This is a genomic window from Streptococcus cristatus (genome assembly GCF_003943535.1).
Taxonomy (GTDB): Bacteria; Bacillota; Bacilli; order Lactobacillales; family Streptococcaceae; genus Streptococcus; species Streptococcus cristatus_L.
Genome location: NZ_RJPU01000006.1, coordinates 57,672 through 104,610, shown reverse-complemented (window position 1 = coordinate 104,610; position 46,939 = coordinate 57,672). Strand labels below are relative to the sequence as shown.

At 43.5% G+C, this 46,939-nt stretch carries 40 protein-coding genes (1 of these 40 running past the window's edge); 10 read left to right on the top strand and 30 right to left on the bottom strand.

Annotation, left to right across the window (positions count from 1 at the left end; all coding sequences use genetic code 11):
* From D8790_RS08425 to proB, 9 genes are all read right to left on the bottom strand, one after another.
* Window positions 1-3,455: GbpC/Spa domain-containing protein (locus D8790_RS08425; protein ID WP_312023756.1), on the bottom strand; the 3,455-nt coding region annotated here is incomplete at its 3' end.
* Between the two features lie 283 nt (window positions 3,456-3,738).
* Entirely contained in the window at window positions 3,739-4,617 is an 879-nt protein-coding gene (gene truB, locus D8790_RS08420; RefSeq protein WP_125388284.1) for a tRNA pseudouridine(55) synthase TruB, read from the bottom strand.
* Between the two features lie 11 nt (window positions 4,618-4,628).
* Window positions 4,629-5,900, bottom strand: coding sequence for a DUF2130 domain-containing protein (locus D8790_RS08415; RefSeq protein ID WP_125388283.1), 1,272 nt, complete (start codon window positions 5,898-5,900; stop codon window positions 4,629-4,631).
* A gap of 92 nt (window positions 5,901-5,992) precedes the next feature.
* Window positions 5,993-7,738 (bottom strand): ABC transporter ATP-binding protein, encoded by a 1,746-nt coding sequence (locus D8790_RS08410; protein WP_125388282.1) that lies wholly within the window; start codon window positions 7,736-7,738, stop codon window positions 5,993-5,995.
* Window positions 7,731-9,497 carry an ABC transporter ATP-binding protein gene (locus D8790_RS08405; RefSeq protein WP_125388281.1) on the bottom strand — a complete coding sequence of 589 codons (1,767 nt, stop codon included), beginning with the start codon at window positions 9,495-9,497 and terminating at the stop codon, window positions 7,731-7,733. Before D8790_RS08405 ends, D8790_RS08410 begins: the two co-directional genes overlap by 8 nt.
* An 18-nt stretch (window positions 9,498-9,515) precedes the next feature.
* Window positions 9,516-10,127, bottom strand: a complete 612-nt coding sequence (locus D8790_RS08400; RefSeq protein ID WP_125388280.1) for a TetR/AcrR family transcriptional regulator — start codon at window positions 10,125-10,127, stop codon at window positions 9,516-9,518.
* Window positions 10,128-10,451: 324 nt separating this feature from the next.
* Complete coding sequence (proC, locus tag D8790_RS08395; protein WP_125388286.1) at window positions 10,452-11,252, bottom strand: pyrroline-5-carboxylate reductase; 801 nt, start codon at window positions 11,250-11,252, stop codon at window positions 10,452-10,454.
* Between the two features lie 2 nt (window positions 11,253-11,254).
* A complete protein-coding gene (locus tag D8790_RS08390; RefSeq protein ID WP_125388279.1) occupies window positions 11,255-12,517 on the bottom strand; it encodes a glutamate-5-semialdehyde dehydrogenase in 1,263 nt (420 codons plus the stop codon).
* A 96-nt stretch (window positions 12,518-12,613) separates the two neighbouring features.
* Window positions 12,614-13,723: a glutamate 5-kinase gene (gene proB, locus D8790_RS08385; RefSeq protein ID WP_125388278.1), complete on the bottom strand. Its 1,110-nt coding sequence runs from the start codon at window positions 13,721-13,723 to the stop codon at window positions 12,614-12,616.
* Window positions 13,724-13,860: 137 nt separating this feature from the next.
* On the opposite strand from proB, the gene D8790_RS08380 reads away from it, so the two are divergent.
* The gene (locus tag D8790_RS08380) at window positions 13,861-14,676 is read left to right on the top strand and encodes a Cof-type HAD-IIB family hydrolase (RefSeq protein WP_125388277.1); all 816 of its coding nucleotides are present in this window, start codon (window positions 13,861-13,863) and stop codon (window positions 14,674-14,676) included.
* A gap of 113 nt (window positions 14,677-14,789) precedes the next feature.
* On the opposite strand, the gene D8790_RS08375 is transcribed toward D8790_RS08380, so the two are convergent.
* The 8 genes from D8790_RS08375 to D8790_RS08335 all read right to left on the bottom strand — a co-directional run bounded on the left by D8790_RS08375 (window position 14,790) and on the right by D8790_RS08335 (window position 23,440).
* Complete coding sequence (locus D8790_RS08375; protein ID WP_125388276.1) at window positions 14,790-15,941, bottom strand: iron-containing alcohol dehydrogenase; 1,152 nt, start codon at window positions 15,939-15,941, stop codon at window positions 14,790-14,792.
* 291 nt (window positions 15,942-16,232) lie between these two features.
* Entirely contained in the window at window positions 16,233-17,303 is a 1,071-nt protein-coding gene (locus D8790_RS08365; RefSeq protein WP_125388275.1) for an ABC transporter substrate-binding protein, read from the bottom strand.
* Window positions 17,300-18,073: an ABC transporter permease gene (locus D8790_RS08360; RefSeq protein WP_125388274.1), complete on the bottom strand. Its 774-nt coding sequence runs from the start codon at window positions 18,071-18,073 to the stop codon at window positions 17,300-17,302. The genes D8790_RS08365 and D8790_RS08360 overlap by 4 nt, the downstream gene beginning before the upstream one ends.
* The gene (locus tag D8790_RS08355; protein ID WP_048763122.1) at window positions 18,070-18,876 is read right to left on the bottom strand and encodes an ABC transporter permease; all 807 of its coding nucleotides are present in this window, start codon (window positions 18,874-18,876) and stop codon (window positions 18,070-18,072) included. The genes D8790_RS08360 and D8790_RS08355 overlap by 4 nt, the downstream gene beginning before the upstream one ends.
* Window positions 18,857-20,014, bottom strand: coding sequence for an ABC transporter ATP-binding protein (locus tag D8790_RS08350; RefSeq protein WP_048763121.1), 1,158 nt, complete (start codon window positions 20,012-20,014; stop codon window positions 18,857-18,859). Before D8790_RS08350 ends, D8790_RS08355 begins: the two co-directional genes overlap by 20 nt.
* Before the next feature lie 203 nt (window positions 20,015-20,217).
* Window positions 20,218-21,120 (bottom strand): UDP-N-acetylmuramate dehydrogenase, encoded by a 903-nt coding sequence (murB, locus tag D8790_RS08345; protein ID WP_125388273.1) that lies wholly within the window; start codon window positions 21,118-21,120, stop codon window positions 20,218-20,220.
* 165 nt (window positions 21,121-21,285) lie between these two features.
* On the bottom strand, window positions 21,286-22,152 hold the full coding sequence (thrB, locus tag D8790_RS08340; RefSeq protein WP_125388272.1) for a homoserine kinase: 867 nt from the start codon (window positions 22,150-22,152) through the stop codon (window positions 21,286-21,288).
* Between the two features lies 1 nt (window position 22,153).
* A complete protein-coding gene (locus D8790_RS08335) occupies window positions 22,154-23,440 on the bottom strand; it encodes a homoserine dehydrogenase (protein WP_125388271.1) in 1,287 nt (428 codons plus the stop codon).
* Between the two features lie 132 nt (window positions 23,441-23,572).
* On the opposite strand from D8790_RS08335, the gene D8790_RS08330 reads away from it, so the two are divergent.
* Window positions 23,573-24,505: a polysaccharide deacetylase family protein gene (locus D8790_RS08330; protein ID WP_125388270.1), complete on the top strand. Its 933-nt coding sequence runs from the start codon at window positions 23,573-23,575 to the stop codon at window positions 24,503-24,505.
* Between the two features lie 101 nt (window positions 24,506-24,606).
* Here D8790_RS08330 and D8790_RS08325 read toward each other — a convergent pair whose 3' ends face one another.
* The 8 genes from D8790_RS08325 to D8790_RS08290 form a co-directional block, all read right to left on the bottom strand.
* Window positions 24,607-25,563 (bottom strand): ABC transporter permease, encoded by a 957-nt coding sequence (locus D8790_RS08325; RefSeq protein WP_005590147.1) that lies wholly within the window; start codon window positions 25,561-25,563, stop codon window positions 24,607-24,609.
* A 1-nt stretch (window position 25,564) separates the two neighbouring features.
* Window positions 25,565-26,659 carry an ABC transporter permease gene (locus D8790_RS08320; protein ID WP_125388269.1) on the bottom strand — a complete coding sequence of 365 codons (1,095 nt, stop codon included), beginning with the start codon at window positions 26,657-26,659 and terminating at the stop codon, window positions 25,565-25,567.
* Between the two features lie 13 nt (window positions 26,660-26,672).
* Window positions 26,673-28,187, bottom strand: a complete 1,515-nt coding sequence (locus tag D8790_RS08315; RefSeq protein WP_045497051.1) for an ABC transporter ATP-binding protein — start codon at window positions 28,185-28,187, stop codon at window positions 26,673-26,675.
* Between the two features lie 136 nt (window positions 28,188-28,323).
* On the bottom strand, window positions 28,324-29,379 hold the full coding sequence (locus tag D8790_RS08310; RefSeq protein WP_061911253.1) for a BMP family lipoprotein: 1,056 nt from the start codon (window positions 29,377-29,379) through the stop codon (window positions 28,324-28,326).
* Between the two features lie 71 nt (window positions 29,380-29,450).
* A complete protein-coding gene (locus D8790_RS08305) occupies window positions 29,451-29,840 on the bottom strand; it encodes a cytidine deaminase (RefSeq protein ID WP_062199342.1) in 390 nt (129 codons plus the stop codon).
* Window positions 29,827-30,489, bottom strand: a complete 663-nt coding sequence (gene deoC / locus D8790_RS08300; RefSeq protein ID WP_125388268.1) for a deoxyribose-phosphate aldolase — start codon at window positions 30,487-30,489, stop codon at window positions 29,827-29,829. The genes D8790_RS08305 and deoC overlap by 14 nt, the downstream gene beginning before the upstream one ends.
* A 17-nt stretch (window positions 30,490-30,506) precedes the next feature.
* Complete coding sequence (locus tag D8790_RS08295; RefSeq protein WP_125388267.1) at window positions 30,507-31,784, bottom strand: pyrimidine-nucleoside phosphorylase; 1,278 nt, start codon at window positions 31,782-31,784, stop codon at window positions 30,507-30,509.
* Between the two features lie 2 nt (window positions 31,785-31,786).
* Window positions 31,787-32,374 carry a class I SAM-dependent methyltransferase gene (locus tag D8790_RS08290; protein ID WP_125388266.1) on the bottom strand — a complete coding sequence of 196 codons (588 nt, stop codon included), beginning with the start codon at window positions 32,372-32,374 and terminating at the stop codon, window positions 31,787-31,789.
* Between the two features lie 93 nt (window positions 32,375-32,467).
* On the opposite strand from D8790_RS08290, the gene coaA reads away from it, so the two are divergent.
* The 4 genes from coaA (at window position 32,468) to D8790_RS08270 (ending at window position 35,311) form a co-directional block, all read left to right on the top strand.
* On the top strand, window positions 32,468-33,388 hold the full coding sequence (coaA, locus tag D8790_RS08285) for a type I pantothenate kinase (protein ID WP_125388265.1): 921 nt from the start codon (window positions 32,468-32,470) through the stop codon (window positions 33,386-33,388).
* 70 nt (window positions 33,389-33,458) lie between these two features.
* Window positions 33,459-33,695, top strand: coding sequence for a 30S ribosomal protein S20 (gene rpsT / locus D8790_RS08280; protein WP_001274000.1), 237 nt, complete (start codon window positions 33,459-33,461; stop codon window positions 33,693-33,695).
* A gap of 67 nt (window positions 33,696-33,762) precedes the next feature.
* Window positions 33,763-34,281, top strand: coding sequence for a DNA topology modulation protein (locus tag D8790_RS08275; protein ID WP_125388264.1), 519 nt, complete (start codon window positions 33,763-33,765; stop codon window positions 34,279-34,281).
* Between the two features lie 301 nt (window positions 34,282-34,582).
* Entirely contained in the window at window positions 34,583-35,311 is a 729-nt protein-coding gene (locus D8790_RS08270; RefSeq protein WP_125388263.1) for a TraX family protein, read from the top strand.
* A 279-nt stretch (window positions 35,312-35,590) separates the two neighbouring features.
* Here the strand turns inward: D8790_RS08270 and yaaA are convergent, their stop codons facing one another.
* Complete coding sequence (gene yaaA / locus D8790_RS08265) at window positions 35,591-36,319, bottom strand: peroxide stress protein YaaA (protein WP_125388262.1); 729 nt, start codon at window positions 36,317-36,319, stop codon at window positions 35,591-35,593.
* Window positions 36,320-36,474: 155 nt separating this feature from the next.
* Between yaaA and D8790_RS08260 the strand changes: the two genes are divergently transcribed.
* The 3 genes from D8790_RS08260 (at window position 36,475) to D8790_RS08250 (ending at window position 38,515) form a co-directional block, all read left to right on the top strand.
* Window positions 36,475-36,936 carry a DUF1836 domain-containing protein gene (locus D8790_RS08260; RefSeq protein WP_179856437.1) on the top strand — a complete coding sequence of 154 codons (462 nt, stop codon included), beginning with the start codon at window positions 36,475-36,477 and terminating at the stop codon, window positions 36,934-36,936.
* Complete coding sequence (gene trhA / locus D8790_RS08255; protein WP_125388261.1) at window positions 36,920-37,567, top strand: PAQR family membrane homeostasis protein TrhA; 648 nt, start codon at window positions 36,920-36,922, stop codon at window positions 37,565-37,567. Before D8790_RS08260 ends, trhA begins: the two co-directional genes overlap by 17 nt.
* 189 nt (window positions 37,568-37,756) lie before the next feature.
* Window positions 37,757-38,515, top strand: coding sequence for a CPBP family intramembrane glutamic endopeptidase (locus D8790_RS08250; RefSeq protein ID WP_125388260.1), 759 nt, complete (start codon window positions 37,757-37,759; stop codon window positions 38,513-38,515).
* A 119-nt stretch (window positions 38,516-38,634) separates the two neighbouring features.
* Here the strand turns inward: D8790_RS08250 and D8790_RS08245 are convergent, their stop codons facing one another.
* The 4 genes from D8790_RS08245 to D8790_RS08230 form a co-directional block, all read right to left on the bottom strand.
* Complete coding sequence (locus D8790_RS08245; RefSeq protein WP_125388259.1) at window positions 38,635-40,275, bottom strand: hypothetical protein; 1,641 nt, start codon at window positions 40,273-40,275, stop codon at window positions 38,635-38,637.
* The gene (locus D8790_RS08240) at window positions 40,265-41,008 is read right to left on the bottom strand and encodes an ABC transporter ATP-binding protein (protein ID WP_061911230.1); all 744 of its coding nucleotides are present in this window, start codon (window positions 41,006-41,008) and stop codon (window positions 40,265-40,267) included. Before D8790_RS08240 ends, D8790_RS08245 begins: the two co-directional genes overlap by 11 nt.
* Before the next feature lie 110 nt (window positions 41,009-41,118).
* Window positions 41,119-42,732: a M20/M25/M40 family metallo-hydrolase gene (locus tag D8790_RS08235; protein ID WP_125388258.1), complete on the bottom strand. Its 1,614-nt coding sequence runs from the start codon at window positions 42,730-42,732 to the stop codon at window positions 41,119-41,121.
* 124 nt (window positions 42,733-42,856) lie between these two features.
* On the bottom strand, window positions 42,857-45,901 hold the full coding sequence (locus D8790_RS08230) for a CocE/NonD family hydrolase (protein WP_125388257.1): 3,045 nt from the start codon (window positions 45,899-45,901) through the stop codon (window positions 42,857-42,859).
* A 179-nt stretch (window positions 45,902-46,080) separates the two neighbouring features.
* Here D8790_RS08230 and D8790_RS08225 point away from each other — a divergent pair, with 179 nt between their 5' ends.
* Window positions 46,081-46,939, top strand: partial view of an alpha-amylase gene (locus D8790_RS08225; protein ID WP_125388256.1) — the 5' portion only. Its footprint extends 590 nt past the window's final position; only the first 859 of its 1,449 coding nucleotides appear in the window; the start codon lies at window positions 46,081-46,083; its stop codon lies beyond the right edge, outside the window.

The window sequence follows — 46,939 nt, the reverse complement described above, 5'->3', positions numbered from 1 at the left end:
CCATTACCGTTCTTATCAAGACCGACTTGAACAGTGTGAGTACCGTTGTTGTTGTCGACAACCTTAGCTAGTGGAGATTTACCATCCTTACCGTCTTTAACGATAGTAGATGAGGTTACTTCATCTGGATCCAATTGGCCATTGCCGTTCTTATCAAGACCAACTTTAACAGTGTGTGTACCGTCGTTGTTGTCTACGACTTGCGCCAATGATGGCTTGCCATCTTCACCTTTGGCACCAGTTGCGCCGGTTGCTCCAGTTTCACCTTTATCGCCTTTGGCTCCGGTCGCGCCTGTAGCTCCAGTTGCGCCAGCTTTGCCATCCTTACCATCTTTGATGATAGTTGAAGATGTCACTTCGTCTGGATCCAACTCACCATTACCGTTCTTATCAAGACCGACTTGAACTGTGTGTGTGCCGTTATTGTTATCAACAACTTTAGCCAATGGAGACTTGCCATCTTTTCCGTCTTTAACGATAGTAGATGAGGTTACCTCATCTGGATCCAACTGACCATTGCCATTCTTATCCAGACCAATTTTAACAGTGTGTGTACCGTCGATGTTGTCTACGACTTGAGCCAATGATGGCTTGCCATCTTCACCTTTTGCTCCTGTAGCTCCAGTTGCACCTGTTTCACCTTTAGCTCCGGTCGCGCCTGTAGCTCCAGTTGCGCCAGCTTTGCCATCCTTACCATCTTTGATGATTGTAGATGATGTTACTTCGTCTGGATCAAGCTCACCATTACCGTTCTTATCAAGACCGACTTGAACTGTGTGTGTGCCGTTATTGTTATCAACAACTTTAGCCAATGGAGACTTGCCATCTTTTCCGTCTTTAACGATAGTAGATGAGGTTACCTCATCTGGATCCAACTGACCATTGCCATTCTTATCCAGACCAACTTTAACAGTGTGCGTGCCGTTGTTATTATCGACAACTTGGGCTAATGATGGCTTACCATCTTCTCCTTTAGCGCCAGTCGCACCTGTTTCACCTTTATCGCCTTTAGCTCCAGTGGCGCCAGTTGCACCTTTGTCACCCTTAGCTCCGGTTGCACCTGTGGCGCCAGTAGCGCCCTTATCACCTTTTGGTCCTGCTGCGCCTGTGGCGCCGGTTGCTCCAGTTGCACCTTTATCGCCTTTTGGTCCTGCTGCACCTGTTTCACCTTTATCGCCTTTTGGTCCTGCTGCACCGGTTGCTCCGGTCGCGCCTGTGGCTCCAGTTGCACCAGTTGCACCAGTTGCGCCTTTATCGCCTTTTGGTCCTGCTGCGCCTGTAGCACCCTTATCACCTTTTGGTCCTGCTGCACCTGTGGCGCCGGTTGCACCAGTTGCGCCTTTATCACCCTTAGGTCCAGTTGGTCCCGCATTACGTTTGACAACCATGATGGTATCTACAGGATCAACGTAATTGTGTCCCTTAAATCCTCTTACAGTTCCACCATTTTTAAGTGTCTCAAGTTCTTGAGCTGTAAACTTAGGATTTGGTACGTCATTTAGGTTTTCTGGTTTTGGTCCTACAACAATAACTTGTCCGTCTTTACCTTGTTGGTAAACAATCTGAGAACCAGTTTGATTGTCAAAGGTGCGTTTTTGATCTGGAGTGGCATTCTCATAATCTACGACTCTGACATTATGTGGAATATCCATAACAAATCTGTCATAAGATTTTTCTGGTTCTGGTGCTGGAACTTCATTGACATATGCTGCTGGAGTATAAGTCAAAGTAGGGTTAGTTACGACATTATTCGCTTTTACGTTGGTGTTAAATGAGAACCATTGGCGAACTGGACGTGGCCAGAATCGACCAGGGTTAGTGGTAGCAATGTCAAAACCTAATGTTGTACCACTTGTAACTTTTGCAGCACCTGCCCCCCAGAATTCATTTGGGTTACCTTGTTGGTCCCATTGGTATTCAGTTTGACCTTTATAAGAGTTGTTTTTGCCGTTTGCATAGTACCAACCATTTGCCTGCGGAACGATAGAAGAACCTACAATTTGTACATTCTGCATATTTGAGCTCAAATTACCATAAATTTCAGCGTAAATATCATCCCCGTGGTGGTTACGTGAAGCGAAAGAAACAACACCTGGTGTTTGACCGAAGTCCACCTTAGTACCATCTGCATAATAGAATTCCCATTCCATATGTAATTGGTTACCAGTTCCTTTACGATCATAGCTAGAGCCATTCCAAACCGTCATAGTTGGGTCTTTATGGATAGCCATTACCATACTATCATCATTAGCGGAACTCTTCTTAGGCGTATATCTAGCAATAGCTTTCGTGATAGGTCGACCACCAGCAGATGAGTTGTGCAAGGTATACTCTACTGTTGTAGTTCTGCCAACTTGCGTATGAACCATGTAGTATCCATCTGTGGCATCTTTGATGATTCGCTCTGCTGCTGGTTGGCTTGTATCGGCTCTAGTGATAACTGCATTCGGTTGAGTAGTTGTCCCGTCTCGCCACTCACTGTAGCTTCGACTATCCAAAGCTTCACGAACATATTGATTTCGAGATGTGAGCGTACTGTCTTTGACGAACCAGTCTCCTTGTGCCAGCCTAATCCTAGCCGTTGCGTTTGGCTCATCAGAGAACACGAGGTTTTGAGGAGCAATTTGTTGCAAACTTCCTTCTTGACCAGTTAGTTGTTGAGCTCTTTGTTTAGCCGTCAAGTAATCAGAGATTTTTCTATTCATTGCCTGAGCTTCAGTATTTTGAAGATCCGCTGCTTGACGTTCTAATCTGCGTCTTTCTTCGTCAGTTGTTGCGGTTCCAAAATTTCTAAGCTGGTTCGGTGTAACTGGCAAGTTCTCTGATGCTGCTCTATCCAACTGAGTTTTCAAGGCATTCGCTTGAACTGTAGCTAGATTACCATCTTGAGTAACAGTATAGTCAGATCCTTGGCGAGCAGCACCAGTATTTCGGAATCCTGATGTACCACTAACACTTCTGAATCCTGATGTGCCTGAACGCTTAGGTTGTGCGGCTGCATTAGTTTCAGAACTTGCTGTTTTTGGCTCTGATTTTTCTTCTTTTGGCTCAGCCTTTTCTTCTGCTTTAGCTTCTTTCGGAGCGCTTGTTTCTTCTGACTTTTCATCTTTTGAAACAGCTGCTTCTTCTGCTTTAGCTACTTCTTCAGTGCTCGGTGCAGCTTGTTCCTTAGCTTCAGTTGCTTGAGCATTTGCATTTGCTGACGCAGCATTCTTTTCAGGTTCAGCTTGTGCTTCAGTTGCCGGTTTCTCAGACTCTTTTTCATCTGAAACTCTAGTAGTTTCTGCTACTTGAGCTGCTTGATCTTGTGCAGAAGGACTAACTTCTTGCGCACTTGCAACTCCCCCTCCTAGAAAGAAAATACTTGATCCTAGAAAAACTGAACATGCGCCCCATGCTCTCGTCTTACGAATTGTAAAACGTTGCCTTTCTATTTTCTTCCAGTCTTGTCCCATGTATTGGAACCCTCCTTATTATTTAAAATTGTCACTCCCTTAAGTGTACCATATAAGTAAGATTTAAGCAATTTTATAGCCCTATCATTACTAATTCATTTTTAGCGAAAATGTCCAATTTTTGAGTATTGCTATTTTAAAAATTCACAGTAAATTTTATAAGTGTTTCTGATCTATTCGAACAGTATATTTATACATTTTTTAGTCTATAGATTTGGTTAATTATTCTAGGCATAAAAAAATCCTGAAAATAAATTTCAGGACTCTGATATTTTCAATATGATTAAAGAAAAACTTTTTTAGGTTTATAAGCTTCTTCCCTTTTTTCTAAGATGGCGATAAGCTTACCTTTATGAAAACCAGCCAAGATTGTTGCCGCATTTTCAATGAAAATAAAGCGACCAAAGCGGACTTCCTCTAACTGCTCTATCGTTAGTTCAATCTTTGGTAGATCACCTGTCCCCAACTCCAGAGGCTGAAGAAATGTAAAATCCTCCACTGCTACTCGCTCCGCTATTTCTTCCAAGGTCAAAGCATCATCTAAGCTCATACCTGCTGAAGAAGTCCGTGTCAACTGAGACATGTGACTGGCAAAGCCCAGCTTGGCTCCCAAATCAACAGACAGGGTTCGGACGTAGGTTCCCTTGCTGCACTTGACCCGAAAGCGAAAACGAGCTTGCTCATCTTCATAGGAATTCGGACTTGTGCGCTCAAAACTATAGATGGTCACCTGCCGCTCTGGTCGCTCCACTTCTTGACCTGCACGCGCATACTCATAAAGCTTGCGGCCATTTACCTTGACTGCAGAGTACATGGGCGGAATCTGGCGAAGCTCACCAGTCATGGACTCCATCGCTTCATCGATAAGGGCTTCTTCTAAAAGCTCCGTCACTGGCGTCCGCTCAAGAATGTCGCCGCTAGCATCCTCTGTCGTCGTTGAGCAGCCCAGAGTAATCTCCCCCTCGTAGATCTTTCCTTCCTCCTGCATGAACTCGACCAAACGTGTCGCCTTGCCTACAGCAATCGGAAGCACCCCGACTACATCTGGATCCAAGGTGCCCCCGTGACCAATTTTCTTCGTTCCTAAAATCTTGCGCAGCTTAAATACCGCATCATGCGAAGTCATGCCCGCTTCTTTTCTTAAGTTGATAATACCGTTCATATCTTACTTTCTTACTTCTCCTTCAAAGCCTCAAACTTAGCTTTCATAGTAGGATTTTTGCGTGTCAATTTTTTGACAGAGACGTCGTCCAGTTTATTATTTGCTAAGCGCAGCTGGTTTTCAGAGGTCGTCAGGAATTTCTTGATTTCTTCCATCCGGCGGATAGCCTTGTCAATCTCCTCGATGGCCTTGCCAAAGTTGGTCGAAGCAGACTGATAGTTCTTAGCAAAAGCTACTTTAAAGGCATCCAAATCTTCCTCAAAATGTGTTATATCAATATTCTGCTCCCGCACCAAGGCCAGCTCCTGCTTGTACTGGAGCGAGTTAAGCGCAGCATTACGCAAAAGGGTAATCATGGGCAAGAAGAACTGTGGTCGGATAACATACATCTTCTCATAGGCATAGGACACGTCGACAATACCCGAATTGTAGAGTTCACTGTCAGCCTCAAGAAGTGTCACCAGAATGGCATACTCGCAACCCTTCTCCCGCCGGTCCTTATCCAGCTCTTTGAAGAAATGCTCGTTTTTCTTCTTGGTAGCTGTCTCATCGCCTTCATTTTTCATCTCAAACATGATGGAGAGGATTTCTACACCATTTTCATCCACCTCACGGTAAATGTAGTCGCCCTTGCTGCCTGTTCTGGCATCATTGTCCTTGCCAAATTCCGCTCGCGGAAACATCCCCATGCGATTCTTGTTAAACTCATACTCGCAGTGCTGTTCCAAACTCTCGCCAATCATCTTAGTAGACTGCTTGGCCTTAAAATCCTTGTAGAACTCTATGGTCTCATCTTTCTGCCGCAGCTCTACCTCATAGCGCTCTTTGAGAGAGGTCTGAGCCAGCGCTGCTTCCTTTTCTTGCAAAACTAGCTGATTCTTAACCTCGTCTCGCTCTTTTTCCAGCGCAGACAAGGTCTTTTGGAGTTGATTTTCATGCTCCAAGCGCAGAGTTGTCAGCTGACTTTCCAATTGCTGAACTTCCTTATCCTTCTCCTGCAATTGAAGACTTGCTGCCTGCTCCGCCTCTTTCTTTGCCAATTCCTGCTGGGTCTCAAACTGAGCGATTTGACTTTGAAGCTTGCTAATTTCCTGCTCTTTCTGCGATAGGAGAGCTTGTTGGGCATTCTGGGATTTTTGCTCTGCTAAAGCCAGCTCCTGCTCAATCCGAGCATGAATCTCCTTGTCAAACTCTGCAGTCCGAACCTGCGACAAAAGCTCACTGTACTGGCTCTCATTGACTGTAAAAACCTCCCCGCAGTTGGGGCATTTGATTTCGTTCATGGCTACCTCATTCAAGATTTTCTATATTTCATTATACCATTCTTCCCTTTAAATGAAAAACAGCAAGCCAAATAGCTTGCTGTTTCAGGTTATCACTCCTCCATCTCAATCCGCCAGCTGGCGGCTGTTTTTCTTTCTTGGATAAATTTGCTGTAGATACCTTGTTTGGCCAGTAAGTCTTGGTGTTTCCCTTGCTCGACAATGTGGCCTTGATCCAGCACCAGAATCTGGTCTGCATGCTCAACCGTCTTGAGTCGGTGGGCAATCATGATAATGGTCTTATCGCGAGTCAAAGCCTGAATAGCCCGCATGAGGGCTTCTTCGTTTTCGGGGTCAACATTGGCTGTTGCTTCATCCAGAATGATAATAGGTGCATCCTTGATAATAGCTCGAGCGATGGAAATACGCTGGCGCTCACCTCCAGAAAGACTGGCACCCCCTTCACCAATCTTAGTGTCATAGCCATCAGGCAGCGAGAGGATAAAGTCATGACAGGCGGCTTTCTTAGCAGCTTCTATCACTTCTTCCTGACTGGCCTCCGGCTTGCCAAAACGAATGTTATTGCCAATGGTATCTTCAAAGAGATAGACGCTTTGAAAGACAAAGCTGAAATTACGAATCAGGCTGTCATAGCTGTATTCCCTAACATCATGCCCGTCTAGACTAATACTTCCCTGGTCCACATCCCAGAAGCGGGCAATGAGGTTGCAAAGCGTTGTTTTGCCTGATCCAGAAGGTCCGACCAGGGCAGTTGTTGTTTTTTCGGGAATGGTGAGGGAAACCCGGTCAATAATTTTCTTATTTCCATAAGAGAAGCTAACATCTCTCAGCTCAATCCGGCTGCTCTTAGGCTCAATATCCTGACCGCTGATGTCCATCGGCTGGATAGCCAAGACTTGATTGACCATATCAACTGACAAATCAACAATGCGTAGGAGAGAAGAGAAAGAGCCAACGCCGTCTAGATTTTCATAAATCATAAAACCACTGACAATCATCATAATGGTTACCAGCAGCTCCATACTGCCATTGAGATAAAAATAGATAGAGAAAAGACCCATAAAGAGACCGGTCAGCTTGGTCACAATGCCTTGGAGGGCAATGTAAGGTGAGGTCACAAGTGTAATTTTGGTATCTAGCTGACTCTTACCTTCAATAGCCTTGGACAGCTTCTTGGCAGAACGGTTGACCAGATTGTAGTTCTTAACTTCAGCAATCCCTTGGCTATACTCCAAAACAACGGCTACCAGGTCCATATCCGCCTGATACTTGTCAGCCGAAACCTTGCCAACTTGCCAACGCATGAGGGTATTGGGCAGGATAAAGAGGACGAGCCCCCCCAAGAGAACCAGACCAACCCGCCAGTCATAGAGAAAGACCAAAATAGTGATGAGACCAGTCGTCAGAAAGCCCTGCACAGTCATCATAACCACTCGAGTAGCGACATCAGACAGCCCTTCCAGCGTATTCGTCGTAACACTGGTAATCTTGCCCAAGCTATTTTGATTAAAGTAACCCATGGGCAGATAGCGCATGTGCTCGGCAATTTCAATCCGCTTCTGAGCACAGGTATGATAGCCCGCTTCCGTCTGCAGCATGGTAATTTTCAGAGTAATCCAGACATTTAGCACAGTGGATACCAACATGATAGCCAGAGCCAGCCAGAAGGTCTGCATCGAGAAGTTCTTCTCTATCAGTCCCATAACGACTAGGCCGATTGCTGGGATACGCAGAGCGATGATAAAGGACTTGATGATGCCCAGATAAATGGATTGATAAAATTTCCTACAGTCCTCTGCCGTACAGAAATCAAAGAATTTCTTCAGTATATTAAGCATGAGTCAGCCCTCCTTCCATTTCACCACTATCTCTGGTAGCAATATGAGCCTGCCACATAGAAGCATAAAGCGGACTGGCTGCCAGCAACTCTTCATGCCGGCCTCTAGCTTCAATCCGACCATCATTGACCAGGACTATCTGGTCTGCACTCATAATCGTAGACAGCCTGTGGGCAATGACAATCAAGGTCCGTCCCTCAATCAGACGAGCTAGACTAGACTGAATCCGTGCTTCATTTTCCGGATCAGTATAAGCAGTCGCTTCATCTAAGATAAGAATTGGCGCATCCTTAAGCATGGCACGGGCGATGGCAATCCGCTGGCGCTCCCCACCAGATAGATGACCGCCGCCAGAGCCTACTTGAGTCTCCAAACCTTCTTCCAAGTTCATGATAAAGTCATAACAGCCACAGCGACGGGCAATTTCGATGACCTCTTCATCAGAAGCTGCTGGATTTCCCATCCGGATATTTTCCATAATAGTCTCATCAAAGAGATAGTTATCCTGGGTCACATAAGCAATCTGCCGACTGTAATAGTCTAGCGGAAGCTGGCGAATATCCAAACCACCATAGGTAATCTGACCAGAACTGACATCCCAGAAAGAAGCCAGAAGCTTAGCAATTGTAGACTTACCCGAGCCTGATGGCCCAACTAAAGCATTGATGCTGCCAGCCTTAATATCTAGCGAAATACCGTGCAGCACTTCCTCTTCATCTGTATAGCCAAAGCTGACATTCGTCATGACCAGATCCCTTCCTTTTGGAAGTTCTCGCAGCTCCTGAGGCCTTTCCAAATCAGGCTTTTCCAAAATATCAATGACTTGGCCAAAAATAGTCCCGATTTTCCGTAAATCGTCCATATAGCTAGCCACTAAAATCAGAGGAGTCAGCAGACTGAGCGAAAGAATAATCATCAGAATAAAATTGCTGGCAGTCAAACTGCCTTGCAGATAGAAATAACAGCCAGCCGGCAACAGAAAGAGTAAGCCTGATGGCAGAAAAGCAGTCACAATGCCCATCTCCAGATTGAACTTGCGCATCCACTCAATAAAGCAGTCTGCTCCTTCTCTAGCAGCCGTCACAAACTTATCGTAAGAAAATTTTTCCTTGCCAAAAACCTTGATGACTTCAATCCCATTGATGTATTCCACCGCTGTATCATTGAGCTTTTTGGTCTTGACTAGAGTATTTTGATAGTCCGCTTCGCTATTGACAGCCATCCGCATATAGGCCAGCGCCACGATGGGAATAGTCAGGAGAGACAGTAAGGTCAGCCGCCAATCGATAACCAGCATAGCAATGAGCACAATAATCGGACCAAAAATCCCAGCAGTAAACTCTGGAATCAGGTGAGCCAAGGTCGTTTCAGTCGCATCTACCCGCTCAACGATAATGTTTTTATAACTTCCTGATGACTGACTAAGCACTGTACCTAAAGGCAGCCTAGCTAGCTTGTCTGTCAGGCGGCGCCGCATTTCCGCTAAAATCTTAAAAGTAGCCGTATGTGACAGCATGGTGGAAATACCGTGAAATCCCCAGTAGCCAATCCAGGCCAGACCTGCCAAAGCTGACTGCTGCAAGTAAAAATCCCAGTTTTTATTGCCATCCAAGAGCTGATTAATCATTCCACCAATAAAGAAATAAGGCAGGAATCCTGAAAGCACAGAGACAAAAGCAAAGATCAGACTGAGCACAAAATACATCTTATGAAGGGAAACAAAGTCCCAGATCCAAGCAAGAACAGATTTTTTCTTCATAGAATGTCCTTCTTTCTATCAAAAACCGAGCAAACCTCCCCAGTCAAACAAGTCCATGATGGAATGGCAAAATTCCAGCGCCTGCTCTTGGGGCCAGTCTTGAGCCAAGGGCTCAAATACAGCTGTGTAATAAGCTGTCATGCACGATCGCAGAAACTCGTGTTTGACCAAATGATTGATCTTACCCTCTTTGTAAGCCAGCTCCAAATAGCGATAAGTCTCGTCTGCTGCCAAATGAGGCAGACGCATCCTGAAGTCCGCTTGCGAAGAACCCTGAGATTTAAAGAGCAAGAGCTGCATAATATCCTTATGCTCATAGAGAATCCGCATCAGGGACTGGAGATCTTCCAAGCGATGGGCCCACATATCAGACAGGTGTCCCTCTTCTAGGAAAGCATAGTCACGTCGCTTCTGCTCTTGTCCATACTTATCTAAGGCTGTCAGAGTAGGCTCAAGCAGAGCTGTAAAGAGACTGTCCTTACCCTCATAGCGCTTATAAAGAGCCCCAGTCGTCAAGCCAGCAGCGCGACAAATTCTCCGCAGTGAAGCATCCTGATAGCCATAAGCCAAGAACTCACTCCTCGCGCTTTCCAAGATTTTTTCGTTTAACTCATCTGTTTCTTTTTTCATGGTTTCAATTTGATAACACTGTTATCACCTTTCTTCTTTTATTATAAATTCTGACAATTTAACTGTCAAGGAAAAACAAAAGAAATATGGGCTGAGCTGTTGATTTTTAAATCTACTTCTTCTTAGGCAAAGTCTCCATCTATGTCATCCACAGGTTTACTTTCACTTAACCTAGCATGGATAGCTTTTGGAAAAACAAAAAGACACTCGTACTGACTTTAAACAAGCCATCTACGAGTGTCTCTCTGCACTACTTATATGATGATGTATTATCTCATTTTGCAATTCTATTTTTTCTTCAAAAGAAGCAAAATGTCAATTACCCTACTTACCAAGTTCCTGCGTCCTCTTGTAGGCAGCTTGAACGGCAGCCATGACTGTTCCTCGAAAGGCATTTTCTTCCAGACTGGCTACCCCAACAATGGTCGATCCGCTCGGACTGCAGACTTGATCTTTGAGCTGGGCCGGATGTCGACCGCTAACCTGACCTAGCTTGGCAGCGCCTAAAAGGGTCTGATTGGCTAGTTGAAGGGCTATATCGCGACTGAGTCCTGCTCGCACACCTGCATCCGCTAAAGCTTCTATAAAGAGATAGACGAAGGCTGGTCCACAGCCAGCAAGAGCTGTCGCTGCATCCAACTGTTTTTCCTCTAGTTTGACTAAAAGGCCAGCTGAAGACAGAAGTTCACGCAACAAGTCTTCGTCCGCTTGATTCGCCTGCTGAGATAAGGCATAAGTAATAACTCCCTCGCCAACAGCTACCGGTGTATTAGGCATGATTCGAATCCAACGATGGTGGCGAGGTGTCAATTTTTCTAACGTTTCCAAAGGCAGACCCGCAGCCATCGAAACTAGGAGAAGAGAATTTCGTTTTTCTAGAATTTCCTGATACTCAGCCAGCAAGTCAGCAAATTGAGCAGGTTTGATGCCCAGAAAAATCACCTCTGCCTGAGCAAAAACTTCTGTATTACTGACCGGCTGACCACCAAGTTCTGCAGCAATCGTTTCAGCCTTGTCACGACTGCGATTGGCCAGTAGTAATTCGCTTCTATATCTCTCATCTTGGGCAACTAGGCGAGCGAGACTGCCGCCCATATTTCCCAGACCGATAAATCCAATTTTCATCATTATTTCCTCACTTGACCAGTCCCTTGGATGACGTATTTATAGCTGGTCAACTCTTTCAGTCCCATAGGACCTCTAGCATGCAGTTTTTGAGTAGAAATCCCCATTTCGCAGCCAAGGCCAAATTGACCGCCATCTGTAAAGCGGGTTGAGGCGTTGACATAAACTGCTGCGCTATCCACTTGCTCTGTGAAGTAAGCTGCCGCTGCATCATTCTCCGTCACAATGGCATCCGAGTGATGAGTGCTGTGAGCCTCAATATGCTCCACCGCTTCTTCCAGCGAGGAAACCAGCTTGACAGCTAAGATATAGTCCAAAAATTCGGTGTCAAAATCTTCCGGTCTAGCTTGCGAGCCTGATATATACTGAGCTGCTTTCTCATCCAAACGTAATTCAACAGCTTTTTCTTGCGCAGCATTACGATCAGTCACCAGCATCTTCTGCAAACGTGGTAAAAATGCTGCTGCAATCTCTTCATGAACCAGCAGTACCTCCATGGCATTGCAGACAGAAGGGCGACTAGTCTTAGCATTCTCAATAATCGTCAAAGCCGTGCCCTGATCAGCATCCTTATCTACATAGACATGGACAATTCCAGTACCTGTCTCAATAACCGGCACAGTCGCATTCTCCACGACCGCCTGAATCAATCCCGCGCCACCACGAGGAATGAGTAAATCCAGATAGCCCTTGGCCTTCATCATAGCCTGAGCTGAAGCTCGGCTGGTATCAGAAACCAACTGGATACAATCCGGCGAAATCTTGGTCTGAGTCAAACCTTTTTTCAGAGCTGTGACAATAGCTAGCGCTGTCTGATAGGCATCCTTGCCGCTTCTGAGAACGACTGCACTGCCACTCTTTAACGCCAGAGCCGCAGCATCTGAAGTGACATTGGGCCGGCTTTCATAGATAATGCCAATCACGCCCATAGCCACTCGCTTTTTACTGATAACGAGACCGTTCTCAAGCTCAGTCCTTTCCAAGACTTGCCCTACAGGATCCTCCAAGTCAATCAGCTGGCGAATACCTTCTGCCATGGCGGCAATCCGATCCTCGTCCAGATAGAGGCGGTCCAGCATCACATCTGAGATTTTAGCTTTAGCCGCTGACATATCCAGTTCATTGGCTGCTAAAATATCCGCACGAGAAAGCCAGAGCTGCTTTGCCATTTCCTCTAATGCTTGATTTTTCTCAGCAGTTGTAGCTGTGTTGATTGATTTTTTTGACTTTTTTACAATTTCAAATAATTCTTGTGTTGAGGTCATAGCGCCTCCTTTCGTAAGATACAATAATTCCTTTTTTCTATTGGCGAAGATGTTGGGGAGTCCGGGTAAAGGAAATAAGTAAGTTCCTATTTCCACTTAAAATTCAGAAAAGAGCAATTGGAGCTCTGGAGTAATAGAAATCCAATCGTCACGATGAATCACGACTCCCTTTGGCTTACTAGAACGCAGCATATCCTTGAGAGCAGATTTACCAAAGCGCACGCGCCCCTTTCCTAAAATCGCACCCGTCTCTTCTTCGTACACCGTCACCGTATCTTGGTAAGAAAAATGCCCCTCTAACCTAACAATTCCTGATGCCAGAAGGCTTTTGCCATCGTAGCGGAGTGCCTGTGCTGCTCCCTGATCCACATAGATAGAACCTTGGCTCTTGGCATAGAAGGCTAGCCATTGCTTTTGTGTCTTCAAGCCCTTATCCTGCGCTGAGAAAAAGCTCCCGTCTCGAGTCTGGCTCGCCGCCTCCAATAAAGCATTGCTTTTTAGCGACGAACAAATATAAACTGGTACACCAGACATGGTCGCCAAAGTTGCTGCTTTGATCTTGGTCAGCATGCCACCAGTCCCATTGCTAGAGCCTGCACCGCCTGCCATGTCAATCAAATCGCTAGAGATCGCCTCAATTCTTTCAAGACGTTGGGCAGTTGGATCTGAAGCTGGGTTGGCCGTGTAAAGCCCATCAACATCTGTCAAAAGTACCAAAAGGTCCGCCTGAACCATAGCTGCCACCTGAGCACTGAGCGTGTCATTGTCTCCCACCTTTAGCTCCTCGATAGAAACTGTGTCATTTTCATTGATAATGGGAATGGCACCTCGATTAAGGAGGACTGACAGAGCTTGGTGAGCATTTTTGTAACGCCGCTTATCCGCAAAATCATCCTGCGTCAGCAAAATCTGGGCAGATACAATCTTCTTCAGAAGCAGATTAGTTGTGTACTCCTCTAGGAGAAGGCCCTGACCAACAGCTGCCGAAGCCTGTTTATCGGCTACCTTGGTGGGGCGTTTTTTAAAGCCTAGAGAAGAAAAACCTGCCGCAATGGCTCCAGACGATACCAAAATCAACTCGTGCCCTGCTTCATGCAAGACCGATAATTGATGCGTGATTTCCCGCACCTTTGCCCGCGACAGGCTACCGTCAGGATTTGTCAGTGAGCTCGTTCCAACTTTAAATACAATACGCTTTGCTTTCATAGCTTCTCTTTTCCTTACTAGATTTTCTTATTATACCATAAGGACAGGAAAATTAAAAAAACAATCTTTCCCCATTTCTGCTCTCCTAGCAATAGAAAATATGCTATAATATTCACAAATACTATTGGAGAAAAACTATGATTAAACTAATTGCCCTTGATATGGATGGAACCCTACTAACTGAGGAAAAAAAGATTCCTCAAGCTCATATTGATGCTATCCACCAAGCTATCCAAGCTGGAGTCAAGCTGGTTCTCTGTACAGGTAGACCGCTCGTGGGTGTCAAGCCTTACTATCAGGAATTGGGCTTGGAGAATGAAAACGAATATGTCATCGTAGACAATGGCTGCGCTATCCATCAGACTAGCGATTGGCAGGTCGTTGACTGGAAAGAATTAAATCCAGATGATATTCGCTACCTCTACAGTTTATCCGAGCAGAGCCAAGTGCAGTTGACCTTGTTTGATGAAGAGCATTACTTCGTCGTGGGAGAAAAGGCCAGCAAAATTGTGACAGATGATGCGGCTCTTGTCTTTACGACTCCTACTGAAATCAGCCTTGAAGAAGCTTGCAGCGGCCAGCATCGAATGTTTCAAGCTATGTTTCTAGGAAATCCAGAACAGGTAGACGATTTTGAGACCAAGTTCTCGCAGGAACTCTGCCAACGATTCAGTGGCGTCCGTTCCCAGCCTGTCATCTATGAGGCGATGCCAAAAGGTGTTACAAAAGCCTTTGCCCTAGAACGTCTGGCGCAACGTCTAGAAATCAAGCCTGAGGAAATCATGGCACTGGGCGATGCGAATAATGATATTGAAATGCTGCAGTTTGCTGGCTTGGGCGTTGCCATGGGAAATGCTAGCCAGCATGTCAAAGACTTGGCCAACTATGTAACAGATAGCAATGAAGAAAATGGCGTCGCCACTGCTATTGCTAAGTTTATTCTAGAGCACTAATCCTGTAGATCATCCCATTTCCATAAATTAAAAAGACAGCTGTAGGAGAGAGAGCAACTGTCTTTTTTTGATATAAATCAACTAAGTTTAGAGGGAGAGCTTTTTCCTTTGGCTTAAAACAATTCCTTGTATAAAGCAATGGTTTCTTCCAAAGTCGGCATGAAAGGATTGCCAGGTGCGCAAGCATCAATCAAAGCATTCTTAGAAAGGTATTCAAAGTCAAAGTCCTTTTCTTCAATACCAAGTTCGGTCAATTTCTTAGGAATACCGACCGTTTCGGACAAGGTTTCTATTTCTGAAATGGCATATGCTGCACATTCTTCATCAGTCTTGCCTTCGGTATGCAAGCCTAAAGCTTTAGCTACATTTCTAAAGGCTGCTGGTACACGTTTGGCATTTTCACGCTCAACTACTGGCAGGAGCATAGCACAGCAAACGCCATGAGGCAAATGATAGACCGCACCAAGCTGGTGAGCCATCGAATGCACGTAGCCCAGACCTGCATTGTTAAAGGACATGCCCCCAAGGAAAATAGCATTGACCATAGCTTCACGCGCTTCTATATCATGGCCATTAGCAACTGCACGCGGCAAATATTCCTTAATCAACTCAATAGCACCGATAGACAACTTCTTGGTCACGCCATAAGCACCAGGAGTTACCAAGGCCTCAACAGCATGAGTCAAAGCATCCATCCCGGTTGCTGCTGTTAAATTAGTTGGTTTGGAAACCATGAGCTCTGGGTCATTGACAGAGATGAGAGCCAGACTGTTTTTATCAACCATCACCATCTTGACCTGACGTTCTTCATCCGTGATAACATAGTTGATAGTGATTTCGGCAGAAGTCCCTGCCGTTGTGTTGATGGCTACAACTGGCAGACCCTTTTCTTTAGACTTGTGGAGCCCTTCATAATCCTGCGGCTTACCACCATTTGTCGCCATGATGGAAATACAGCTAGCAGCATCTTGAGGTGAGCCACCGCCGACACTGATGATAAAATCACAGTCATTTTCTTGAAGAGTAGCTAAGCCATCATAAACATTCTTACAAGAAGGATTTGGGTCTACATCTTCAAAAACCACATATTCAATGTCTTCTGCTTCTAGCGGCTTGATGACTTTTGGTAAAATGTCACTGGATGCAATGTAGTGGTCTGTAACGATGAGAGCTTTCTTGAAGCCCAGCTCTTTGACATGACCGCCAAATTCATTGATGACACCCTTACCAATCAAATTGACTGATGGAACGTAGAAAACTGACATAATGATTTCCTCCTTAATTGAGCACAAAGCTCTATTGCATATGTTAATATAATTTTACTACTTTCTCTTCTACTTTTCAAATAATTATACAAGTCAAAATACAAAAAAGAGAGTGGGACAGAAATCGGTAATTCGTTAGAATTCGATTTCGTCGTCCCACCTCCGCACAGTTGAGTAGGGCTGTAAAAGCTGATGAAATCAGCGTAGTAGAGCCCACTCAACCACTGCGCCTTGCTCGATAATCCAAAGACAATTGAGAGGCTAGGACTTTTGTCCCAGCCTCTTCTTTGGCTATTTGCGATACATTTTGACTTGAAGATAGAGGTCATTGTATGTTCCGAGCCATTTTGGACCTAATTGATGATAGACTTCCAGATGCTTTATGGTCTCTTCTGTTGGATAAAAGGACTCGTCTTCCTGTACTTCTTCTGGCAGCATAGCCTTGGCAGGAAGATTTGGTGTTGAGTAGCCAACATAGAGGGCGTTTTTATAAGCATTTTCTGGTCTCAGCATGAAATTGATAAACTGATAGGCAGCTTTTTTATTTTTGACCGTCTTCGGAATAACGATATTGTCAAACCAAAGATTGCTGGCTTCTGTAGGCACAACATAGCGCAGATCTTCGTTGGCTTCCAACATTTGGCGAGCTTCGCCAGAGAAGGTCACGCCAATAGCCGCGTTATTCTGAATCATGTAGCCTTTCATCTCATCAGCGACGATGGCCTTGATATTGGGCGTCAGAGTGTAGAGTTTATCGACAGCCTCCTGCAGCTGGTCAGCATCTTTGGAGTTAAGACTATGACCATTCGAGTTCAGACCAATCCCCATGACTTCACGAGCACCGTCAATCATCATGATGGTGTTTCTGTATTCTGGCTTCCAGAGATCGTTCCAGTGTTCAGGCGCGTGCTCGACCATTTTAGTATTGTAAACAATGCCCAGGGTTCCCCAGAAATAAGGAATAGAATACTGATTTCCTGGATCAAATGGCTGATCCAAAAAGTCTGAACCAATATTTTCCAAGCCTTTGATCTGGCTATGGTCTAATTTCTCCACCAAGTTTTCCTTCATCATCTTGGCGATCATATACTCGCTTGGGATTGCGATATCGTAGGTCGTTCCACCTTGTTTGATTTTCGTGTACATGGCTTCGTTGGAGTCGAAGGTTTCATACTGCACCTGCACGCCTGTTTCCTTGGTAAACTCTGTCAGCAATTCCGGATCAATATAATCTCCCCAGTTATAGACAACCAATTTATCACTGCCCTTGCTATTGGCTTTACTCTCAATCCGATAGCTAATTCCCCACAAGATCAGGATAATCGCAAGAATCCCTGCCAAAAACGAATAGAGTTTTTTCATGCTGCTTCCTCCTTCTCACGCGTGATAAAGTAATAGCCAATGACTAAAGAGATACTAAAGAGAAAGACCAGAGCAGACAGGGCATTAATTTCCAAGGAAATTCCTTGCCGTGCACGAGAATAAATTTCTACGGAGAGAGTTGAGAAGCCATTTCCTGTTACAAAGAAGGTCACAGCGAAGTCATCGAGTGAGTAGGTGAAAGCCATAAAGTAGCCGGCAATGATCGCTGGCGTCAGATAAGGCAACATGATTTCCTTGAGCATCTGGACTTGACTGGCTCCCAAATCATAAGCAGCCTTGATCATGTCGTCATTCATTTCTTTTAGCCGTGGCAAAATCATTAGCACAACAATGGGAATTGAAAAAGCGACGTGGCTGGCCAAAACGGACACAAAGCCCAGCTGGAATTTAGCCGTGGTAAAGAGAATCAGGAAGCTAGCACCAATCATAACGTCAGGCGCCACCATCAGAATATTATTGATGGATAAGAAAGCATCCTGATATTTTTTGCGGGCTTGGTAAATATAAATAGCACCGAAAGTTCCGATAATGGTAGCAATGAGGGAAGAAAGAAAGGCTAAGAAGAACGTCTGCGCCAAAATCAAAATCAAGCGTGAATCTTCAAATAACTTTTGAAAATGAACCAGATCAAAGCCTGTAAATTTGTTCATATCATCGCCAGCATTGAAGGCATAGGCAATCAAATAAAAGATCGGAAGATAAAGGATTAGAAACACAATCGCTAAATAGAGATTAGCAAATTTTTTCATCGTTCTCTCCTTTCCTTGGTTGCCCACATAGTGAAGAGCATGGCAATAATCAGAACCACTCCGATGGTTGAGCCCATTCCCCAGTTTTGCGTTGTCAAGAAATGCTGTTCAATGGCTGTACCCAGTGTAATAACACGGTTCCCACCGATCAAACGCGTCAGCATGAAGAGGCTGAGACTGGGAATAAAAACTGACTGCACGCCACTTCTCACGCCATTCATTGAAAGCGGAAAGACGACATTGCGGAAAGTCTGCCAACGATTGGCACCCAAGTCATAGCTGGCATTGATGAGGTTGGGATCCAAATCATCCAAGACGTTGAAAATCGGTAGAATCATAAAGGGCAGCTCAATGTAGCTAGCAACAAAAATAAAAGAAAAGTCAGTGAAAAGAATCTGCTTGGGACCGATACCGATAAAGGTCAAAAATTCATTTACCGAGCCGTTTTGTCCAAAAATGCCGATAAAAGCGTAGGCCTTAAGCAAAAGATTGATCCAAGTCGGCAGGACAATTAGCATGAGCCAGAGCTGGCGATGCTTGAGCTGGGTCAAAAAATAAGCAGTCGGATAGGAAATGAGCAAGGTCACCAAGGTGATGATGCCTGCGTAAAATACCGAGTTAAAGCTCATTTTCAGATAGGTCAAATTCTGCGACGTGAAATAAATCCGATAGTTTTCCAGCGTGAACTGCCCTTCGATATTAAAGAATGATTTCCAGACAATCATTATCACTGGAGCTAGGACAAAGAGCAGAATCCAAAGAAAATATGGAAGCATAAAAAGGTTAGAGGTTGTTTTCTTCATCTCTTTCCTCCTCAATGGCGTTGATCAGCCCTGCTTCTTGCTCTTCGATTTCTACGTATTCTTCAATCCGAGCATCGAATTCTTCTTCGGTTTCATTGAGGCGCATGATATGGATATCCTCTGGCTCAAAGTCCAGACCGATTTCTTCTCCGACGATGGCCTTGCGGGTCGAGTGAATCATCCATTCATTTCCGAGTTCATCATAGGCGATAATTTCGTAATGAACCCCGCGGAAAAGCTGGGTATCTACTTTAACCTGCAGTTTTCCTTCTTCAGGCAGAGTAATGCGCAAATCCTCTGGACGAATCACCACTTCAACGGATTCGTTTGGTCGCATGCCTCCGTCAACTGCTTCAAAACGCTTGCCATTGAACTCGACCAAGTAGTCTTCGATCATCTTACCTGGAAGGATATTAGATTCTCCGATAAAGGTCGCAACAAAGTGGTTAATTGGCTCATCATAGATATCCACTGGCGTTCCTGACTGGACAATCTCCCCTTCATTCATGACAAAAATCCAGTCACTCATAGCCAGGGCTTCTTCCTGGTCGTGGGTGACAAAGACGAAAGTGATCCCCAGACGCTGTTGGAGTTCACGGAGCTCATATTGCATATCCGTCCGCAACTTCAAATCCAGCGCAGAAAGAGGCTCGTCAAGTAGGACAACACGTGGTCGATTGATGATGGCACGAGCAATGGCTACCCGCTGACGTTGACCGCCTGAAAGTCTCCGAATTGAACGGCGCTCATATCCTTCCAGCTGAACCATTTTCAGAACTTCAGTAACCCGTTCTTCAATTTCTTTTTTGTCTACCTTCCGCAACCGCAACGGAAAGGCTACATTCTCAAAAACATTCATATGCGGGAAAAGGGCGTAGGACTGAAATACAGTATGAACATCCCGCTTATTGGTAGGAATGTCATTGATGCGGACACCATCCAAAAAGATGTCTCCCGTGGTCGCATCCAGCAGTCCTGCAATAATATTAAGAATGGTTGATTTCCCAGAGCCAGAAGCTCCTAGAAGCGTATAAAATTTTCCTTCTTCTAATTCAAAGTTAATATCTTTGAGAACGACGGTGTTACTGTCTTCAAAAACCTTCGAAACGTTTTTGAACTCAATAATTGGTTTTTTCAATTGGCATAAATTCCTTCTTTTCCATGTATTAACAGATTTTTGGCTCTGTCAGACCAAAAAAACCTCTCGAGGGCTACTATGGCCCTGCATACTTGCGATATCGATAGGCTTTCACCCCCTTTACTAATGACACATGGATATGGGCTATCCCAAAGACTTAGACAAATCTTAGAAAAGCAATCAGATAATTACATATTGGACTCTTATGCTTCTCCAATAATTCGAACTTCTCGTTCCAGAGTGACACCTGAATGCTCCTCGACTGTTTTAATGACATGAGCAATCAACTCTTCATAATCGCTAGCTGTACCATGATCGACATTAATCATGAAACCAGCATGCTTTTCTGAAACCTCTACACCACCGATTCGATAGCCTTTTAAACCGGCCTCACTGATGAGCTGACCAGCAAAATGCCCCAAAGGACGCTTAAAGACCGACCCACATGATGGATATTCCAAAGGCTGCTTGAGTTCACGCAGATAGGTCAGACGTTCCATTTCCTGACGAATGTTTTGGTGGACACCTGGTGCAAGACCAAACTTAGCCGAAATCACAATGTCGCCAGTTTCTTGAATAAGTGAATGACGATAGCCAAAGCGCATATCACGCGCATCCAAGGTCTTAATTTCTCCTTCAGGTGTCAAGACCTTGCAAGAAACAAGCACATGAGCAATTTCTCCGCCATAAGCGCCAGCATTCATAAAGACAGCACCGCCGACACTACCCGGGATACCGCAGGCAAATTCAAAGCCAGTCAAACTATGATGCAAGGCAATACGAGTAGTCTGAGTTAGGTTTGCACCTGCTTCTGCCTCAATCGTATAGCCATCTACTGCTACATTATTTAGCTTATCAAACATGATGACAAAGCCTCGAATACCGCCATCTCTAACAATAATATTACTTGAATTTCCAAGTACCAACCAAGGAATATTTTCATGATTAGCCAACTTGACAATCCGAGCCAATTCATAACAGTTGCGTGGAAAAACTAAGAAATCGGCAGCTCCGCCTACCTTCGTATAAGTGTATTGACTCAAAGATTCATTGAAACGGATGTCGATTCCTTCTAATTCCGCAGAAAATTTTTCTAGGTTTTGCATGACTTACTCTCTTTTTTACAAATTACACTCTATTATATCAAAATTAAATGATATTTACGATAGACTAAGGGAAATAAAGATTCTTTTTCAAAGCAAAAAGAAAGAGGAGAACGAAGATTGTAGACCAACACTGCGTCCACAAGTTCGTCATCCTCAAACTCTCTTCTATTTTTCTACACGTACACCCTGAGTATCGACTTGCAACTGGAAGACTTGTCCATCAAGGCCTTGTTCCTTGATTTGCTGATAAATCTGCTCAGCCTTATCTTTCGGAGATAAAACCATGACAGTCGGACCAGCTCCAGAGATATAAGTCGCAAAAGCGCCCTGTTTTCTGGCTAAGAATTTAATATCAGAAAATTCTTTGATAAGCGGTTGGCGATATCTCTCATGGAAACGATCAGATTCAATGGCACGACCAGCTGTTTTCATATCGCCCTTTAAGAGCGCTGCAACAGCGACATTGGCTACAGAGCTTGCTGCAACAGCTTCCTTGTATGAAAGGCGATTAGGCAAGACACGACGGCTTTCAACTGTTCTCAACTCATAATCGGGAATAAAAGCGATAAAGCTGACCTCTGGGAAATCTGATACAACAGCTGAAACTTGATTTTGGAAAGAGCTTGCAATCACTAGATTTCCATAAATTGCTGGCGCCACATTGTCGGGATGCCCTTCGATTTTTGTTGCAATTTTCAGCTTTTCATGATCAGATAAGTTCAGATTTGCTAACTGATTGGCCAGTTCAATCCCTGCAACGATGACGGAGCTAGAAGAGCCGAGACCGCGCGCCAAAGGAACATCGCTGGTCATTTTTAAGCGATGAGGCTGAAGGTCTGGGGCTAATTGCAGGGCAATCTTGATTAGTAAATTCCGTTTATCAGTTGGAATTCGTGGATTGAGGTCGTGCTCAATGACCCACTCCTGACTTTCTTCCAAGACTTCGATTTCTAAATATTTGGAGACTGCGACACCAACTGAATCAAAACCAGGTCCGATATTGGCACTGGTCGCTGGTACAATAATTTTCATCTTATTCTCCTAATACTTTAAAGGTGTTGAGTAATTCAAACTCTGGTACCTCACGGAGCTTAGCCACGACATTTTCTAGCTGAGTCTTGCTAACAGCATGCGTGATGATGACCACACGTGCTGTTTCACCATCCGTACCTTCTTGCAGAATTTGCTTGAAGGAAACTTCCTCAGCATTGAAGATTTCAGCCAAATGCAATACTTGACCTTTGGCATCTGGGGCCAAGATAGAGAAATAATAGTTGCTCTTGACATCCTCAGGTTTAGCCAAGACAAGCTCGCGACTAAATTCATTGAAAGCTTTGCCAATCGTGCCTTCATTTAGGCGACGGACGATACGAACGATATCCGCAACGACACTGGTCGCAGTTGGTTTTTGACCTGCACCTGGACCGTAATACATGGATTCTCCGATACCGATTGACTCGACAAAGACCGCATTCATTACGCCGTTTACGCTAGCTAGTGGATGCGTTTTCGGCAAGAAAGTCGGTGTCACTTCCGCAGCGATTCCTGATGGCGTTTCCTCAATCGAACCAACTAATTTCACTACATAGCCCAAATCTTGAGCAACAGCGACATCTTCTGGCGTGATGTTTCGAATGCCTTGGTGGCTGACATCTTCAAACTTGATGTTCATACCGAAAGCAAATTGGCTGAGGATAACCATTTTATAGGCTGCATCAATTCCATCAACATCGTTCGTCGGGTCACTTTCAGCAAATCCTAAACGTTGCGCTTCTGCAAGAGCATCCTCGTAAGACCAGCCCTCTTCTACCATCTTGGTCATCATGAAGTTAGATGTTCCATTGACCACGCCCAAAACGCGGGTAATCTTGTCAGATGCCAGTGAATTAACCAAGGTACGCAAAATTGGGATACCACCTGCAACAGCAGCTTCATAGTAGAGCGCAACGCCATTTTTCTTAGCAATATCTAACAATTCAGAACCATGGACTGCCAGCAAGTCTTTGTTGGCTGTCACCACATGCTTACCTGCTTCAAGTGCGCGCGTAATAAAGGTTTTAGCTGGTTCAATCCGTCCCATCAGCTCCACTACAATCGCAATTTCGCCGTCATTTAAGATTTCATCTACATTAGTTACAAAATTGTAATCATTTCCAGCTGCCAAAAGACGCTCTTTTTCAGCATCATCCTTGACCAAGACTTTAGCAACTTCAATCTCAGAATGAGCAGCCTGAACAATCTTTTCTCCATTTTCTTTCAACAAGAAAGGAACACCACTGGCAACTGTTCCAAAACCAAGTAAAGCAATTTTAATAGACATGAGGAACTCCTTGAATATTTCTTATATAAAAAACATTATAACAAAAATATATAGAAATGCCTACAAATCTATTTGTATATTTGTTATAATGTAAGTAAAAATTTTAAACTCATGAAATTAGAAGGAGATACCATGACAGATAAACACATTGGAAGACGCATGCAAAGACATAAAGCTAAGAAAAAGGCATTCCTTTTTTCTATTATCAATCTTTTCTTGCTCCTTGTCCTAATCGTAGGCGGAATTTATCTTTGGAAGACTCAGTTCTCTCCTAGCAAACAATCCTCTGCAGGCAACCAAACTGTGCAATCCACCTCGAAGCCAGACTCTACCTCAACAAATGAAGAAGCTTCAAAAATCAAGTGGGTAAAACAAGACGAGCCTGTTAAGATCCCAATCTTGATGTACCATGCGATCCATGTAATGGATCCCTCTGAGGCAGCCAATGCTGGTTTGATTGTAGATCCAACTACTTTTGAAAGTCATTTGCAGGCTCTAAAAGAAGCTGGTTATTATACTTTAACCCCAGATGAAGCTTACAAAGCTTTGACAGAGAATGTCCTGCCTGAAAATAAAAAAGTAGTCTGGCTGACCTTTGATGATAGTTTGAAAGACTTTTACACCAATGCTTTTCCACTACTTCAAAAGTACCAGATGAAGGCAACCAACAATGTCATTACTGGCTTTGTCCAAGCTGGCCGTGAAGATATGCTGACGCTAGATGAGATCAAAGAAATGAAGGAAAAGGGGATGTCCTTTGAAGACCATACCGTCAACCACCCTGATCTATCAACTGCTACTGCTGATCAACAAACCCTTGAACTACGTGATTCTAAAGCCTTTTTAGATGACAATCTATCACAGAAGACGACGACTGTTGCCTATCCATCTGGCCGCTATAGTGATGCGACCTTGCAGATCGCTGAAAGTCTGGGTTATAAGATGGGATTGACGACCAATAACGGCCTGGCTTCACTGTCTAACGGATTACTCTCGCTCAATCGTGTTCGAGTGAACCCAACTACTACTGCAGAAGATTTATTAAACGAAATCGCTACAAATTAATCTTAGAAAGCTTGCTTCAGACGAAGCAGGCTTTTTCTATTTCCGATAGCAACTTCTTCTAATCACAAAAAACACCAGCTCCAAAGAACTGGTGTAAAAAATTATTTAGACTTGATATAGTTGATACCGTCTGCTTTCGGAGCAACAGCTTTACCAAAGAAAGCTGCAAGAACCACAATCGTCAAGACATATGGCGCAATCTGCAGGTAAACTGTTGGTACTTTTGAAAGAAGAGGCAATTGGTTTCCGATAACGGCCAAACTTTGAGAAGCTCCAAAGAAGAGACTTGCTAACATAGCGCCGATAGGACTCCATTTACCAAAGATCATAGCTGCCAAGGCGATAAATCCTGGACCTATGATAGTAGTGACAGCAAAGTTAACAGAGATTGACTGAGCATAGATAGCTCCACCAATACCGCCGAGCAAACCAGAAATCATAACACCACAATAGCGCATGAGATAAACATTGATTCCCAATGTATCTGCTGCCTGCGGATGTTCTCCAACTGAGCGAAGACGCAGCCCGAATTTTGTCTTAAACATGATAAACCAAGCAAGGAAAGAGAAGGCGATGGCCAAATATCCCATCAGACTTGTATGTTTGAAGAATATATCTCCTACGACTGGAATATCAGACAAAATAGGAAAATTAAATTTACCAAATGAACGCTGAATGTTGTCTGTTTGCCCCTTGTTGTAGATAGCTTTAACAAGGAAGACTGCCAAGGCTGGTGCTAGTAAGTTTAGAACCGTACCACTAACGACGTGGTCTGCACGGAAGTTAATGGTTGCTACAGCATGGATAAGGGAGAAGAGCACTCCAACTAAACCAGCAGCAATCAAGGAGAGCCATGGAGTCAAGCTGCCAAAACTACTTTCGAAAGTCAGGTTAAAGAGAACGCCTGTAAATGCTCCCATTACCATGATCCCTTCCAAACCAACATTGACGACTCCGGCATGCTCCGAATAAGCTCCACCGATACTTGTAAAAATCAGGGGAGCCGCATAAATCAGCATAGATGATACCAATAAACCTAATATCGTTACAATACTCATCCTAGTTTCCCCCTCTCACTTTACCAGCTTCTTGCTTACGGTTTTTAAATAATTCAAAAACTGTCTTGCCAGTCAAACGCTCAATCAGGTAATGGGCGCTGACAAAGAAGATGATAGAAGCTGTTACAATATTGACCAATTCTGTCGGAATCTGAGCCACGTTCATACCTGGAGCACCAACACTCAGAACCGCAAAGAGGAAGGCTGCAAAGAGAATTCCAATTGGAGAGTTGGCAGCCAAGAGACTTACCGCCATACCATTGAAACCAACGCTCAATGAACTTCCTTGCACAAAGACATTCTGATAAGTACCTAGTCCTTCTACTACTCCTCCAAGTCCTGCAAGGGCTCCAGAAATAATCATAGACAAAATAATGGTCCGTTTAGAAGACATCCCTGCGTATTCAGATGCATTTGGGTTAAGACCTACAGCACGGATTTCAAAACCAAGCGTTGTTTTCTTCAGCATATACCAGATTAGCACGACTGCAATCAAGGCAAAGAAAATACCGATATTCATCCGAGAGTTGGCTGTCAAACTTCTCAGCCATTCTGTTTGATAAATCGCATTAGCACCGACACGTTTACTAGAGTCAACACTCTGCATCACAGCTTTTGGAAAACTGCGGATAAAGGCATTTCCAACGAAGAGGACGATGTAGTTCATCATAATCGTAACGATGACCTCACTCGTTCCTAAATAGGCACGCAGAACTCCTGGAATAGCACCAATAATCCCACCAGCTACTGCTGCAATCACTACAGTTGCTAACAACATCAGAGGGCGAGGTATGTCAGGAAAGGAAAGGGCAAACCAACCAGCCAGAATCCAACCAGCCAAGGCCTGACCTGGAAGTCCGACATTGAAAAATCCAGCCCGACTAGCAACGGCAAAACCCAGACCAATGAGAACTAGAGGTCCCATCGCCCGAGAAATTTCACCCAAACTTCTCAAAGAACCGAATGCTGTTTTAAAGAGGGATTCATATCCCCAGATGGCATCATAGCCAAAGATAGCCATGACAATCGCTCCCAATAAAATCCCCAAAAGAACTGAGATTAAGGGAACTGCAATCTGCTGTGTTTTCTTAGACATTTGAATCTCCCTTCTAAATCTTACCACCAGCCATGAGAATACCAAGTTCTTGCTTATTGGTTTTCTCTGGAGTCACAATTCCTTGAATCTTGCCATCATGGATAACGGCGATTCTGTCAGAAAGATTGAGTATTTCATCTAGCTCAAAGCTGACAACAAGAACTGCCTTGCCCTGAGTACGCTCCTCAATCAAGCGTTTATGGATATACTCAATTGCTCCGACATCAAGTCCACGAGTAGGCTGACTGACAATCAACAAATCTGGATCACGATCCACTTCCCGAGCAATGATAGCCTTCTGCTGGTTTCCTCCTGAGAGGGCTGAAGCAGGTACATACTCGCTAGCCGCCCGCACGTCAAACTCTTTCATCAGATTGCACGCGTAAGAGTAAATATTATTGTAATTCAAGATGCCGTTTTTGCTAAGTGGTTCCTTGTAGTAAGTCTGCAAAGCAATATTTTCAGAAATGGACATCTGCAGCACCAAACCATCGCGATGGCGGTCTTCAGGTACGTGGCTGACCTTCATTTCAGTAATCTGACGTGGTTTCTTACCAATTACGGACTGGTTCTTGATCAAAATTTCACCCGAGCTTGCTTTTCTAAGTCCTGTAATAGCTTGAATCAACTCAGTCTGACCATTTCCGTCAATTCCTGCAATCCCAACAATCTCACCAGCACGAACATCCAGTGAAAGTCCCTTAACAGCTGGAACGCCGCGATTTTCTTCAACGACAAGATTCTTGATTGAAAGAACCGTCTCTTGCGGATTAGAAGGTTTCTTCTCAGTCTTGAAGGAAACGGCACGTCCCACCATCATTTCTGCCAAGTCTTGGTTAGTTGCACCAGCAATTTCAACTGTTTCGATTGATTTTCCTCGACGAATAACGGTCACTCGGTCAGAAACTGCACGAATTTCATCCAACTTATGAGTAATAAGAATGATAGACTTACCTTCCTTGACCAGATTTTTCATGATTTTCATCAATTCATCAATCTCAGATGGTGTCAAAACAGCTGTTGGTTCGTCAAAAATTAGGATATCTGCACCACGGTAAAGGGTCTTCAAAATTTCAACCCGTTGTTGGGCTCCAACAGAAATATCCTCAATCTTGGCAGATGGATCGACCGACAAACCATATTTCTTAGACAAACGCTTAATTTCTTGCGTAGCGCGTTTCAAGTCTAAGATACCATTTTTTGTAATCTCACTTCCAAGAATAATATTTTCAGCAACAGTGAAGGCTTCCACAAGCATAAAGTGCTGATGCACCATCCCGATACCAAGTGAGGCCGCCTTTGATGGAGAGTCCAGCTTAACTGGCTTTCCGTTTACTACAATCTCACCACTAGTCGGCTCAAGTAGGCCGGCCAACATATTCATCAAGGTTGACTTCCCGGCACCATTTTCTCCTAAAAGAGCGTGAATTTCACCTTTTCGGAGTTCCAAATTGATTTTATCATTGGCCACAAATTCACCAAAAATCTTGGTAATTTCTCGCATTTCAATGACATTTTCATGTGTCATGGCTCTTTCCTTTCCAGAATTTCATTTTATGTCGATATAACCTCCTCGGACTCCTATCCTAGTAGGCTTAACCGATGCAAAGGCGTCAGAATTTAAAAATGAGCGACCCTAGTAGGTCGGATCGCTCAACATTCAATTATTTATCAGGAACTGTGATGCTACCGTCAAGGATTTTTGCTTTTGCTTCTTCAACAGCTTTTTTAGCATCTTCAGAAAGGTTGGTTGTTGTCAAATCAACACCACCGTCTTTCAAACCAAAGGTTGTAGTTTTACCACCTGGGAATTTACCTTTAGCAGTTTGGTTAGCAATGTCTTGGACAGTCTTACCAACTTGTTTCAAGCTTGATGCCAAAACAAAGTTAGATTCTTTACCATCTTTAGATTTGTATTTACCTTCTTCAGTTTGGTCACGGTCAACACCAAGTACCCAAACTTTTTCATTTTCATTTCTTGTTTCGTTGATTGACTTAGCTTCGTTAAATACTCCAGCACCAGTACCACCAGCTACTTGGTAAACAACATCCGCACCACCAGCATAGTGAGCAGCTGCAATTGTTTTACCTTTAGCTGCATCGCCGAATGAACCAGCATAGTCCACTTTAATCTTGATAGATGGGTCAACTGATTTCACACCAGCTTCGAAACCTTTTTCAAAACGTGTGATAACTGCACCTTCTATACCACCTATGAAACCAACTTGTTTTGTCTTAGTCGTTTTTGCAGCTGCAACACCAGCAAGGTAAGCTGCTTCATTATCTGCAAAGACTGCTGAAGCAACATTCTTTTGACCTTCAATTACATCGTCAATAATAACGTAGTTAATACTTGAATTATCTTTTGCAGCAGATTCAACGGCATCACGAAGGGCAAAACCGATACCAAATACTAAGTTGTAACCATCCGTAGCAGCTTGGTTTAGGTTGTTCGCGTATTGTGACTCGTCAGTTGACTGGAAGTAAGTATAGCCGTTATCTTTTGAAAGGCCATTTTCTTTACCCCAAGCTTGCAAACCTTCCCATGCAGATTGGTTAAATGACTTATCATCAACACCACCTGTATCGGTTACGATAGCAGCTTTTAAATCAGTTTTAGCGTTAGAGCTATCTGATTTAGACGCACGATTTCCACATGCAGCAAGTCCGATTGCTGCGACAGACACTAGACCAAGACCTAGCCATTGTTTCTTGTTCATTTCTGAACCTCCTATATAAGATGTGCAACTTAGTTGCAAGTTTAATTTTGGTCAGTTGACCAGCAACAGACTCAAGTTAAGTCTGTAAAAGAGTATGGAAGTAACTCCTTGACCGTCATCACGACCGTCGATTTATCTTTAGCGACCAAGGTCACTGGTAAATCCTTCTTAAAAAACTCTGCCATTACTTGGCGGCAGGCACCACACGGGGAGATCGGTTTTTCCGTTTCTCCGTAAACAATTAATTCCTCAAAGTCTAAAAAGCCTTCAGAAACAGCTTTAAAAATGGCTGTTCGCTCTGCACAATTGGTCAAGCCGAAACTAGCATTTTCGATATTGACACCTGTGAAAACTTGTCCATTTTTAGCTACTAAAACAGCTCCGACAGGGAAATGAGAGTATGGAACATAGGCATTCTTCGTGGTTTCTACAACTAAATCAATCAAATTAGTAGTCGCCATTAGCCACGTCTCCCTCCATAATCGCTACACCAGAGGATGCTCCAATGCGAGTCGCACCAGCTTTGATAAAGGCAAGTGCATCTTCGTAAGAACGGGCACCGCCAGAAGCCTTGACTCCCATATCTGGCCCAACTGTCTTACGCATCAAAGCTACATCTGCAAAGGTTGCACCACCAGTTGAGAAACCAGTGGATGTCTTGACAAAATCCGCACCAGCTTTCTGAGCAATTTGACAAGCTTTCACTTTCTCATCATCTGTCAAGAGACAGGTCTCAATAATGACCTTGACCAAGGTTCCTTTGGCAGCTTCCACAACAGCTCGAATGTCTCTTTCAACTAAATCAAAGTTTCGAGACTTTAGAGCACCGATATTGATGACCATGTCGATTTCATTCGCTCCGTTTTGGATGGCATCACTCGTTTCAAAAGCCTTGAGCTCCGGAGTATTTGCTCCCAGTGGAAAACCAATGACCGTACAGACTTTAACATCTGTAGCTTTTAGTGCTTGCGCAGCTAAACTCACCCAAGTCGGATTGACACAGACGCTCGCAAAATCGTATTTCTTTGCTTCCTCAATTAAGGTTTCAATCTGCTCCTGACTTGCATCAGGTTTCAAAAGCGTATGGTCAATGTATTTGTTTAATTTCATGTTGGATTCTCCTAGAATTAAGCGATCACTTCGACAATCTCGCTTACTGCAACGCTTTCACTACCTATTCTAACATTTTTTTGGAATTCTGTAACTAGTTCTTGAGAAATTTTTTCATTTGCGTAAATTTTTGCAACAATTTCCCCAATTTCGACTGTTTCGCCAACCTTCTTTTCAAACACGATTCCAGTTTCATAATCTAGTTTATCAGATTTGACTGCTCGTCCTGCTCCTAATCTCATCGCAAACAAGCCAAATTCCATAGCTGGAAGCTCTGTGATAAAGCCAGATTGCTCTGCTCTCACTTCAGCCACATAAGCCGCCTGGGATGGCCGATACAAGTCCTCTAGATCACCGCCCTGAGCTGCAATCATCTCTTCAAATTTTTTCAAAGCTGATCCATTTGTCAGATGCTCTCTAATTTCAGAGACTGACTTCTCAACATTTGCCAAATCAAGCATAATCCGAGCGAGCTCGCAGATAAACTCCGTGATATCTTCGCGTCCTTGTCCTTGAAGGATTTCCAGTGCTTCCAAAATTTCCAAACGATTGCCAATACTAGTACCTAAAGGCTGGCTCATATCCGTAATGACTGCAACCGTTCTGCGTCCGACAGCCTTACTTAAATCTACCATGGTACGGGCTAGGACACGGGCATCCTCTAGATTTTTCATAAAGGCACCTTCACCGACGGTCACATCCAGCAAGATGCTGTCTGCACCAGCGGCGATTTTCTTGCTCATAACCGAACTGGCAATCAAAGGAATCGTATCAACTGTAGCGGTCACATCACGTAGAGCATAGAGAAGCTTGTCTGCCTTGACCAGCTGGTCTGACTGACCGATGACGGATACACCAATATCCTGAACTTGCTTGATGAAATCTTCCTGACTGCGCTCTACCTGGTAGCCCTTGACAGACTCGAGCTTGTCTATGGTACCGCCCGTGTGGCCTAAGCCTCGACCGCTCATCTTAGCAACGGGTACTCCAAAGCTAGCTACTAGAGGAGCCAAGATTAAGGTAACCTTATCTCCCACTCCACCAGTCGAATGTTTATCTACCTTAATCCCTGAAATAGCTGACAGGTCAAACTGCTGGCCTGTCCCCACCATGGCCATGGTCAAATCAGAAATTTCTCTTGTAGTCATTCCTTTAAAGTAAACAGCCATGGCAAAGGCTGACATCTGGTAATCTGGCACTGTTCCAGCTACATACCCCTCAATCAGCCATTCAATCTCTTGACTGGACAACTCTAGTCCATCTCGTTTCTTTTGAATAATATCAACTGCCCGCATCTTTATTTCATACTCCTTAGAATATAATAGCCTTTGTCCTTCTTGAGAGTCTCGCAGTTGCCAAACACTTCTTCCATTTTGGTTTTAGCGCTGGGAGCTCCTTGTTTCTTTTGGATAACAATCGTCAAATCCCCATCCGCTAGCAAGTGATCGTAGCTACCTGAAATAACCTCGTGCACCACCTGCTTACCAGCCCGAATCGGTGGATTGCTAATAATATGATGAAATTGTCCGGTCACATTTTCGTAAACATTGGACTGGAAAATATCTGCAGATACTTGGTTCGCATCCGCATTCTTTCTAGCCAAGTCTAGCGCTCGCTGATTGATATCCACGAGAGTAACTTCTAGCTCTTGCACTTTAGCCAGAGTCAGGCCCAGCGTTCCATAGCCGCAACCCACATCCAGCAGCGTTTCTTTTTTGTTAAATTCCAAGGCAGACAACAACACTCGACTGCCATAATCGATCATTTTTTTGCTAAAGACACCAGCATCTGTTAAAAAGGTCATCTGTTGTCCTAATAGTTCCACTTTTAATTCATGAATGTCATGTTTGGCATCCGGATTTTCTGCAAAATACATTTTAGTCATAAAACCATTTTATCATAAATTTTCTCGATTTGTAAATCGTTTTCATTTCTCCAAAAGTATGTTATACTAAAATCCATCATATAGGAGTAACTTATGACTAACGAATTTCTTCATTTTGAAAAAATCAGCCGCCAAACTTGGCAGAATCTGCATCGAAAAAAAAATCCACCGCTCACTGAGTCCGAACTCAATTCTATCAAGAGTTTCAATGACAAAATCAGTCTACAGGATGTGACAGATGTTTATCTGCCTCTGACAAATCTCATTCAGATTTATAAACGTTCCAAAGAAGATCTCGCCTTTTCAAAAGGTATTTTTCTACAAAAAGAAAGCAAAAGGCAGCCCTTTATCATCGGAGTATCTGGCAGTGTTGCCGTTGGAAAATCAACGATTAGCCGCCTATTGCAAATCCTCCTATCACGGACTTTTACAAATGCCACCGTTGAATTAGTGACGACAGATGGCTTTCTCTATCCTAATCAAACTTTGATTGAAACGGGGATTTTAAATCGCAAAGGCTTCCCTGAAAGCTATAATATGGAACTCTTGCTAGACTTTTTAGACCGCATTAAAAATGGTCAAAACTATGAAATTCCCGTCTACTCGCACGAAATTTATGATATTATCCCAAATGAAAAGCAAGAAATCAAGGCAGCTGACTTTGTCATCGTAGAAGGCATCAACGTCTTCCAAAATCCGCAAAATGAACGCCTTTATATGACTGACTTTTTCGACTTCTCTATCTACGTAGATGCCGAAATCGAAAATATTGAGTCTTGGTATCTCGATCGTTTTAAAAAATTACTGGCACTAGCTAAGCACGACACGCATAATTACTACCATCGCTTTACGACCCAGCCTGAAGAAGAAGTCATGGCGCTGGCCCATAATATCTGGGAAACAATCAATCTGGTGAACCTATTAGACTATATTGAGCCAACTCGTAATAGGGCCGAAGTGATTTTGCACAAGGCTAAAAATCATGAAATTGACGAAATCTATCTAAAAAAATAATTTAGGCTTGTCAAATCACAACTTTTCATATATAATTAGATAGTTAGTATTTTCAATGGAGGTGAATAACTTGGCAAACATTAAGTCAGCTATCAAACGCGCTGAATTGAACGTTAAACAAAACGAAAAAAACTCAGCTCAAAAATCAGCTATGCGTACTGCAATCAAAGCATTTGAAGCAAACCCGTCTGAAGAACTTTTCCGTGCTGCTAGCTCAGCTATCGATAAAGCAGAAACAAAAGGTTTGATCCACAAAAACAAAGCAAGCCGCGATAAAGCACGCCTTTCAGCTAAACTTGCTAAATAATGCATCGCGCATACAAAGGAGCTCCACGGAGCTTTTTTTGTTGCTCACTGTAATTAGGAGAATGTATATGAAGATTGCTATCATCGGCTACTCCGGCTCTGGCAAGTCAACCTTGGCCCAGCAGTTAGGCCACTTCCACCATATTCCCGTGCTTCATCTGGATACGATTCGGTTTGAAGAAAACTGGCAGACTCGTAGCCAAGACCAAGTCAAGGCTGATTTAGCGGATTTCCTCAAGCGAGAACAATCCTGGGTCACCGATGGCAACTACTCCTTCGCCTGCTTTGAGGAAAGGATGACGCAGGCTGATCAGATTATCTTTATGAACTTTTCTCGCTGGAACTGCCTCTATCGCGCCTTTAAACGCTATCTAAAATATCGAAATCAAACAAGAGAAAGCATGGCTTCTGGCTGTACTGAAAGACTGGATTGGGAATTCATTCGCTGGATCCTTTGGGATGGTCGGACAAGAGAGACTAAAAGTCGCTATCAGGAAGTTCGCCAGACCTATCCTAAGAAATTCATCGAATTGCGGAATCAAAAGCAATTATCAGACTATGTAAAAGAATCTGGGACAAAAGTCTAACCTTAAATATAAAAAGCGAACAAAACGGAGTTATCTGACACTCAGAATTCTGTCTTGTTCACTTTTTTGTCTAATCTATCAATTTTAAAAATTTATAATAAAGAATCCCTAAAATCAAAATCTTTTTGTCCCAGCCTCGTTCAGTCTTATTTGTCAAGAAAAATCAGAAGTATTCATCGATGAGGTAAAAAGGTGAAATTCCAACTTACAAAATTGTAAGAAAAATGAGAGAAATGTAAGCTAAAGAAATGGAAAGAAGAAACTCTTTCTTGTATCATAGGAAAGGAAAAAGGAGTATCCTATGAAAAAAATGATTGACAATAGCAGTTTGAAACTGCTTGCTATGCTTGCAATGCTGATTGACCATATCGCCTGGGTAGCTTTTCCACTGGCTACCAATATGAATATTCTCTCTCCTAACTGGCTGGCCAATAGTATGCACATAATAGGCCGCCTGGCTTTTCCAGTCTTTGCCTTTTGTATTGCGGAAGGCTATCGGCACAGTCATGATGTGAGCAAGTATATGAGACGATTGGGGCTGCTGGCTCTTATCAGTATCATCCCTTTCTCTCTGATGGGCTGGGTTACTGGTCTTGGCTTTATCATGCAAAATACGGTTGTTACTCTATTTTTGGGGCTCTGTGCTCTTTATTACAGTGATCAGCAAACAGCAACCTGGAGAAAAGTTCTAATTATTCTACTCTGTTTTACTCTGTCCATTATCGCTGACGGCGGACTGACGGGAGGAGTTTTTGGTATCTATTCCTTTGCAAAGATTAAAGACCCAATCTTCCGAAAAATTGGCGGTGTCTTGGCACTGAACAGTGTGCAAATCCTAATTTTGGCCTTCAATTTCTCCTATGATGGTCTGGCCGATCTGGCTGCCACCTGTCTTCTGTTTCTCCTCGTGACCTCTTTCTACAACGGTCAAAAAGGGGCCAATATTGGAAAAGTATTTTACTGGTTTTATCCCCTTCATTTGCTCGCCCTGTCTCTGTTTCGAATTGCCTTTCTCTTATTTCTAATGTAGTTAATGAATGTATTAAAAGTTGCAGTAGAATACCTGTTAAGTTAATTTTTCTTTTGATAAGTCTAAATAATAGAGTAAAAGAGTCTGGGACAATAGTCTCTTTACTACAAAAAAGAGTTTGGGACAAAAATATTTCAATTTTTAAAAATCTTAATTATTAAGCCCTTCAAATCTACAATTAAATGCGAAAAGCGAACAAAGCAGAATTCTGATTACCAGAAAACTAGTTTTGTTCGCTTTCTATATTTGAGGTCGGACTTTTGTCCCAGCCTCCTTTTCTTATTCTTCTTTTACAAAAACTAATTCTTTATCATCTGAAAGATCTGCTCGATAGGTAAAACCTGCAAAAGAGAGCTGTTTGATTTGGTCAAGATGATCGACCTGGGCTTCCATCAAAGCAGTCAAAAACTGGCCACGCGCTTTTTTAGAAATAGTAGAATGACTTTTGAGTTTGCCAGATTTTTCTTCTAAAAACTTAAACCGAAGCATCTTCTCCCTGACCGATTTCTCAAAAACATCCTCAAATTCACTAGACAAAAGAGAAAGCAGCATATCTTCATCCACTACCGCTTTTGTATACTCTTCCCGCCAAAATGTTTTCAGCCTTTGACCATTGGGCTTTAGCCCCACCAAAAAGTCCAATCGGTGAGGGGCAATCGGACTCAAGGCAGGAATGACCCCATATAGACTAGACGTTAACAGCAAATGCTCTTGAATGTAGGATTCCTCCTCTTGTGTCCAATCTTTTCGCTTGATATTGCGATACATGAGCCCATCAAATAAATGCAAGGCTGGATAGGTCTCCGCTTCATTCTTGCTCAGGTTTTGAATTCGCTGGTATTCTATTTCAGCCATTTGCGGACTGATTTTATATAATTTTTCCAACTCTTCGGCTGAGTGTTTTAATAGCTCTTCTATTATGATTTTGCTTTTGGGCGTCAACTGGGAGCGCCCCAGCGAGCTCTGATTTTCATTCATTTCTTTGGCAGTCGGAATTAAAATCTTCATATTTTCCCTTTCTCATCTTGGATTCTGAGTTCATTTTCCTGTTTTCCTTACTCATGATTATAGCAAATTTTGGACTAATTGGATTTATTCTTGACTTTAATTTTCAAAAATGATATTATCTAGTTATCGAAACCAGATATTAGAAAGTTTGAAATTTGGAAACGAAAAATCTGTTCCCGAGATGGGATGAATTACCTGTTCTTGACCTGTATCTGGACCAAGTCCTGCTCTACGTCAACAAGGTCTGCAAGCCAGCTTTTACTGCATCCGACAAAGGCTTGACGGCATCCATGATCAATAATTATGTCAAGCATGCCTACCTTGAAAAACCTCTAAAGAAAAAATACAATCGTCAGCAAGTTGCCCGCTTGATTGCTATTACAAGTTTGAAAACTGTTTTTTCTATTCAAGATATTGCTGCTACTTTAGATATGCTCAACGCTGAGACCCAGTCTGAAGAGCTCTACAATGACTTTGTGGATTATATGAACGGACGGAAGCTTGAAGTGACTCCGATCATTGCCAGTGCCTGTCAGACCTTAAAACTCTACCAGCAAACCCTTGCTTTTATCCAAGTACCCGAAAAGGAGGCCGATAACGATGAACTACGCGCTTAAACTCAGTAAACAACTCTCTTTTGGAGAGGAAATTGCCAATGCTGTCACCCATGCCGTCGGAGCTGTTTTAATGCTGATTCTTCTGCCCATCTCAGCTATTTACAGTTATGAAGGGCATGGCCTCGTTTCTGCTGTTGGCACTTCTATCTTTGTCATTAGCCTTTTCCTCATGTTTCTTTCTTCTACCATTTACCACTCCATGTCCTACGGCTCTACCCACAAATACATCCTAAGGATTATTGACCACTCCATGATTTATATCGCTATCGCAGGCAGCTATACGCCAGTCGTCCTTTCACTCATGAATGACTGGCGGGGCTATCTGATTATCGCGATTCAGTGGGGCACGACCATCTTTGGTATTCTCTACAAGATCTTTGCCAAAAAGGTCAATGAGAAATTTAGTCTGTCCCTCTATCTAATTATGGGTTGGCTGGTGATCTTTATCATCCCGCAAATTATCGGACAAACTGGACCAGTGTTTTGGGGACTCATGCTAGCAGGCGGTCTTTGCTACACAGTCGGCGCTGGTTTTTATGCCAAAAAGAAGCCCTACTTCCACATGATTTGGCACCTCTTCATCCTAGCTGCCTCTGCCCTCCAGTACTTAGCTATTGTTTATTTCATGTAAAACTGCTTTTCAAGCAGTTTTTTCTATAACATAAGACAGCTCTTCAACCAATCCTGCAACAGGCCTGCATTAACCACCTCTCAAAGGTAAGAGCTTTGAAATAATATAAATTTAAGCTTTTTCTGCTAAGATAAGGATAGAAAAGATGATATCTGGCATTTAAATCTGCCAGTTATGGAAGGGAAACGAATGGCTATTTTATCAAAAATCCGCCCATCACAGCCTCTGAAAGAACTGAAATGGTTTGACATTCTTGTGATTACTCTGCTCATGTTTGGTCAGTTCATCTACACATCAACTGAGCTTTACCTAGCTAGCTTTGCACCAGCTTCCAGCGCAGGAGCGACCGAAACGGTGGCCAATACAGCTAGCGAAGGCGCAGCATTCTCAAGCAATTTCAATCTTCAGCTACTGATGCTGGTCTTGACCATTCTTTACCTATTGCTTCGGCGCTTTGACTTTAAGCAGCTTCCCATCCGTCTGAGCTGGTCGGTTCTGCTCTGGACACCTCTGATCTTTGTAGCAGTGGGATTCTTTGGAGACATTGTGATGACGCTGAGCGGCGAGTATAATTACTTTGATCCAACTCTCTGGTCCTATATAGATTTGCTAGAAATCTTCCGGAAATTTGCTGATCTGACACCTATGGCCATACTCTACGGACTGCTCAATGGCTTCTATGAAGAATTCTTCTTTCTGGGTCTTATGACCTCGGTCAAGGATAAGTATAAGTGGTGGGCTCTGGCCTACTCTACCATCATTCGGATTTCTTTCCATACTTATCAAGGAATGTTCTGGGCCTTGGTTATCGGAGTGGTCTATGGTCTCTTCTACTATTTTCTTTACAAGTACAAGGTCAAGAACCTCCTGCCTTTCTTTCTCATGCACACCTTGGCGGATATGTTTGGCTCCAGCTTGATGTATGTACTGATTAACTGGCGTTCTTAAAAGGATAAAAATCAGCTGACATACAGTTTATATCGGAAAACTATAAAATAAATCGCAACTAAAAAGCTTAGAAACAAGGTATCAAGTAACCTCGCTGCTAAGCTTTTTATTATGGTCAATTAGCAATTAAAACTAGCAATCTCACTATCAAGTTTTTTCATATAGTAGCGATAGATCAGATAAGAAACAAGTCCACAAATCAAAATCAGTAGAACAGAAAGGAGATAGAGAACCGTGAGAGATAGGGAGTATGAAATCACATAGAGAACGCCAATCACGATCATCACTCCAATGGTAAAGGCTAGTGCCAATAGGGTCTTACCCATACTGTTATCTCGAGTCATCAGCTCGTTGACATTAGACCAATTGGTCACCAAATGCTTATAATCCCGATGATAGCCCCAAGCGCTCCAAGCTAGACTGGCCATAAACCAAACCAGCAACATAACGAGAAACGTCACCAAATGAACATGGAAGATCAGACTAGTCACCAAAAGAAGAATCACTGGTAAAATGGACTGAATGGCAAAGAGATACCAAAATTTGAGACGAACGTATTTTCTGAGCTCAAAAGGCAAAACCTTCAAATAATCAAAATTTTCCCGCTCCAAGGATAAACCAATAGAGGTCAGATTATTCCCACCCGAATTGAGGGTGGCGATAAACATAGATAGGAAGATAAGTGGAAGCAAAAATCGTGGAATCAAGAACGGGCTAACATCCAGACCTGCATTGATTGCTCCCATGACCATACTAAAAATGATGATGTAAGGAATCAGTGCTGACATGAAGAGAGCCTGCAAGATGACCGAACCTTCACTCAGCAGCCGAATGTGATAGCGCCAGACGAACTTCTTAAAGTTCTTGGCCTCGTCCATATTGATATCGTGCACCCGCTCACGTTTGCCACTTGCTGCACCCGTCATCAAGGCTGCTTCATAAAATTCTGGTATGACCTTGAACTTAACCACCAAAAAGAGTAGAACCCCCACGGCTAGCCAAGCTAAAATTCCTAAAATCGCAGTCAAGCTAAGAGGATTGATGATAAAGTCGTAAAAGGCTACAACTGGCGGGAAATAAGGTGTGGCTATTGTATTGCTGGCGATACTACGACTGTTCATTTGATTGATAAAGATATAGAGTCCTACCGAACCAAGGGAAACCAGCCCCAGAATCACATTGGATAGAATAGTCTTATACTTTCTAAAGAAAGCTGTCTTGGTGATAAAATGCACCAAAATCAAAATGACAAAAGTTATAACCGAGCTTAAAATGACAATCGAAATCAAGGCCAGAGGCAGGCCGACTAAGAGATTTCCTCCTTGAAGAGCTAGCACGATGAAATAGCTATACATGGGCAGAATTGCAATCAAGAGGGTCAGGACAACAGAGATGCTCTTTCCAACAATGATTTCTGATTCACTAAAGGCATAGGGCCGATAGGACTGCAAATCCTTACTTTCATAGAAAACATTATAGAAAACGAGGAAGCCCTGCGACATGGAGAATACAGCAAATATGGAGACCATATTGGCAAAATGTCCCGGATTGCCCACCATGTGATTGAAGGCACTCATGATACCAAAGAAGAATAGGTAGACCAACCCCAAAATCAAGTACATTCGAATAGCCTGCAGGGAGACATTGACTTTTACCTCTGGATTTTTTTCCTGCTTCTTGCGGTATTGCTGCAACTGCGAAGCTTGGATAGCATAGAGAATATTGATATCAACTAATTTTTTAATCGCTTTAAGGCGCATCTGAACTCACCTCTTCTCTGCGGCCAGCCAGACCTAGATAGATAGTTTCGAGGGACTGGTCTGGATGCTGGGCTTTCAGGTCTTCAACCGTTCCGTAGAATATCAGCTCTCCTTTTTTGAGAATGGCAATCTTGTCGCATAGCTGCTCAGCCACTTCTAACACGTGGGTTGAAAACAGAACTGTATTTCCCTTGTTAGCATGCTCACGCATCATCTGCTTAAGATCAAAAGCTGCCTGAGGATCCAAGCCCGTCAAAGGCTCATCCAAGACCCAGATATCTGGATCGGACAAAAGGGCACCAATGACAAAGACCTTTTGCCGCATACCGTGTGAAAATGACTCAATCACTTCATAACGATGGCTAGCAAAGTCAAAGATAGCCAGCAACTCACCCAAACGAGCCTCTACTTCTGCCGTGGTCATATCGTAGGAAGTCGCCACCAGCTCCCAAAATTCATTGGCTGTCAGGCGCAAGAAAAGATCAGGAGAATCAGCTACATAGCCGATTTTTTTCTTGATTTCTAGACGATTACTGGATAGCTCCTTGCCGTCCACAAAAATTTGCCCCTGCGTCAGATTGATGACGCTGACCAAGGATTTAATGGTCGTTGACTTACCCGCTCCATTATGCCCTATCAGACCAACAATCTCACCGCTTTCCAAGGTCAGATTCAGGTGGTTAAGCGCTAGCTTGCCATCATAGTCTTTTGTAACATCTCTAAATTCAATCATGAGAATCTCCTTTGCTATGTTTTGAGGTTATTATACTATCCTAAAAGTTATTTGTCTAGAAACTAGCGAAAAAGTTCGGATTTTGCTTTGAAAGAATCCATAACTATCCTTTAAACCTTGAAAGATTGAGCATTTTCCAGCAGATAGAGCAAGAAATTGGGAATGGTTTCCAGCATGTCCTGCTCATAGACACGCTCGGTCAGCTGATGCAAGTCCTTGCCCCATGGACCTAGATTGATACCGGGGATATGATTGGCCGCAATTTCTGGGAAATCCAGATGATACATATTCTCAGGTACAGGCATACTGGCAATCAGGTCTTGGTACTCAGCGGCAGGCTTCTCTAAGGCACAGTAACTAAGGTCACAGATTCCCATGAAGAATTCGTCCACTTGGAGCTGACAGCCAGCTTCCTTGTCCAGATAATCCCGATAGAGTTGAATGACCTTATCAATCCTAATCGGACTGTCCGACAGACGGCGACAATTCATGGATGGATAGTAAGGCGGCGCGATTGCTAGGACAACCAAAGCTTCCTTACGGTCGTAGAAATCTAACACTTTCTGGATATTTTGAATGCTGATTTCCTGATAGGAGGCACCCTCTTGCAAGGCTTGCTGGGCTTCTTCGTAAATCTGCTGCAAAGTGCCTTCAAAACCGATTTTTTCTTGGCATTCTTGCAGTAATTCTTGATAGGTCAGCACGCGCGGTTTCGGTATAAGCTTGCTTTCTTGATAGACTTTCTGAAGCTGACAGTAGTTTTGATAAAAGTCCTCCACTGCTTCCTGACTGAGATTCTTTATGGCCGCTAGCAATTCACTTGGACTCTTTTCTAAATAAAGGACGCTGAAATAGCCTGCAGCACGCAGCACTGTTGATACATCGTAATTGTCCTTTAAATCACGCAGATAAGACCATGATGGCAGAGGCGAACGTTCTCCGTAGGCCATGTCGGATAAAGCCGGATTAAGATCAATTTTTTCAGCAACCTTGGCCAGCAAGGACAGAGCATTGACCCCCTTGAGTGGCTCTTTCATGTGCGACAGGATGCCCTGAGTCACGACAACTGGCATCAACTTGCCAACTGTTCCTACATGAAGCACCTTTTCCTCCGCTGACTGACTCTCAAAAGGCTCAGAATCCAAAGCCAGAAGGTAATGAAGCTGGAAACGCTCCTTCAATTCAGCAAGCAAGGCTGTCGCTGCCCGCATCCCTTGGGAATAGGACTCCTCATCTCCGACCGACAAATAAAGCAAATTGACCTGACCAGACTGTATCTGACTATATCTCTCCACTACTCCCAGCTGCAAGGCCAGAGCCGCCTTCATGTCGCAAGAGCCCCGACCGAACTGCCACTTGTCCGACGCAATATCCGCTAAAAGATCTGAATCTGAAGAAATGGAGGGTAATTTTTCTTTAAGGGACTGATTATCAAAAGCCCAGTCTTTGAGACTGCCAAAGTCCTCAATATCTACTGTATCATGATGATGAAAAAGAATCACGGTGTCAGCTATATCTCGCTTGACCAGCGCCCAGTTAACACTGCGGTTATAAAAATCATTCGGAATCTGATAGCAGCCAAACAGCTCAGGATGCTCCTGAAAATAAGGAATCTTCCCTATCCGCTCCTGAAGAAAGGCTTCAATCTTCCGCTCAGAACTAGTATGGGTAAAACTTTCAATCGCCATACTTTGGTCAAAAATATCTTGAATATACTGTTTCATTCTTTCTACCTCTGTATTGCTGGCACTTCTGACTTGCAGGCCAAGGCCAGCTGAAAGACGATAAGGCAAAAGCAGCCAATCTTTACCTAGTCAGGAATGCTTGGCTGCTTTTTTCTTGTAATGACTAACGATGAGAATATTTCTTAACGAGGCCAGTCATGCCGAATGTGCTGACAAGAAGCACCAAGCCAAGATAGAACATTCCTTTTTCTGAATGGCTACCAGTTTTTGGCAAGTAAGCTGGGGCTTGTTGAGCTTGTTGAACAGCTGCCTGCTCCACTTGAGACGCTTCTGGCTGACTAGCCAATTGCTGCACCTGAGGCACCACCTTCTGACTGCCTAATTGCTGCACATGGTCAGTCGTTCCTTGCTGCTCTTCTTTACGTCCAACCCTCGAATCGACTGACGGAGCTTCTTCTTGTGGCTCCTGTCTATCAAAGATATATTCTGGAACTTCTCTGATTTCTGGTGCAACTAGTTTTTCACCAAGAATTTCAGGTAAGCTGGCATATTCCGTATCAAGGGCACTTGCTACATAATCAGCTTTCTGAGAACGACTAGCTTCCACAGTCGGTACTAGCGCACTAATAGAATCCGTCTTGAAAGTCACCGCATATTGACGCTTAATCGTCAGATCACTAGGGTCATAAGTATTGAAGACTAGAGCCAGCTTGTGGCCTTTTTTCACCGTGTAAAGATTCGGCTGCAAATACATGGTATAATCATGGAATTGGCCGACTTTTGGCTTAATACTCTTTTCTGAACTAGACGGTGTATAGTCTGATCCTGGATTGGCTAAGTTTAGCCAGCCCTTAGCAATGACCTTGTATTTAGTTTTGGTTGTCGCAAAGTTTTTAACATCCAGATTGCTGAGATTGCTGCCCATCCAGAAGTCACCAGCTTTGCTATCATCACCAGCAGCACCATTTCCAACAACATCAAACTCTTGATCTGATACATCTACCAAGAGTGCATTGACCTGCAAGTTTTTGCCACTTCCCTTGGCCAAAGCTGCCTTGAAGTGAACTGGAATATGGCCTTTGATAGTCGTATTTTCTTTGACTTCTGTCATAAAGGTCATGTTAGCCATAGAAGAAGCTTGACTGACAGTTTCATCTCGCTTACTAGTGTCAATCCCAGCAGCCGCATAGTCACTGGAAATGGTTTCTTCTAGACGTTTGGACTTAGCTGTCAAAATCAAACGATCAGTGCTTTTCCAATTGTCATAGCTCGTCCATTTATTTGGATCGTAGTTATTTTGTGCCAAAACAGCAGGAAGCTTGCTAACATCGTTCTTGACATCGTAAAGATAATGAGAGAACCAAATATTGAGCAAGTCGTAGAAATCTTGATTGTTGGCCTTGATACCATAACCTCGAGAGATAGCTGCTGGATGGACATGGTCTCCTTGGTGGAGATAGAGTTTTACGTTTTGTCCCGCTTTTTTCAAGACATCATACATGAGCTCAAATTGTTTGGTTTTGACATTGTCATCATTTAAGCCATGTACCAGCAGGGCACTAGTCTTTATCTTTCCTGAATTTAGGGTATAATCGCGTTCCCGCCAAACTTGGCTATAATTGCGACCGTGAGCTTTTTGATCCTTATTTAGCTGATTGATATAGTCAGCATACTTGTTCCAGATTGAAGCCCAATCGTCTTGATCGAGCATCCGAGTAGAAACGTAGAGTGACAGCCAAGACAGATCGCTGTATGGCGGATTGCTATAGGCTGTTCCTTGACTATTGAAATAATCATACCAGCTAGCAATTCCAGCAGCTGGAACGATGGTTCTCAGGCCTTCTACACCCGTTGTTGCCACACCGAAAGTTGTCGTACCGGCCCAAGATAGGCCAGTCATGCCGACTTTGCCATTGGCCCAGTCAGCCTTGATTTCAATATTGCTAGTTCTGTCTGTGTAGGCCGTCCGTTTACCGTTGATCCATTCGACAATATTTTTAAAGGCTTCTACTTCCAAATCAGATCCAGTTGTATTGAAGCCTTCTGAACCCTTAGTACCCAGACCAGCACTGGAAACAAAGGCATAGCCGCGCACTAGGAAGTAATCATACCAGTTCAAATTCTCGTAATCATAAATCCCTTCATAAGGGCTATAATAGTGCCAATCTGACGCTTTGGCCTTCTTTGCCGCATCAATACTGCTCATGCTAGAAACCGGTTGGCGCTTAGCAGGCTTATTGTGCAAACTCTTCATATCATAAGAACCGTTTGTCGGCAGATTGAGACTTTCCAAGGTCACATAGTTTTCATCCAAAGTCCCTGCGACGTAAGGACGAGCTTCTAAAATTGTCGAAGCCTTAAAATCGCCTTGGGCTGCTGCTTTGGGAAGTTGTACGATAGCCTTGACGAGGTCACGCTTTCCGTCTCCATCCGTATCATGATCTGTCTCAACATAGACAGGAAAACGGACGATGTCGCTTTTTTCATACGAATAGTCTTTATCTTCCTTAGCTCCACTGCTGTATGGGAAAATTGGCTGCGCCCGACCATTCAAAAAGAGCGGTGCTTTCTTTTCAGCACGATAGGCATCATGCAGGCGCTTGGCAACTGCATACATGGACTGCAGATTACTTCCCTGTACGCGGGCCGTCAAATCGGCCTCTTTATCAATCATTCCCATGCTCTTGGCTAGATTCACTCTATCTTGGGCACTGGTGCCTAGCTGAGATTCATTGACGGCTGCCCATTTCAGTAGCTCATCGACTGCTTCTTGTAGGGTCAATTCCTTATCAGCCAAGGCTGGATTTGAAAGACTCCCCGTATAAGCAGACAGGTCTTGTCCTTTGGCAGTGGCAGGCACAGCAGAAGACACCAAGCTAGCATCTTGAGCCAAAGCTAAAGGTGGCGACTCCAATGAAGAAGTAGGCTTTTCAGAGTCCACAACTGGTTTTTCAGCAGTGATCGATTCCTCTTCTTGCTTTTCTGGCCTTGCAGTAACCGACGATTCCTTGCTTTCAACCTCTAAAACTGCTGGTTGCTGGACTGAAGATACCGGTTCAGACGGCTTTGCGACAGCTTCTGTTTGAAGAATTTCCTTGCTTTCGACATTCGCCTGACTCGTCTCATCAGCTTGAACAACCCGACCTAGGGCCAAAGGTGCAAATAGCGAGACTGATAAGAGTAACCTCACTAGTCCTCTCTTTTTCATAAAGAACCCCTTTCTTTTTATAAAGTTTATTACTTGTCCATTATACTATGTAAGCGTTTTTAATTCAATGCTAGTTTTAGCTTATCATCAAAAAATATAAAATTAACTTGTATAAACGTTTGTGTCATCATTCTTCTTTTGGTAAAATAGACCCATCCCAAGAATGTGAGGTATCTCGTATGGAAAATCAAACATTAATGCAATATTTTGAATGGTACTTACCAAATGATGGACAACATTGGAATCGATTGGCGGAGGATGCCCCACATCTGGCATCAAAAGGTATCCGCAAGATTTGGATGCCGCCAGCTTTCAAAGCAACAGGCTCAAATGATGTCGGCTATGGAGTTTATGATCTCTTCGACCTAGGCGAGTTTGACCAAAAAGGAACCGTCCGCACCAAATATGGCTTTAAAGAAGACTACCTAAAAGCTATCCAAACTCTCAAAGCCAATGACATTGAACCCATGGCTGATGTAGTCCTCAATCACAAGGCAGCTGCAGACTACAAAGAGCGTTTTACTGTCGTTGAAGTGGATCCCAACGATCGAACCAAGGTCTTGTCAGAACCTTTCGAAATCAAAGGCTGGACTAAGTTTGTCTTCCCAGGCCGCAATAAAACCTACAATGACTTTGAATGGCATTGGTACCACTTTACCGGTACGGACTATGATGCCAAAAACAACAAGTCAGGCATTTTCCTTATCCAAGGAGACAATAAAGGCTGGGCAGATGATGAGCTTGTGGACAATGAAAACGGCAACTATGACTACCTTATGTATGCTGATATTGACTTCAAGCATCCAGAGGTCATTCAAAACCTCTACGACTGGGTTTACTGGTTTATCGAAACAACAGGCGTTCAAGGATTTCGTTTAGATGCTGTCAAGCACATTGACTCCTTCTTTATGAGAAATTTTATCCGAGATATAACTGCAAAATACGGTGAGGATTTCTATGTTTTTGGGGAATTTTGGAACAGCGATGAGACGGCTAATAACGACTATCTAAAAAATATCGAATACCGCTTTGATCTGG

What these genes read in the sequence shown, in the direction of transcription:
- truB (WP_125388284.1), bottom strand. Translation starts at nt 4,617, where the DNA reads ATGAACGGTATTATCAACTTAAGAAAAGAAGCGGGCATGACTTCGCAT.
- D8790_RS08415 (WP_125388283.1), bottom strand. Translation starts at nt 5,900, where the DNA reads ATGAACGAAATCAAATGCCCCAACTGCGGGGAGGTTTTTACAGTCAAT.
- D8790_RS08410 (WP_125388282.1), bottom strand. Translation starts at nt 7,738, where the DNA reads ATGCTTAATATACTGAAGAAATTCTTTGATTTCTGTACGGCAGAGGAC.
- D8790_RS08405 (WP_125388281.1), bottom strand. Translation starts at nt 9,497, where the DNA reads ATGAAGAAAAAATCTGTTCTTGCTTGGATCTGGGACTTTGTTTCCCTT.
- D8790_RS08400 (WP_125388280.1), bottom strand. Translation starts at nt 10,127, where the DNA reads ATGAAAAAAGAAACAGATGAGTTAAACGAAAAAATCTTGGAAAGCGCG.
- proC (WP_125388286.1), bottom strand. Translation starts at nt 11,252, where the DNA reads ATGAAAATTGGATTTATCGGTCTGGGAAATATGGGCGGCAGTCTCGCT.
- D8790_RS08390 (WP_125388279.1), bottom strand. Translation starts at nt 12,517, where the DNA reads ATGACCTCAACACAAGAATTATTTGAAATTGTAAAAAAGTCAAAAAAA.
- proB (WP_125388278.1), bottom strand. Translation starts at nt 13,723, where the DNA reads ATGAAAGCAAAGCGTATTGTATTTAAAGTTGGAACGAGCTCACTGACA.
- D8790_RS08380 (WP_125388277.1), top strand. Translation starts at nt 13,861, where the DNA reads ATGATTAAACTAATTGCCCTTGATATGGATGGAACCCTACTAACTGAG.
- D8790_RS08375 (WP_125388276.1), bottom strand. Translation starts at nt 15,941, where the DNA reads ATGTCAGTTTTCTACGTTCCATCAGTCAATTTGATTGGTAAGGGTGTC.
- D8790_RS08365 (WP_125388275.1), bottom strand. Translation starts at nt 17,303, where the DNA reads ATGAAAAAACTCTATTCGTTTTTGGCAGGGATTCTTGCGATTATCCTG.
- D8790_RS08360 (WP_125388274.1), bottom strand. Translation starts at nt 18,073, where the DNA reads ATGAAAAAATTTGCTAATCTCTATTTAGCGATTGTGTTTCTAATCCTT.
- D8790_RS08355 (WP_048763122.1), bottom strand. Translation starts at nt 18,876, where the DNA reads ATGAAGAAAACAACCTCTAACCTTTTTATGCTTCCATATTTTCTTTGG.
- murB (WP_125388273.1), bottom strand. Translation starts at nt 21,120, where the DNA reads ATGCAAAACCTAGAAAAATTTTCTGCGGAATTAGAAGGAATCGACATC.
- thrB (WP_125388272.1), bottom strand. Translation starts at nt 22,152, where the DNA reads ATGAAAATTATTGTACCAGCGACCAGTGCCAATATCGGACCTGGTTTT.
- D8790_RS08335 (WP_125388271.1), bottom strand. Translation starts at nt 23,440, where the DNA reads ATGTCTATTAAAATTGCTTTACTTGGTTTTGGAACAGTTGCCAGTGGT.
- D8790_RS08330 (WP_125388270.1), top strand. Translation starts at nt 23,573, where the DNA reads ATGACAGATAAACACATTGGAAGACGCATGCAAAGACATAAAGCTAAG.
- D8790_RS08325 (WP_005590147.1), bottom strand. Translation starts at nt 25,563, where the DNA reads ATGAGTATTGTAACGATATTAGGTTTATTGGTATCATCTATGCTGATT.
- D8790_RS08320 (WP_125388269.1), bottom strand. Translation starts at nt 26,659, where the DNA reads ATGTCTAAGAAAACACAGCAGATTGCAGTTCCCTTAATCTCAGTTCTT.
- D8790_RS08315 (WP_045497051.1), bottom strand. Translation starts at nt 28,187, where the DNA reads ATGACACATGAAAATGTCATTGAAATGCGAGAAATTACCAAGATTTTT.
- D8790_RS08310 (WP_061911253.1), bottom strand. Translation starts at nt 29,379, where the DNA reads ATGAACAAGAAACAATGGCTAGGTCTTGGTCTAGTGTCTGTCGCAGCA.
- D8790_RS08305 (WP_062199342.1), bottom strand. Translation starts at nt 29,840, where the DNA reads ATGGCGACTACTAATTTGATTGATTTAGTTGTAGAAACCACGAAGAAT.
- deoC (WP_125388268.1), bottom strand. Translation starts at nt 30,489, where the DNA reads ATGAAATTAAACAAATACATTGACCATACGCTTTTGAAACCTGATGCA.
- D8790_RS08295 (WP_125388267.1), bottom strand. Translation starts at nt 31,784, where the DNA reads ATGCGGGCAGTTGATATTATTCAAAAGAAACGAGATGGACTAGAGTTG.
- D8790_RS08290 (WP_125388266.1), bottom strand. Translation starts at nt 32,374, where the DNA reads ATGACTAAAATGTATTTTGCAGAAAATCCGGATGCCAAACATGACATT.
- coaA (WP_125388265.1), top strand. Translation starts at nt 32,468, where the DNA reads ATGACTAACGAATTTCTTCATTTTGAAAAAATCAGCCGCCAAACTTGG.
- D8790_RS08275 (WP_125388264.1), top strand. Translation starts at nt 33,763, where the DNA reads ATGAAGATTGCTATCATCGGCTACTCCGGCTCTGGCAAGTCAACCTTG.
- D8790_RS08270 (WP_125388263.1), top strand. Translation starts at nt 34,583, where the DNA reads ATGAAAAAAATGATTGACAATAGCAGTTTGAAACTGCTTGCTATGCTT.
- yaaA (WP_125388262.1), bottom strand. Translation starts at nt 36,319, where the DNA reads ATGAAGATTTTAATTCCGACTGCCAAAGAAATGAATGAAAATCAGAGC.
- trhA (WP_125388261.1), top strand. Translation starts at nt 36,920, where the DNA reads ATGAACTACGCGCTTAAACTCAGTAAACAACTCTCTTTTGGAGAGGAA.
- D8790_RS08250 (WP_125388260.1), top strand. Translation starts at nt 37,757, where the DNA reads ATGGCTATTTTATCAAAAATCCGCCCATCACAGCCTCTGAAAGAACTG.
- D8790_RS08245 (WP_125388259.1), bottom strand. Translation starts at nt 40,275, where the DNA reads ATGCGCCTTAAAGCGATTAAAAAATTAGTTGATATCAATATTCTCTAT.
- D8790_RS08240 (WP_061911230.1), bottom strand. Translation starts at nt 41,008, where the DNA reads ATGATTGAATTTAGAGATGTTACAAAAGACTATGATGGCAAGCTAGCG.
- D8790_RS08235 (WP_125388258.1), bottom strand. Translation starts at nt 42,732, where the DNA reads ATGAAACAGTATATTCAAGATATTTTTGACCAAAGTATGGCGATTGAA.
- D8790_RS08230 (WP_125388257.1), bottom strand. Translation starts at nt 45,901, where the DNA reads ATGAAAAAGAGAGGACTAGTGAGGTTACTCTTATCAGTCTCGCTATTT.